At 43.6% G+C, this 41,607-nt stretch carries 29 protein-coding genes and 1 pseudogene; 20 read left to right on the top strand and 10 right to left on the bottom strand.

What is annotated here, in order from left to right; genetic code table 11:
• Positions 1 to 203: hypothetical protein (locus BLS65_RS10475; RefSeq protein WP_394331446.1), on the bottom strand; the 203-nt coding region annotated here is incomplete at its 3' end.
• A gap of 137 nt (positions 204 to 340) precedes the next feature.
• Here BLS65_RS10475 and mscL point away from each other — a divergent pair.
• Positions 341 to 737: pseudogene (gene mscL / locus BLS65_RS10470) on the top strand (large-conductance mechanosensitive channel protein MscL).
• Positions 738 to 1,210: 473 nt separating this feature from the next.
• The gene (locus tag BLS65_RS10465; protein ID WP_170830077.1) at positions 1,211 to 3,661 is read left to right on the top strand and encodes a tetratricopeptide repeat protein; all 2,451 of its coding nucleotides are present in this window, start codon (positions 1,211 to 1,213) and stop codon (positions 3,659 to 3,661) included.
• A gap of 124 nt (positions 3,662 to 3,785) precedes the next feature.
• Here the strand turns inward: BLS65_RS10465 and BLS65_RS18260 are convergent, their stop codons facing one another.
• Positions 3,786 to 3,938 (bottom strand): hypothetical protein, encoded by a 153-nt coding sequence (locus BLS65_RS18260; protein WP_170830076.1) that lies wholly within the window; start codon positions 3,936 to 3,938, stop codon positions 3,786 to 3,788.
• 236 nt (positions 3,939 to 4,174) lie between these two features.
• Here BLS65_RS18260 and BLS65_RS10460 point away from each other — a divergent pair, with 236 nt between their 5' ends.
• The 3 genes from BLS65_RS10460 (at position 4,175) to BLS65_RS10445 (ending at position 10,911) form a co-directional block, all read left to right on the top strand.
• A complete protein-coding gene (locus tag BLS65_RS10460) occupies positions 4,175 to 6,628 on the top strand; it encodes a tetratricopeptide repeat protein (protein ID WP_092438718.1) in 2,454 nt (817 codons plus the stop codon).
• Between the two features lie 261 nt (positions 6,629 to 6,889).
• Positions 6,890 to 9,334, top strand: a complete 2,445-nt coding sequence (locus BLS65_RS10455) for a tetratricopeptide repeat protein (RefSeq protein ID WP_092438716.1) — start codon at positions 6,890 to 6,892, stop codon at positions 9,332 to 9,334.
• A gap of 350 nt (positions 9,335 to 9,684) precedes the next feature.
• Positions 9,685 to 10,911, top strand: a complete 1,227-nt coding sequence (locus tag BLS65_RS10445) for a T9SS type A sorting domain-containing protein (RefSeq protein ID WP_092438712.1) — start codon at positions 9,685 to 9,687, stop codon at positions 10,909 to 10,911.
• Between the two features lie 247 nt (positions 10,912 to 11,158).
• On the opposite strand, the gene BLS65_RS10440 is transcribed toward BLS65_RS10445, so the two are convergent.
• From BLS65_RS10440 to BLS65_RS18255, 5 genes are all read right to left on the bottom strand, one after another.
• Positions 11,159 to 12,481 (bottom strand): TolC family protein, encoded by a 1,323-nt coding sequence (locus BLS65_RS10440; RefSeq protein ID WP_092438710.1) that lies wholly within the window; start codon positions 12,479 to 12,481, stop codon positions 11,159 to 11,161.
• A gap of 4 nt (positions 12,482 to 12,485) precedes the next feature.
• Entirely contained in the window at positions 12,486 to 14,096 is a 1,611-nt protein-coding gene (locus BLS65_RS10435) for a DHA2 family efflux MFS transporter permease subunit (RefSeq protein WP_092438708.1), read from the bottom strand.
• A 2-nt stretch (positions 14,097 to 14,098) separates the two neighbouring features.
• Positions 14,099 to 15,109 (bottom strand): HlyD family secretion protein, encoded by a 1,011-nt coding sequence (locus BLS65_RS10430; protein WP_092438706.1) that lies wholly within the window; start codon positions 15,107 to 15,109, stop codon positions 14,099 to 14,101.
• A 103-nt stretch (positions 15,110 to 15,212) separates the two neighbouring features.
• Positions 15,213 to 15,659, bottom strand: coding sequence for a MarR family winged helix-turn-helix transcriptional regulator (locus BLS65_RS10425; protein WP_092438704.1), 447 nt, complete (start codon positions 15,657 to 15,659; stop codon positions 15,213 to 15,215).
• Positions 15,660 to 15,918: 259 nt separating this feature from the next.
• A complete protein-coding gene (locus BLS65_RS18255; protein WP_170830075.1) occupies positions 15,919 to 16,086 on the bottom strand; it encodes a hypothetical protein in 168 nt (55 codons plus the stop codon).
• A gap of 34 nt (positions 16,087 to 16,120) precedes the next feature.
• Here BLS65_RS18255 and BLS65_RS10420 point away from each other — a divergent pair, with 34 nt between their 5' ends.
• The 8 genes from BLS65_RS10420 to BLS65_RS10385 all read left to right on the top strand — a co-directional run bounded on the left by BLS65_RS10420 (position 16,121) and on the right by BLS65_RS10385 (position 24,767).
• Positions 16,121 to 17,197, top strand: coding sequence for an efflux RND transporter periplasmic adaptor subunit (locus BLS65_RS10420; protein WP_092438702.1), 1,077 nt, complete (start codon positions 16,121 to 16,123; stop codon positions 17,195 to 17,197).
• Positions 17,198 to 17,199: 2 nt separating this feature from the next.
• Positions 17,200 to 20,259: an efflux RND transporter permease subunit gene (locus BLS65_RS10415; protein ID WP_092438700.1), complete on the top strand. Its 3,060-nt coding sequence runs from the start codon at positions 17,200 to 17,202 to the stop codon at positions 20,257 to 20,259.
• Positions 20,249 to 21,571 (top strand): TolC family protein, encoded by a 1,323-nt coding sequence (locus BLS65_RS10410; protein ID WP_170830074.1) that lies wholly within the window; start codon positions 20,249 to 20,251, stop codon positions 21,569 to 21,571. Before BLS65_RS10415 ends, BLS65_RS10410 begins: the two co-directional genes overlap by 11 nt.
• Positions 21,572 to 21,864: 293 nt before the next feature.
• Positions 21,865 to 22,428 (top strand): HDIG domain-containing metalloprotein, encoded by a 564-nt coding sequence (locus tag BLS65_RS10405; protein ID WP_092438696.1) that lies wholly within the window; start codon positions 21,865 to 21,867, stop codon positions 22,426 to 22,428.
• A gap of 242 nt (positions 22,429 to 22,670) precedes the next feature.
• Entirely contained in the window at positions 22,671 to 22,913 is a 243-nt protein-coding gene (locus BLS65_RS10400) for a hypothetical protein (protein WP_092438694.1), read from the top strand.
• Positions 22,904 to 23,224, top strand: a complete 321-nt coding sequence (locus BLS65_RS10395; RefSeq protein ID WP_092438682.1) for a type II toxin-antitoxin system RelE/ParE family toxin — start codon at positions 22,904 to 22,906, stop codon at positions 23,222 to 23,224. The genes BLS65_RS10400 and BLS65_RS10395 overlap by 10 nt, the downstream gene beginning before the upstream one ends.
• Before the next feature lie 56 nt (positions 23,225 to 23,280).
• Complete coding sequence (locus tag BLS65_RS10390; RefSeq protein WP_092438680.1) at positions 23,281 to 23,469, top strand: hypothetical protein; 189 nt, start codon at positions 23,281 to 23,283, stop codon at positions 23,467 to 23,469.
• 191 nt (positions 23,470 to 23,660) lie between these two features.
• Positions 23,661 to 24,767 carry a hypothetical protein gene (locus tag BLS65_RS10385; RefSeq protein WP_092438678.1) on the top strand — a complete coding sequence of 369 codons (1,107 nt, stop codon included), beginning with the start codon at positions 23,661 to 23,663 and terminating at the stop codon, positions 24,765 to 24,767.
• A 295-nt stretch (positions 24,768 to 25,062) separates the two neighbouring features.
• Here the strand turns inward: BLS65_RS10385 and BLS65_RS10380 are convergent, their stop codons facing one another.
• Entirely contained in the window at positions 25,063 to 26,214 is a 1,152-nt protein-coding gene (locus BLS65_RS10380) for a Yip1 family protein (protein WP_092438676.1), read from the bottom strand.
• 281 nt (positions 26,215 to 26,495) lie between these two features.
• On the opposite strand from BLS65_RS10380, the gene BLS65_RS10375 reads away from it, so the two are divergent.
• The 6 genes from BLS65_RS10375 (at position 26,496) to BLS65_RS10350 (ending at position 35,710) form a co-directional block, all read left to right on the top strand.
• Positions 26,496 to 27,389, top strand: coding sequence for a LysR family transcriptional regulator (locus tag BLS65_RS10375; RefSeq protein WP_092438674.1), 894 nt, complete (start codon positions 26,496 to 26,498; stop codon positions 27,387 to 27,389).
• Positions 27,390 to 27,465: 76 nt separating this feature from the next.
• Positions 27,466 to 28,389: a YeiH family protein gene (locus BLS65_RS10370; protein WP_092438672.1), complete on the top strand. Its 924-nt coding sequence runs from the start codon at positions 27,466 to 27,468 to the stop codon at positions 28,387 to 28,389.
• Positions 28,386 to 29,591, top strand: coding sequence for a chromate efflux transporter (gene chrA / locus BLS65_RS10365; RefSeq protein ID WP_092438670.1), 1,206 nt, complete (start codon positions 28,386 to 28,388; stop codon positions 29,589 to 29,591). Before BLS65_RS10370 ends, chrA begins: the two co-directional genes overlap by 4 nt.
• A gap of 637 nt (positions 29,592 to 30,228) precedes the next feature.
• Entirely contained in the window at positions 30,229 to 31,335 is a 1,107-nt protein-coding gene (locus tag BLS65_RS10360; protein ID WP_092438668.1) for an efflux RND transporter periplasmic adaptor subunit, read from the top strand.
• 6 nt (positions 31,336 to 31,341) lie between these two features.
• A complete protein-coding gene (locus tag BLS65_RS10355) occupies positions 31,342 to 34,431 on the top strand; it encodes an efflux RND transporter permease subunit (RefSeq protein WP_092438666.1) in 3,090 nt (1,029 codons plus the stop codon).
• Positions 34,424 to 35,710 (top strand): TolC family protein, encoded by a 1,287-nt coding sequence (locus BLS65_RS10350; RefSeq protein WP_092438664.1) that lies wholly within the window; start codon positions 34,424 to 34,426, stop codon positions 35,708 to 35,710. The genes BLS65_RS10355 and BLS65_RS10350 overlap by 8 nt, the downstream gene beginning before the upstream one ends.
• A 270-nt stretch (positions 35,711 to 35,980) precedes the next feature.
• Here BLS65_RS10350 and BLS65_RS10345 read toward each other — a convergent pair whose 3' ends face one another.
• Complete coding sequence (locus BLS65_RS10345; protein WP_092438662.1) at positions 35,981 to 37,771, bottom strand: transporter substrate-binding domain-containing protein; 1,791 nt, start codon at positions 37,769 to 37,771, stop codon at positions 35,981 to 35,983.
• A 688-nt stretch (positions 37,772 to 38,459) separates the two neighbouring features.
• On the opposite strand from BLS65_RS10345, the gene BLS65_RS10340 reads away from it, so the two are divergent.
• The gene (locus tag BLS65_RS10340) at positions 38,460 to 41,219 is read left to right on the top strand and encodes a hypothetical protein (RefSeq protein WP_092438660.1); all 2,760 of its coding nucleotides are present in this window, start codon (positions 38,460 to 38,462) and stop codon (positions 41,217 to 41,219) included.
• Between the two features lie 75 nt (positions 41,220 to 41,294).
• Here the strand turns inward: BLS65_RS10340 and BLS65_RS18250 are convergent.
• Positions 41,295 to 41,607, bottom strand: a 313-nt coding sequence (locus tag BLS65_RS18250) for a hypothetical protein (protein ID WP_212590534.1), incomplete at its 5' end; no start/stop codon positions are given.

The raw sequence follows: 41,607 nt of genomic DNA, 5'->3' as shown, positions 1-41,607 counted from the left end.
ATATCCTCGGCGCATTCGCCGCCGCATAAAACCAGCATGAGGTAGGATCGAAACAAATCACTGTAGGAATACTGTGCCTTAACTCCCCGAATGCCAAGCGTTTGGTCTATGGTGTCGTAAATAGAGGCCTCCCGGATAATTTTGTCTGCAAAATTTATTCCGCCAAAAGAGTTGATGGTGTCGCTAGAATATGTAATTTTCATCCGCTACGATGTTTTCACCTAAGTAGGTGAAAATATTTTAATCGGGAAAGCCTTGTGATGATTATTATTACAGGGGTTCCCGATTATTTTATGCTTTTATGTTGCGGATATAAGGTATTAACTTAAAATAAAAAGCTATGCAAATTATTAATGAATTTAAAGCGTTTGCCATGAAAGGTAATGTCGTAGACATGGCCGTGGGTTTAATTATAGGTGCTGCTTTTTGAAAAAATAGTTAGCTCTATTGTAAATGATATCATAATGCCTCCCTTGGGCCTATTAATTGGTGGAGTGAATTTTACCGATTTAAAATTTGTAATGAAAGAGGCCGTAGGAGTTAATCCTGCTGTGACGCTTAATTATGGGAATTTCTTGCAAGTTATCTTCGATTTCTTAATAGTGGCGTTCTCTGTTTTCTTAGTTATTAAGGCAATTATTGTTGCTAAGAAAAAACAAGAAGAGGTGCCTGCTGCTCCATCTATTTCGAAGGAAGAAATATTGCTCACCGAGATTCGCGATTTGTTGAAAAAGTAAGAATCGCAGGTTATCACTTGCTACTGTAATACACGCTTTTGTTGAGCAAGCCCGCTATAGCATGCATTGCAGAGGTATAACTGCTTACGGCCACATTCAACCCCATTCGGGGGTTGAATGTATTCTGCAGCGTTTCCTTTGCGATAAAACAAACAGGGCGTGCTGCATAGCAACATGCTGTTTGATGCCAGAGGCATCGCATGGTTATAGAAAAAGAATGTGTGCCGCTGCTATCGACCCCAGCTGGGGTTGAATGTTCTCAGTTGGTTCCGTTTCTATAAACATAATTTGATCGAGATAGTCAAAAATAGAAGCAGTTTCGTCCAAAATCCAAGCTCCATCACGCTAGTTATCCTTAATGTTGATTACTTTCGAATCATTATTATCCTCAATGATATCGATAGCTAACAGTTATTGCCTATATATCTGATGTTTGGATGTATAATTGGATATGTAGTGTTAATAACAAGTATATGAATAAAAGAATACCGATACTCCTACTCCTATCTGCTTTAATGGTTGCTAATGCCTTTTCCCAAAAGGCAAATGTCGATAGCCTCGAGAATGTTCTAAAACTGCATAGCGCGGAGGATACGGTTAAGGCAAATATGCTTATTGCAATTGGACAAGCCGTTTCAACTTTCGATAATAACAAAATGTTGAGTACTGCCAGTCAGGCGCTCGAATTATCGGAAAGGTTAATGTTTCTGAAAGGACAATCGGAAAGTTTGTTTTTATTGGGTTTGTATTACAAAAATAACGATAAATCTCAGGCGCTCTACTATGCAAAACGCGCTTTGAGTATAGCTGAAAAAATAAAGTACTGGACGGGAGTTGTAAGGGTATTGAATCTTATTGGTGGGATTTATGGTTCGTTGAGCAAAATGGATTTAGCACTTGAATACTACCAGCGGGCATTGGTACTGTCGGAAGAGCTAAATGATAAACTAGGAATGGCAAAGTGCTATTCTTATATTGCGATGGAACACATAAGAGATGCTAATTATCCGAAGGCAATTCAATATTTACAGAAATCTACAAAGATCTACGAGGCATTCGACAATAGAATTGGCATTTCATCCAATCTTAGTAGTTTAGGTGTAATTTATGTAAGGCAAGGAAATTATCCACTATCGCTCGATTGCTATCAAAAATCATTAAGCATTAGTGAGGAACTAAACAACAAGGACGGGATTTCCGCTTGTTTAAATAATATTGGAAATATTTATGTCTCGCAAAACAAGAGTCAGTTAGCACTCCAAATGTATACTAAAGCATTGAATATTAACAATGAAATTGGTGATAAGGGCAAGCTTTCAGCTAGCTATTTGAACATCGGGATTATTTATCAGAAGTTAAATAATCCCAAAGCCTTGGAGTACTTCGAGACTGCATTAAGGTATTCCGAGGAAGTTTCGAGCAAATTAACAATTCCCAATATTTTATCGTCGATGGGTGATTACCATCTCGAACATAAAGATTATCCAAAAGCGCTTGATAGCTATCGACAAGCACTCAGTATAGCCAACGAAATTTCCCATAAACGTTACTCATGCAAGATAAAGTATGCAATTGGGCGCGTGTATTTAAAACAAAAAAATTACACAAACGCACTTAGTAATTCGTTGCAATCGCTAGCTATTGCAAACGAGTTAAAGCTGTTAGTTGTTCAAAAAGACCTACACGGTCAATTGTCCGAAATATATGCTGCTACTCACGATTACAAAAACGCTTATATCAATCATACACGTTACAAAGCATTAAACGACAGCCTATTCAACGAAACGAATACACAGAAGATTGCGGAACTTGAGTATAACTCAAAATACGAAAAGGAAAAACAGTCGTTAGAGTTGGCGCAGCAGAAGAAGGATGTGATCCAGGCTGCAGCAAAAAGGCAGTTGCGAATAATTATGCTTTCGCTTATTGTTGCTTTTATACTGGTTTCGCTGCTCGCCATTTATGTATACCGTTCCTACCGCATCAAACGCAAATCGAACATCCTGCTTACCCAACAAAAGCAGGAAATAGAGACGAAGAACGACGATTTGGTGCAGCTAAACGAGGAGATATCGGTTCAGCGCGAAGAGATAACGGCACAGCGCGACGAAATTGAGGCGCAGCGCGACTTGGTGGTTCAGCAAAAGGATCATATTGAAGCCCAGAAGGAGAAAATTACCGATAGTATCGACTATGCCCGGCATATCCAGCAGGCGCTTCTGCCCTCACGCGCGTATGCTACCGCCAATCTGGGCGAACACTTTATCCTCTTTAAACCCAAGGATGTTGTATCGGGCGATTTTTACTGGTGTACCCGCGTTAATGAGTATCTGATTGTAACCGTGGCCGATTGCACCGGACACGGCGTCCCCGGTGCTTTTATGAGCATGCTTGGAATCTCTTTCCTCAACGAAATAGTAGGTAAGAAGGGGGTTGTCCGGGCAAGTGACATTCTGGATCAGCTGCGCAAGTCGGTAGTGGATGCCCTACAGCAAAAATGGCAAACTGGCGAACAGAAGGAAGGCATGGATATGGCGCTGGTTGTAATTAATACCCAAACGGCGCAACTTCAGTATGCCGGTGCTCAAAACCCGCTCTATATTGTAACCGCAGGCAACGAGTTAAAGGCGATAAAAGGCGATAACCAAACCGTAGCCATTAATATTGAAATGAAACCGTTTACCAACCACGAGATAGCATTAAGTAAGGGCGACTGCATTTACTTGGCAACCGACGGCTATCACGATCAGTTCGGAGGTTTTGCCAATAAAAAATTCAAGAGAAAGCAGCTGAAAGACCTGTTTGTATCCATTTCGGCAAAACCGATGACTGAGCAGCTCATAATATTGGACAATACATTTGAGCGTTGGAGAGGCAGCGGCGAACAAATTGATGATGTCACCATACTGGGGATGAGAGTTTAGGTACATTCTTTTCCCCTTTATCAACCTAACCAACTTAAGCAGACTCAAGTTTCTAAGCATAAGAAAGGTGGAACTTATCTCCACCATTTCACATCCTTTTCAACCCCTTGTATAATTTTTTATACTAATGCACGGGTGGTGGTGGTGGATTATAGGGAATACCCTCTGATTCTTGGCTAGATTCTTCTCCAGTCGTTTGGGCTGGTTTCGCTGGCGACGATTGCTCTGGTTTCTTGTCCAGCTCGGCATTAGGCTTCGTCTCTTTTGTTTCCTTCATGGTATCTATTTTTAGTTAAATTAGGTATAGCAATATAGGAATATTTTCTATTACTGCTATCCAATAATCCCTTGTTGTTCGCCTTATATGGAAAAACCTATAGATTACTGCGTTTGATCTATTATGGGAGTGTTTTTTTTTCTTTCTTTACAAAACAAAGATAACCTGTAGTATATCTGATACTTTTGTATGGGTAAGAGCGTAGGTAGTTGCATCCTCTCAAGAAAAAACGGTATATGAACCAACGTTTACCGCTATTTCTCCTGCTCTTATTAACTTTAATGGGTGGCAAAACCCATGCTCAGCCGGCTAAGGTCGATAGCCTCGAACAGGTGCTGAAATTGCACAGGACAAATGATACCGTTAAGGTAAACCTGCTCAACCAAATTGCCTATAGCGTATATACCACCAATGCCGACAAAACGCGGAGCTATGCTACCCAAGCCGATAAGCTGTCGGATAAGCTACATTTCCGAAAAGGAAAAGCCGAAAGTCTGCGGTTAATAGGTATTAGCTACGCGAATTCCGATGAAGCAAAGGCTTTAGCTTATTTTCAAAGTGCCCTAAAGTTTTCCGAAGAAGCGGATTATCAAATAGGGATTATTAAGTGCCTAAATTCTATTGGGATTACCTTTGGGAATAGAGGTATGGATGCAAGGGCCATTGGCTGTTATAAAAAGGCCATCCGTATAGCTGAGGCTATAAATAATCCGTTGGAGAAAGCTAAATGTCTGATAAATATATCCCAAGCCTATACCCGACAGGGAAATACTGATTTGGCCATTCAAGGGTATGAAAAGTCCCTTATGATGCTTGAAGAGTTGGATGAAATGCGGCTAATGGCAAATTGTTGTAATAGTTTAGGATACCTTTATTCCAGTCAAGGTAATTACCCGTTAGCCATAGAGTGCTATCAAAAGTGCCTGAAAATATGCGAAGCGGCGAATGACAAATACGGTAGTTCAGCCTGTTTAATCAGTATTGGGTTTATTTACTCTTCTCAGAAGAACAATAAAAAGGCACTTGAGTTTTACCAAAGGGCTTTGAAAATAGGCGAAGCGATCAGCGATAAAGCAACTATTGCGGGTTGTTTAGTCAATATAGGATCAATATATCTCGATACAAATAATAAACAAGCGCTGGGATACTTGCAAAAGGCATTGGCTTATAGTGAAGATTTACAGATTATTCCATTACAGATCAATTTATTGTTAAATATTGGCATCTTCCATAAGAAACAAAATGAGTTTGGAAAGGCGTTGGGGTTTTACCATAGTGCGCTGAAGCTATCGGAAGCAAAGGGCATTAAACTCACCGCATGCCAATCCATGAATCAAATTGGTCTCATCTATTTTAATCAAAAGAGATATACCGATGCCCTATCGTATGCCCGCAAGAGTTTGGCAATGGCCAATGAGCTTAAGCTACTCAAGGAGCAAACGAACCTACACGATCTGTTTTCGGGAATTTATGCCGCAACGGGCAATTATAAGGAGGCGCTTGAGCATCAAGTGCTATTCAAAGCATTAAACGATAGCGTTTTTAACGAAGGCAACGTAAAGCGGATTACGGAGCTGGAATACAGCTACAAATACGAAAAGGAAAAACAGGCGTTAGTGCTGGAGCAGCAAAAGAAGGATATGATACAAACCGCTGCAAAACGGCAGCAGCGTATTGTCATGCTTTCGTTTATTGGTGCTTTTCTACTGGTATCGCTACTTGCCATCTTTGTATATCGTTCCTACCGCATCAAGCGCCAATCGAACATCTTGCTTACCCAACAAAAGCAGGAGATAGAGACGAAGAACGACGATTTGGTGCAGCTAAACGAGGAGATATCGGCTCAGCGCGAAGAGATAACGGCACAGCGCGACGAAATTGAGGCGCAGCGCGACATGGTTGTTCTGCAACGGGATCATATGGAGGTTCAAAAGGAGAAAATTACCGATAGTATCGACTATGCCCAGCACATTCAGCAGGCACTTTTACCCTCAACCGCGTACGCTACCGCCAATCTGGGCGAACACTTTATCCTCTTTAAACCCAAGGATGTTGTATCGGGCGATTTTTATTGGTGTACCCGCGTTAATGAGTATCTGATTGTAACCGTTGCCGATTGCACCGGACATGGAGTGCCCGGCGCCTTTATGAGTATGCTGGGAATCTCTTTCCTCAACGAAATAGTAGGGAAGAAGGGAGTTGTCCGGGCAAGTGAGATTCTGGATCAGCTGCGCAAGTCGGTAATTGATGCCCTACAGCAAAAATGGCAAACGGGCGAGCAGAAGGATGGCATGGATATGGCGCTGATAGTAATTAACACCCAAACGGCACAGCTTCAGTATGCCGGTGCGCAAAACCCGCTCTATATGGTAACCGCAGGCAATGAGTTGAGGGCGATAAAAGGCGATAACCAAACCGTAGCCATTAATAATGAAATGAAACCGTTTACCAACCACGAAATAGCGTTAAGTAAGGGCGACTGCATTTACCTGGCAACCGATGGCTATCACGACCAGTTCGGAGGTCCTGCCAATAAAAAATTCAAGAGAAAGCAGCTGAAAGACCTGTTTGTATCCATTTCGGCAAAACCAATGGCCGACCAGCGAGAAATACTACACAATGCATTGGAGAGATGGAGAGGCAACGGCGAACAAATTGATGACGTCACCATATTGGGGATGAGGATATAGGTTGCAATTCTTTGTAGTTATCAATTTCGTGCATGATATGCGGAAACCAATTGCTAACTAATGCGGAGCTTTTCTGCTAACCAATATGTTTTATACTATTTCGAAGGCCTCCATTTCCATTGGACGTGCTTTAACAAACATTCACCAATTTCTTGCATCAAGCTGATTATTTTTTGTTTACTTTATATACAATTTTCTTCAAGTATAGCTTATATCCTTCCTTTCACGGGTATTGCTTTCATCACGTTTAGTAAATAGAACATGAACAAAAGAATAACACTTCTGCTCTTATCAATTATAGTGGTTGGTAATATTTATGCACAATCTGCTAAGGTGGATAGCCTTGAAAATATCCTGAAGTTTCATAAAACGGAAGATACTGTTAGGGTAAATCTGCTGAATAAAATTGCTTACTATGTTTATAAGGACGATTCGGTTAGAACAGGAAGCTATGCGATACAGGCGGGCGAATTGGCCGATAAGCTAGGGTTTTTGGAGGGGAAAGTTGAAAGCATACGATTAGTCGGATTGACCTACTATAAATCAGATAAGTTGAAGGCCATCGAATACTTTCAGAAGGCATTGAGAAATGCTGAAGAGATAAAATATACTCAGGGAATTACCCGGTGTTTAAATAATCTTGGAATTTGTTATAAGCAACTAGGCGATAATTCAAAGGCAATAGAGTGCTATCAAAAGGGAATAAAAATATTTGAAGCGCTGGGCAACAAGATAGAAACTGCAAACTGGTTGCAGAGTTTAGCAATGATTGATCGTGCCATTGGTAACTACGACGAGGCCATTGCTGGGCTAAATAAAGTGCTGAAAATTAGTGAAGAACTAGGTGAAAAGTCGGATGTTGCCAATACGTTGAATACTTTGGGCGTTATTTATGCTTATCGGGCAAACTATCCGCTGGCACTTGACCACTTTCAACGAGCCATGAAAATAAAAGAAGAGCTGAATGATGGTTCCTTTGTGTTTACTGGTTTAATAAATGTTGGGAATATTTACCTGTCGTTATCGGATTATCCCAACGCGCTTGAACATTTCAAAAAGGCACAAAAAATGGCCGAAGCGCAGAAGAATAGTAAATGGCTTGCAAATGCATTGGCAAACGTGGGCTACACATACCTCCAAACTAACGATTCACAGGCGCTGGAATACTTTCAAAAATCTTTAATTGCTAACGATGGAAAAGACAAGTTGGTAGTAATAAACTTACAGATATACAGCGGAGACTACTACCTGCAACGGAGCGATTATAAAGAAGCAATGGCTTATTATACAAAGGCTATAAAGTTGGCCGAAGAGCTCGGAAAACAGCGATCGGTTTGTGAAGTGTTAAGCAAAATTGGCACGGTATATATGAAACAAAAAGAGTATCCCACTGCGCTGGACTACACTCAAAAGAGCCTTGCAATTGCAGTTGATTTGAAGCTGTTGGATGCTCAAAAGGATATCAGAAACCAGCTATCAGAAATATATGCTGCTACCAACGATTATAAAAATGCCTTTGCAAACTATAAACGATACAAGGAACTTAAGGATAGCATTTTCAACGAATCGAATATAAAGAAGATTACTGGTCTGGAATACACCTATAAATTCGAAAAGGAAAAACAGGCTATTGAACTTGAGCAGCAGAAGAAGGACGTAATCCAAGTTGCAGAAAAAAAACAACAGGGAATCATTATGTTTTCATTTATTGGTGCTTTTCTGCTGGTATCGCTGCTCGCCATCTTTGTATATCGTTCCTACCGCATCAAACGCCAATCGAACATCCTGCTTACCCAACAAAAGCAGGAGATAGAGGCAAAGAATGAAGATTTGGTGCAGCTAAACGAGGAGATATCGGCTCAGCGCGAAGAGATTTCATCTCAGCGCGACGAAATAGAGGCACAGCGCGATTTGGTTGTCCTGCAAAAGGATCATATTCAAGCACAGAAGGAGAAAATTACCGATAGTATCGACTATGCCCAGCACATTCAGCAGGCACTTTTACCCTCAACCGCGTACGCTACCGCCAATCTGGGCGAACACTTTATCCTCTTTAAACCCAAGGATGTTGTATCGGGCGATTTCTACTGGTGTACCCGCATAAACGAGTATCTGATTGTAACCGTTGCCGATTGCACCGGACATGGAGTGCCCGGTGCCTTTATGAGTATGCTGGGAATCTCTTTCCTCAACGAAATAGTAGGGAAGAGGGGAGTTGTTCGGGCAAGTGAGATTCTGGATGAGCTGCGCAAGTCGGTAATTGATGCCCTACAGCAAAAATGGCAAACGGGCGAGCAGAAGGATGGCATGGATATGGCGCTGATAGTAATTAACACCCAAACGGCACAGCTTCAGTATGCCGGTGCGCAAAACCCGCTCTATATGGTAACCGCAGGCAATGAGTTGAGGGCGATAAAAGGCGACAACCAAACCGTAGCCATTAATAATGAAATGAAGCCGTTTACCAACCACGAAATAGCGTTAAGTAAGGGCGACTGCATTTACCTGGCAACCGATGGCTATCACGACCAGTTCGGTGGTCCTGCCAATAAAAAATTTAAGGGAAAGCAGATGAAAGACCTGTTTGTATCCATTTCGGAAAAACCGATGGCCGAGCAGCGAGAAATACTGCACAATGCATTTGAGAGCTGGAGAGGCAGCGGCGAACAAATTGATGACGTCACCATATTGGGGATGAGAGTCTAGTGGTAACATCAATTGGCGCAACAGCTAACGTTCCCAACTTTAAGCAAGGCGTTATGCTCAGTAAGAACTTCACCACCATTATGAGTAATAACGACGAGCAAATAAGAAGCGTTCCCGCGACGTTTGTTTTGTGGCTTAATAGTAGTTTCGCTACGCGGAAATTTCGCCGTAGGCGATTTAGTATTGTAGGAAAAGTAACCTTCAACCATTGCATGCCTCTTAGCGGTTTAACAAAATATTGCAGTAGTTTTGCGTTTCTTTAGACGGGAAGCAGTCTTAATCGCTAGAGAACCCAAGTGCATAAAAACCTCCGTCTTGTCATTTATAACGGAACGATAAAAAGAGATTGTATGATACCTAAAATAGCTAAACCATTCCTTTTTCTTATCCTGTTTGTATCGGCAGTAGCAGCATTGCAAGCACAGAGCCCCGATAAGATCATGGTAGTAATAATTGATGGCGCTCGCTATTCGGAGACACTTGGCGATCCTACCCATAGGTTTACTCCTCAAATGTGGAGCTTGGCGCAGCAAGGCACCACAATCAGTAATTTTGCTAATAACAACTATACCTATACTTCGCGAGCCATTCCTGCCCTTTGGTGTGGTGCTTGGACCGACGTTCAAAACATAAACTACCAAGGTTCAGATACTCAGCAGTCCGTTCTTCCTACTATCTTCGAGTATTACCGGAAAGATAAAAAGTTGCCATCTACCGAGTGCTACTCCATATCAAAATACCTCCCAAGTTTATGGCGTCCCAGCTACGATCCCGATTATGGGGAAAGTTATTGGCCAGCATTTCAATCCGTGGGTAGTAACGACAGCGATGCTGCAACACAGACGCAAGTGGTAATGGATCGCTATCATCCGCATTTCTTATGGGTTTACCTCGATAATGTCGATCATGAGGGCCACTCCGGAGATTGGTCCAAATACACCAGAGCGATTTTTATTGCCGATAGTATTGTGGGTGTCCTTTGGGCAAAGCTGCAAGCCGATCCTTTTTACCGGAATTCTACAACCCTTATCGTTACCAACGATCATGGACGTCACGATGATCAGCACGGAGGCTTTCAGGGACACGGTTGCAGCTGCGATGGCTGCCGGCACATTCAGTTTCTTGCAGTAGGGCCATCCATAAAGCAAAACTATGTATCGACACAGTATCGCACAATTCCCGATATGGTTGTTACTGCTTCATTCCTTTTGGGCGTTAACCCAGCAAAAGCAACGGGTAGTGTGATGCATGAGATTTTTACCTCCACTGGTATTGCCGAGGAGTCCAATCAAGATTTCCAACTTAAGGAATGTTCGCCAAATCCATTTATTAACAGCACATCCATTCGCTATTTTCTAAGCAAGCCCAGTGATGTTCAGTTGAGCATCCACTCCGTTTCGGGAGAACGAATTACACTGTTGAAACGCGAGAACCAAAATGTTGGTCTCAATTCCATCGAATGGGATGGCACAAATAATCAAGGGTTGAGGGTCAACTCCGGTATCTATTTTTACAGGCTGCAGGTTGGAAACCAAAGTAAAGCTGGGCAGCTGATCTTTTCCAGAACTGCTCATTAGCATCCATCATCATCTGTCCCTTTACTCTTTTTCACCATTCATGCTTAAACCTTTAACTTTCCCCCACCTGCACCGCATTTAATCTTGCTACCAAACTCTCCTTTAACCTTTAACCTTTCACGCACTAAGCCCTCTTTACACCATTCACTATTCACCATTCACTTCTCACGCACCAAACCCTCCTTTAACTTTTAACCCTTCACGCACTAAGCCCTCTTTTCACCTTTCACCTTTAACTTTTAACTTCTTAATACAGCCTCTCCCCAATTGCCGCCTTCAGTTTATAGAGGCTAAGGGTATAGTCTATCTTCGATTTGAGCAGCATCAGATGGCTCTCCGAAACAACGGTTGAGCCTTCGAGCAGTTCAATGTTGGTAATTACACCCGAGTCGAATCGAACCTTTGCTAGCGCATAGGCTTGGGTTGCATGCTCCAGCTGTAGCTCCGATTGAACTACCTTCTTTTGCGAAGCCATAACGTTGGCCTGCGTCTCCACTACCTCGCTCACAAGATTCCTGCGCGCAATCTCCACTTCCTGGTCGGTAACCTGAATTGCCGATTTGGCTTGAGTGCGACTGTATCGGTTGCGCTTACCATCGAACAACGGAACCTTTAAGCCAATACCCGCAACAAAGTTCATCTTAGCGGCATACTGATCGGGGATATACCCATTCTTAATGCCACCCGAAACAAAGGCGTTGAGCACGGGATTGTTTTGCGAACCAATGAGGCTATAGCGCAGCTCCATCAGCTTAACCTTCTCTCTTACCAGCTTCATCTCGTCGCGGTTTTGCATGGCAGTGGATGTAAGCGTATCGCTCTGTAGGTTGGGCATAGCAATGCTCATCTCATTCTTTACTAGTTCCACGGTTGCTTCGGGTTTTCCCAGCAGCAAGTTGAGCTGGCACACCTGCACCCGATGGGCGGTTTCGAGATCGGTTTTCTGGTTCTCGATAGCAGATATCCTTACCTGAGTGGTGAGAACCTCATACTGCGTGGCCGATCCTGTGGCCTGTTTCTTTTGGATATAGCTAAGGTGCTCATTCAGGGTGTTGAGTTGTTCCTGCTTTATCTTAATGGCCTCTTGCAGGTATACTAGGGTGAAATAGTTACCAATAACCGCCTGCGAAAGTTTCTGTTTTACCTGTTCCATTGAGCGAAGCATGATTTTCTTTCCCTGCTGCTCTAGCGAAATATTTTTCTTCGTCTTGCCAAAATCGTAAATGGTCTGATTCACGTTGATGGTGGCCGAATAGTTATCCTTGGGCATCAAGCTGAAGGTTCCCAAACCGGGTAGGGTCATTTCCGATACCGGTCCAACGCGCGAGTAGGCTGTCGTAAAGTCGACGTTGGGCAGGTAATTTGCCTCGGCAAAACCAATTTTAGCATCGGAGGCGTTAACCTCTTCTATGGTTTGCTTCACCAGCGGATGATTTTGTATCACTTCGCTAATAATACTGCTGAGCGAGAGCGAATCGGCAGATTGGGTCTCTCCTTTTGCACTTCCTGTGCAGAGTGTTCCTGCCAGCGGAAGCATGAAGAGTATGTATCGATATGTTTTACAAATCATAGGATTATGCTTTAACGGATGTCTTTTTATTTTTGGTGCGCATAATAATCACCGGCACGGCACCCAGAATGGTAATAATGGCGGCAATCAAGAAGTCGTCGTTAATTCCCTCAATGTATGCTTGTTTGGTGAGATGCGAAATTATCATATACTTGCCCTGTTGAGCAGCGGTGGCCATGCTTCCGCCCACATGTTGTTGGGCAAAGTAGGCTAGGTTGGTTGCCACGTTTTTAAACTCTTCCGATCCCGCTTGAATAGCGTTGCTAAACACCTGCATGTGAAAGTTTACACGTGTGGTAAGAAGGGTGGTAAATATTGCTACCCCGAGGCTGCCTGCCAACTGACGAATGGTATTGGTGATACCCGATGCCTGCGCCATTTTCTCTTTCGGCATGGTTAGCAACGACAGCGTGCTCAATGGTGTAAAGAGAACCCCCATGCCAAATCCTCTCAGGTAGAGCGAAGTCATAATAAAGCTATGCTCGGTGAGATACGAAAGCTGCGAGTTGAGAAAGAAGCTAAAGGCCATTATCACTACACCTATTATAATAGGCGCCTTGGGACTGAACTTATCGGAAATCTTTCCTGCAATAGGCGACATAATCCCTTGGATGATCCCCACTGGCAGAAATACTGCACCTGCCTGAACGGCCGTATAACCCATGGAGTTCTGGAGATAGAGGGGGAGCAGGAAGGTGCTTCCAAACATCCCCATGCTGAATATCATCATCACCAAGTTACCCATACCGAAGTTGTAATCCTTCAGCAGCCGTAGCTCGATGAGTGGATTCGGGATGGTGAGTTCTCGGGTGAGAAATACTGCCAAGGAAATTGCCGAGATCGCAAAGCAAATCAGGATGTAGGGTGCTCCCCATCCGGCCGAGTTGGTTGCTGCACTTCCCTCCGATAGGGCATAAAGCAATACCGGAAGAAATGTTATCACCGAAACAAAGCCGATTAAATCGAACTTTCCTATTCGTGGATTTATAAACTCCTTCTGAATAAGTATGGTGAATACCATTGCGGCTATACCAAACGGAATGTTCACATCGAAGATCAGCTGCCAGCTGAAGTGATCGATGAGGTATCCACCAATGAGCGGACCAAACGATACCGATGCCGCCGCCGAAATGGCCCAGAAACCCAGTGCCACCCCTCGCTGGTGCGGTGGGAATTCGCGCGTGATAATAGCCATGCCCAGCGGCTGTATGGTTCCTGCTCCCAACCCTTGAATGATACGGGAAAAGATAAGTGTATTCTCATCGTGCGAGATGCCGCAGAGCATGGAGCCCAACGTAAACATCATCACCCCGATAAAGTAGAGTCGCTTATAGCCAAACTTGTCGGCCAGCCAGCCAGAGGTGGGAAGCATCACTGCCATAGCGAGCATATAGGCAGTAACAACCCATTGAATCTTGTCGATTCCAACGCCAAACGATGCCATAATCTTGGGCAACCCCACGTTTACGATGGTACTGTCCAGCACCGCCATAAAAGTGCCGAGCATGATGTTGGCCAGCACAAACCATTTGTAGTTGGGGTGGCGGGGATGAAAGCTGGAATTGCGGTTGCGTAGTTTACGGCGCAACCGGTGCGAAGCAGAAACTCCTCGCATTCCTAGCGAACAATTTTAACGATTGCCGACATGCCCGATAGGATGCGGTAGTCCGATAGCTTTCCTCCATCGGCTACTCCGTCAATGGATATCTTGATTTGTACACGCTGCGTTACCTTGGTAAAGTTGCCAGAGGCATTACTGGCGGGAATCAATGCGAATTGTGCTGCCGTATTGGAACCAATGGTTGTTATCTTGCCGGTAAACGTTACACCTGGAAAGGCGTCGAGGGTAAATATGGCGGGCTGCCCAAGCTTAAGGCTTCCCATCTTCGTCTCTTCTAGGAAGATGTTGATCCATAGCTTGCGGTCATTTACAATAGTAAAGATCGATTGTCCTGCTTGCGCAATATCACCGGGCATTAACCACCGTCGCCCAATAACCCCTTCGGATGGAGCGTATAGCGTTGTATTTCCGAGCTGCGTTTTTATAACGTTAATCTGTGCACATGCACTCGCCACGGCAGCGTGGGTGCTTCTTATTTGGGCACTCGATACGGCCGCTTGCGAATGTGCTGCCTCAAGTTGAGCCTGTGCCATCTCTAAAGCCTTCTTGGCATGATCAAACTGCTCTTGCGTAATTACATCTCCTTTATGCTGAGTCTTTGCGCGGTCGAAGTCGTCTTGCGCTTTATTCAAGGAGATCTCCAGTATCTTGCTGTTCTTAATGTCGAACTGATACTTTGCTTCCGCTTGACCGATGGCCGCCTCTGCCTGCAGCTTGCCTGCAATAGCCTGATTCTTTTGAGCAATAAGATCGGTGCTGTCGAGCACCGCAATCAGCTGACCCTGCTTAACGGAATCGCCTTCCTCTACCAACTCCCGATTGATGCGTCCAAGCATCTTAGAGCTTATGGCAACATTGTCGCTATTCACGTTAGCATCATCGGTGGTAATATATTTCGTGTAGTCGATATACCAAACGATACCGCCACCAAGCACCAGTAGTATTACTAGTATAAGGGGGATATATACTTTTAAGTTCTTCGGTTTTTTTACGCGATTATTTTCCATAAATATGTTTTTTCAGTCTTGTTTTTAATGGGAATGGGAGTTCTCTTGGTAGAGTTTGTGGTAAAATGATGGTGTTGGTTTATCAGATAAACCTGTTTCGTAATTATTGTTTGGATAGGATCGAAATCAGAATATCCTTAACCTGTTGCGAGGCAACCGAAAGCTGCTCAAGTTCCTCCTCGCTCAGCAATAGAAGTTTGTCTTTTAACGATTCGGTAGATGCCATTTTAATCTTCTCGAAGTTTGTTAGCCCTTTCTTTGTGAGTGATATGTTGATAATGCGGCGATCGTTGGGATCGTTAGTTCGTGCCACATATCCTTTTTCGATTAGCTTGTCTACAATTCCGGTTATGTGCGGTTTTGGCATTGCAAGGCATTTACCAATGTCCGTCATGGAAAGAATACCGTGACGTTTCAAACTACCCATTACAAACATCCCCCCGGGCGTAATCGAACTTATGTTCCGCATAGGCTTCGAGATGCTTTTGTAGAGTAGGGGGTGAATCGTAATCAAGTTCTCGGCAATAACTTCAATCTTCGTTTTGATCACTGGAAAGGTTTGTTTTTTATAATGGTTACAAAAGTATAACTATAGTTTCGTTTTTTATCCAAAACGAAACAAAAAGTTTCTCAATTATTTTTGTTGGAGACTATATGGTTGCTGTATCGAGCATTGAGTTATTCTGATAACCTGTGTTTTATCTTCCACCAAACTCTCTTTTCACTTCTCACGCACCAAACCCTCCTTTCACTTTTCACCTCTCACCTTTCACCCCCGATAAATCGGGATCGTCGTTGCTCTCCGATTTTCACTTTCCCCCACCTGCACCGCATTCAATCTTGCTACCAAACCCTCCTTTAACTTTTAACTTTTCACCTCTCACCCCCGCAAGTAATCCCCCGCTCTGTTGTCTAAAGTAAATGTTTAGGAATCTCTTTTCTAAGGAGGCTAATCCTTTTTGAATTACTTTTGTCATAATCACTGCAACGAATAAATTAACGATACGATATATGAGATTAAAGCAGCTGTTTGTTGGAAGCGCCATCCTTATGGCAATAGGGCTCTCTTCATGTGGAGAGTCGAAGAAGCAATCTGGTGGTCCGGGTAAGGGTGGCAAAGGCCCTGTGATGGTAGATGTAATACTAGTGGAGTCGAAGACAATGGAGCGCAACCTCGTGGTGGCTGCAACCATACTCCCCAACGAGACGGTTGAGCTGCAAACCGAAACTTCCGGTAAGCTCATATCGCTAAACCTCAACGAAGGTGCGCTGGTAACTCAAGGCACGCTGCTAGCACAAATCAACGATAGCGAGATTAAGGCCAAGCTGCAAAAGTTAAAACTCGATGAGAAGCTGGCTGCCGATGACGAAGGTCGCAAGAAAAAACTGCTGGATATGAAAGCACTCAGCCAGCAAGATTACGATGCCGCGTTGAATAACCTAGAAGGAATTCGTGCCGACATCGCACTCGCCAAAGCACAGCAGGAGAAGACACAAGTTCGGGCTCCGTTTAGTGGGCGCATTGGACTTCGTAAGGTGAGCCCCGGTGCTTACGTCTCCACCAATACAACTATTGCCACGCTGGTTCAGGATAATCCACTAAAGGTGGAATTTTCGGTTCCCGAGCGTATTGCTCCTTACATAAAAAATGGTCTTCAAATAGAACTTGCAGTAGGTGAAGGGAAAGCAACACAGAAAGCCGTTGTGTATGCAACGGAATCGTCTATCGACCAGTCTACACGCTCTCTTACGGTTCGCGCCCGATGCTCAAACAACTCAGGAAGAATTCTTCCCGGATCGTTTGCAAAAGTGTCATTGAGTTTTCAGAATCTGCCCAATATGATGGCTGTTCCTCCACAGGCACTCTACCCAACGTTGAATACTCAAAATGTGTTTATCCTTAAGAATGGAGTGGCCAAGTTAACTCCTGTGGTGCTAGGTGATAGAACATCCACCGAGGTAGAGATTTCATCGGGTATTAGCGTTGGTGATTCTCTGATTATCTCCGGTCTCAATACCATAAAAGATAGCATGGCAGTTAAGGCAATAGGGGCAAAAGGTAGTAAACCATCGAAAAAGAGTAAGTAACAATGAATATATCTTCACTAAGTATTAACAGGCCTGTATTGGCCTCGGTAATATCAATTGTTATATTGCTCTTTGGAGCAATCGGGTTTTCCTACCTTGGCGTTCGGGAATATCCTAGCGTTGATCCTCCAATTGTTTCGGTTTCTACCTCTTACACTGGAGCCAACTCCGATGTAATGGAGGCGCAAATTACCGAACCGCTCGAAGCATCTATCAACGGTATTGCCGGTATTAAATCGATTACCTCCAGTAGTTCCGACGGCCGTAGCAACATCACCATCGAGTTTGATCTTGGAATGGATATGTCCGATGCGGCAAACGACGTTCGTGACCGTGTGTCCCGGGCCATTCGTAACCTTCCTCCCGATGCCGATCCGCCCATTGTAACTAAGGCCGATGCAAACTCTGATCCTATCATGTCGCTCACCATACAGAGTAGCAAGCGCGATCTGCTGGATCTTACGGATATTGCAAATAACGTAATCAAGGAACGGCTCCAAACTGTTCCCGGTGTAAGCGGAATTAATATTTGGGGCGAGAAGAGATATGCCATGAGGTTATACTTGGATCCTAAAAAGTTGGCTGCATATGGCATTACTCCGTCTGATATTAAAACCGCCCTGTCGCGTGAGAATATTGAGTTGCCCACGGGTCGTGTTGAGGGCTATTTTACCGATTTGTCTATCCGCACGCTCGGCCGGCTTGAGACACCAACCGAATTCAATAATCTAATTATTAAGGAGAAAGACGGTGTTGCAGTAAAGATGCGCGACATTGGTAGAGCCGATTATGCTCCTGAAAATGAGCGTTCCACTTTAAGAGGGAATGAATTAATCCCTATGGTTGGGGTTGCTATCAGCCCGCAGCCAGGTTCCAACTATATCGCTATCGCCGATGAGGTTTATAAGCGAATGGATCAGATCAAGAAAGAGCTCCCGACCGATATTGTGGTAACCAACGCCTTTGATTCTACTATATCAATTCGCAAAGGGATCACCGAAGTAGAAGAGACTATTTTGTTGGCTTTTGGTCTTGTAATTTTAGTAATTTTTATCTTCCTCCGGAGTTGGCGAACCACCCTTATTCCAATGGTGGCGATTCCAATATCGCTTATTGGATCATTCTTTGTTATGTATATTGCCGGCTTCTCCATCAATCTGCTATCACTCTTAGGAATTGTGCTGGCAACCGGATTGGTGGTGGATGATGCTATTGTGGTGCTCGAGAATATCTACTCGAAAATTGAGCAGGGGATGGATCCCTATAAGGCAGGTCACAAAGGGAGCCATGAGATTTACTTCGCTATTATCTCTACCACTATTACGCTGGTTGCCGTATTTATGCCCATTCTATTTCTTCAAGGAATTACTGGAAGGTTGTTCCGCGAGTTCGGTATGGTTGTAGCCGGGTCAGTTCTAATTTCGGCGGTGGTATCGCTTACGCTTACCCCCATGATGTGCTCTCGAATGCTAAAGGGAACGCATAAGCGCGAGGGGCGTATACTGGGCCCTATTGGACGTGGAATAGATAGATTGTCAGAGAGCTATGGTCGCTCACTCGATAAGTTTATAGGGAAGCGATATCTTGCCTATGTTGTAATGGCCATTTCCCTTCTTATTTTTGTTTTTGTGGGCAGGCTTATTCCTTCCGAATTGGCTCCAATGGAGGATAAGAGCCGTTTTAGCATCTCTGCTACTGCTCCTGAAGGAACTTCATTTGAGGCAATGGATGGCTACATGAAAGAGTTAGCCGCCTACGTTGATACGATTTCAGAGAAGAATGCAATAATAGCACTGACCGCTCCTGGTTCAGGCAGCAGCAACAGCGGCTTCGTTAGGGTAATGCTGAAGCAACCCAACGAGCGCATGCGCACCCAAGCGGACATTGCCGATCAGGTGTCGGCTTACCTAAAGGGCAAGCCATTTGCACGGGCATTTGTTACCCAGGATCAAACCATCAGCACCGGCAGGGGCGGTGGTTTGCCTGTTCAGTTTGTGGTGCAGGCTGTAAACTTCGAGAAACTGAAAGAGGCTGTTCCTCTGTTTCTGTCCAAGGCACAAGCCGATGGTCGTTTTCAGGTAGTGGACGTTAACCTTAAGTTTAATAAACCGGAGCTGGTAGTTAGCATCGATCGCGATAAAGCCCGTGCTTCAGGAATTACTGTTGTCGATATTGCGGAGGCGTTGCAGCTCTACTTCAGCGGTCAGCGGTATGGCTACTTTATTAGGAATGGGAAACAATACTATGTGATAGGACAAGCCGATAGGCAATTCCGCGACGATCCTTCCGACTTGTTAGGGATATACCTTAGATCCAGTAGTGGTAAACTGGTGGATTTGGGTAGCTTGGTAACTACCTCGGAACAGAGTATTCCTCCGCAACGATACCGTTACAACCGATACGTTGCAGCTACCTTTAGCGCATCGCTGGTTCCCGGCTATACTCTTGGACAAGGAATTGACGCAATGCGCGAAATATCTAAATCAACGCTCGACGATACCTTCTCCACAACGCTTACCGGAACATCTCAACAGTTTGAGGAGAGTTCCAACAGTATTTTCTTTGCCTTTTTTCTTGCACTGGTGTTGGTGTATCTTGTTTTGGCTGCTCAGTTCGAAAGTTTCCGCGACCCGCTTATTATCATGTTTACGGTGCCGTTGGCCCTGGCTGGTGCTATTCTTTCGCTATGGATATTTGGCCAGACGTTAAACATCTTTAGCCAAATTGGAATTATTGTGCTGGTGGGTATTGTTACCAAGAATGGAATTCTAATTGTAGAGTTTGCTAACCAGAAAAAGGAGCAAGGAATGAACCGTATTGAAGCTGTTCAGTTTGCTGCTCGTCAGCGGTTACGCCCCATCCTAATGACCAGCTTGGCAACTATGTTTGGAGCACTGCCAATTGCGCTGGCACTTGGTGCTGCTTCCACTAGCCGTGCGTCCATGGGTATTACCATTATTGGTGGATTGCTCTTTGCGCTTATTCTCACACTCTATGTGATTCCTGCGCTCTACACCTATATTTCAACTGTAAAGCCAAATGTTATTAGCCATGAAGAGTAATATGTCTTCTCTAAAATATATAATACTGATGATGTTGCTACCGATGATAGCAACCGCACAGGATACGCTCACCTTGAACGATGCCCTGCGCATGGGGCTTGAGAGCAACTTCTCCATTCGTATTGCTCGCAACGATGCTTCCATTGCCAAGAATAACAGCTCGCTTGGAAATGCTGGGTTTCTTCCAAAGGTTGATGCTACAGGAAGTGCAACGCAATCGAGTATGGATATAAAGCAAGACTTAGCCAACGGTACATCTGTTGAGAGCAATGGCTACAAAACGCAAGGATTGAATGCCGGCGTGCAGCTTGGCTGGACGCTATTTGATGGCTTTGCCATGTTTGCTAACCGTGAGCGGCTTTCGCTGCTCCGCGACTTAGGCGACCTTAGCGCACAAATAGCGGTTGAAGATGTTTCGGCTTCCATAATTATTTCGTATTGCACCATTGTGCAGGAGCAAAAGTTGCTTGAGAACTATAAGGAGATACTTAGCCTTTCGCTGGAGCGGTTAAGCGTGGCTCGCCAAAAGGCCTACATTGGTTCTGGTTACCAGCTGGCCACTATGCAGGCCGAGGTCGATTATCGTGCCGACTCGTCGCAGCTGCTTTCGCAGCAGAGTAAGATTGCCAACCTGAAGGTAGAACTGAATAAAACGCTAGGAAGAGCTCCCGAAACTCAATTTGAGGTGGAGCGTGCTGTTCCAACAGCGCAGGCAATTGTGCTCGACGATATTTACACAAAACTCGATGCGCAGAACAAGGATTTGATGGTGGCCAAACTCAACCTTCGGATAAAGGAGGTTGCCGTAAAGGAGGCTAATGCAGCTCGCTACCCAAGGGTAACGCTGTCGTCGGCCTATACTTTTTCGCGAAGCGAAACACCATCCGGAACCACCGAAGTGTATCGGAGCCTTGGTCCATCGTTCGGACTGGGTGCGTCGGTTACCCTTTTCAACGGAATGAATGCTAATCGAAATGTAAAAAACGCACGGTTGCTTAGGGAGTCGCAGGAGATTCGTTCTACTCAAACAATTATTGATGTTAGGGGTGAAGCGTTGAAATACTACAACGACCTTACTCTTGCTATTGCGTTGGTTGAAGTGGAACAAAAATCGACCGATTTGTCGAGAACCAACGTTACTGTGGCCCTCGAAAAGTATAAGATTGGAATGATTAGCGACCTTGAGTTGCGCGACGCTCAAACTCGTTTGCTTAACTCTGAATACCGCTACCTAAATGCTCAGCTAAAGGCTAAAACAGCCGAGGTAAACTTGCAGGTGCTTATGGGGGCAATTGTTGTGAAAAGTGAATAGTGAAAGGAAGGCCTTGTGCTTGAGAATTCAATTTGGATATGAAAGAAAAGCGTGGGCGATTTGTCCGCGCTTTTTTGTTGTGCGCCACACTCAGCAGCATTGCTGCGAACTATTTGTAGAATAGTAAAGGTTATTAACCAATGGCGGCGCGCACTGCTGCGGTAAAATGCAATTGTCATTGTTGCGCCGCCTTCTTCACACCCAATAATAGAGCACACCTAAAGTTTATAGCCTCTCTTTGCTCTTTTTCATATTTTTTTGCACCTTAGCCTACCATTAAATCAACCTATACTATGAACACCTACACTCGAACCCAAGCCCTCGAACTGCTCCATAAGCACGTATCCAACCCACGTATGATTGCTCATAGCCTCGCTTCGGAAGCGGTGATGCGCGCCTTAGCCATTAAACTGGGCCGCGATGAGGAGAAGTGGGGCATGGCCGGACTGCTTCACGACATTGATATCGATATTTGCGACAACGACATGTGCCGCCATGCCAACATGGGTGCCGATATGCTGCTGGAACTGGGCTTCGATCCCGAGATTGCCGAAGCCATTCGGATGCACAACGAGAGTGCGGTGAACCGAACCCGAACCACCGAGTTTGAACACGCCCTTGCCGCCGGCGAAACCATTACAGGCCTCATCTTTGCCACTGCCTACGTTTACCCCGAAAAGAAAATCTCGGTGGTTAAGGCCAAATCGATTGTAAAGCGCATGAAGGAGAAAGCCTTTGCCGCCTCGGTAAGGCGCGAAAGCATTCTGGAGTGCGAGCTCATTGGAGTCCCCATGGCCGACTTTGCACAGCTCTCCATTGATGCGCTGGTGCCAATTGAGGAGGAGTTGGGGTTTTAAACAGAAGAAGTTAAAAGAATGGGATGAAGTTTAAGAAGGTGGACGAAGGGTGCATCATTTCTTTGCAGATTACCAAATCATCTCTGTGTAAAAACTCCGTGTTCTCTGTGGTTAAATTTTTATTCTACCTAATAATGAGAAATGCGCCATATACTATTCCTTATACTTACATCATTCTGTTCAATATTAACTTAGCCCCTTTACTGGAGTAGTGAAATTTCCTATATTTGAAGAAAAAAATCATGAACATAGAAGCAAGAAAACTGAGTCTTGTTCAAGAGTTCCTGCGGGTTTCGGACGAAGAGGTTATTGCTAAACTCGAGCAAGTGCTTCGTGATGAGCGAAAGAAGAAGTTGGAGAAGGAGTTGAGCCCCATGACCATGGAGGAATTCTATGGAATGATTGATAAATCAGAGGACGATATTAAAGCAGGCCGAGTTAGCGAAGCCAGAGAACTACTTAAAAAGGTCGACAAATGGAAGTAAAGGTCCTTTGGTCCGATACTGCACTAGGTCAACTTGAAGATATTTACTCCTATTACAAAGAAAAAGCAAGCCCTACGGTAGCTCGGAAGATAGTCAAGAAATTAATTGAAGTGTCATTAATTCTTGAGTCAAATCCGATGGTTGGTGTTTTGGAACCCCTGCTTAAGGGTAGAGTTTATGGAAAGGAGTATCGATTTTTAGTTGAAAAAAATTACAAGATCATCTACTGCTTTAATGCGAATATTGTTGAGGTTATGGCTGTTTTCGATGCCAGACAAAATCCTGAAAAGCTTAAAGCGTTGACGGATTAGGATTACTTTTAATTGCTTATTTGCTGTATGAGTGATAACCGTAATACTTTTATGATATGGCTCCATACTATACCGACGATGGCGTGGAATTAAATCCAGACCTATTTCCCAAACCACAGTTGTGCTTCTCCTGTGCAAAGGACGATGATCCCAACGAGGAGATCTTATGCAATCTTACTCGACTCGACGAAAATGAGGCGCCGGAATTTATCTGTTTTGCCTATGAAAACAAATACAAGAAATAGGTTGGTATAGCTAAGAGACAAGAAGGTTTAATCACATAGCGCACAAAAAATAGCACACTGAGATTCACAGAGTCGTTCTAATAATGTTTTGTTTATACCTATTAATTTGACGCAAAATCAACTCTGTGTTCCTCTGTGTAGAAACTCCGTGGTCTCTGTGGTTAAATTTTTATTGTAACTAACAATAAGAAATGCGCTATATACTATCCATTGTCTTTATACTTGCCTCATTCTTTTCCTCCTTTACCCAGAATAATGTCCATTATGGCGAACGAAATCTAGAAGGCAACAAACTCGCCATTTACTACGACAGGGAAGGCACCATTTATCCAGATTATTTCATCGCCAATGCATCGTTGGAGCGGAGTGGCTCGTCGCTGAAGATGTGGTATGCCGGTAACTCGGAGCAGTTTTTGGAAGTGGCAAGGCACTATGGATGCCGCTTTGCAGAATACAGTGCGGGAAACATAAAGATATTGAACGACTCTATCGTTACGGTTAACTGTCGCAAGATTAACTTACAAAAAGGAAACTTCAACTCCGCCACCTTCCTGGTTCACGGATTTCGGAAGCCATTTGTAGCCATTAATGGCGATTACACTTCCGGTCGCGATTTCGCCATCATGGAGAAAAACATCAGCGACTTAGGTAAACGCAACGAGTGTTTTGTAGAGGTTTACTGGGATGCCTTTTACGGTTGTTGCTTCACCGCTAATGTTATGGAGAATGAAAAGTTGTTCCATCTCTTCGATCAAGCGCAAGCCGCAGCAAAACTGGTTGGCGCTAGTTTTCGTGAAGTTTTAAGCAGGACCACGTTCGATACCATTAACCTCTACTCCCACAGCTTGGGAGCCCAAGTGGTCGCACAGTCTCTTTTCAATGTTGTGGGGTGTGCCGCTCCAACGCCTTCGAATGCTCGGGTGAATATCTGCATGATTGCTCCTGCCATTTCGGGTGTCGAAACGTTTAGGTATTACTACAGGCGGAACACCGACTTTGATTATCGCAGCAACGATAACTACCGGTTAGCCATTGTCTACAATAATAACGATTTTGTCTTGCTGAAAAGAGACAATAAGTTTGGTTGGTTTGGCCCGGGTCCCTACGGGCACGGCAACACTTCGTTGGGCTGTAACTATCACCACACGGCAACCAAGTTGGAGGCTTACTTCCTTACGGAGTATCGGCAATCCAGCATCAGGACATTCGACCTGTCCTTGGTGGGGAAATGCCACCATGTGCGTTGCTATTGCGCTGGTGCAAATCTGCTGGAGGCCATTCGACACATAATGATGTAGCAGATTTTGACTTGTTTTTGCTTTCTAATTTTAGCCTTTGTTTCTGAGTTCATACAGCAATACACGAAAAGGTTGAGGGAGGTTTATTCCGAATTGGTTATAAGTTTGTGGAGAGCCCCGGACTTTACCTTAAGTGTATGCGATATGCTCACTTGTTAAAGGAAACTTACTTCTGTTCTGAGTTATTTGCCTCTATTGCCGAAGTGGTTCCAAGGATGCTGTCTTCACTGCGACTCCGGCATTGGATGATGGTCTTTAAGAAAAGAGAGGCTGCCGTGGAGGCAGCCCCTCTTGATTATTTAATGGAGAGATTTTTTAGTTCAATCGCTCGATCCCAGTTGTCGTATATGTTCCGTAGGTCCTCTTCGGTGAGTTTACTAGCAGTAATAGATTGTGTGGCAAGACTCAACGTTGCTTGGTCGAATGTGAAGGCTGTGGCTTGTTCTTGGTCCGAAGTGTCAATGATTTTCTGCATAGCGTCTAATCCCTGGAGTGCAGTCATGCCTGATAGTACGGCAACATAGGCCGACTTGTAACTCTTCTCCGTTATAAACCCATTTTGTTCAAGCGCCTCAGGTATCTCAGCTTGTTCTAGATCTCTTATGGCCTCAGTTGCGGCAATAAGTTGTTCAATGGTTTCGCTCATTATTTTGGGCTGGCCAGTGGCAAACGATTTCTCCACTTGTTTAATGGCTTCGGTGGGATAGTTTTCCGGTTTATCAAAGTTACTAGTCCTGCTTAGTTCATTGGCAGCTTTCTCGAAATCGGCAGCTGCTTCTTGGGCTAATCCTTGATAGTTCTTAATCATCTCATCGGCTTTATTTTCGGTGAATCCAGAAAACGACCTCACGGCCAAGGCGGTAATAAGGCCTACTATGATGAGAAGCAATAAAATTCCTCCGAGTACAAAGGCTATGATTTTTGTGGTTTTCTCATTGCCTTTTAGCGCAATGGTTACTCCAAGGTAGAGCAGGTAGAGTCCATAAATATTTATGCACAGGTTAATAATAGTGCTGAGTTCTGCATTAATACCCACGAGAAATGAGAGCGCTGCATTAATGGGGAAAAGAGCCATGAGAGAAGCTGATACGCGTAAGCATGCTTCAAACTCCTTGTTCCCCTCAGTAATGGCTGCGATAATTAGCACGATAACTCCACCAATGAATACGCCAATAACCGCACCAATCACTGCACCGAAGAGCCCTCCAACGCCTACCATTCCTCCAAAGTAGCCATACCTGCCGCCTCCAAAATGTAGTAATCCCCATATTAGATATAGGAGGCCGGCAACCGCCCCGTATATTAATGCCTTGATTACTGGTTCGGCGAGTCCTCCTTCGGTTTTCATCGTAGAGAAGTAGCCCTTGGGATTCACAAGTGTTTCTTTCCATTCGCTAATAAATAACGAAAAATCGAACCCTTTTTGTTCCATACTTTTTTCTTCCATGGTAGTAGATTTTAAGTGGGTTATGTTGTTTGATTACCATAAAGTAGGTGGAAAGTGTGCCGATTGTGAATTTCATTCTCCCGCGAGAGTTTGATCTTCCTGCTTTTGTCGTCGGGCAACTTCCTCTTTCAACCAAATGTCGGATAAAAATCAATACGAATCAAGTAGTTGAGTAGAAAATTTATAGCGATTCTTGTGATTGTAACCGAAAGAAAAGGGTTAACGTATGATTGCTTTACCGCGTAAATGCAGTAGTTTTAAGTCGTAATTGTGGTTAAGGTATGCTCGATTTTAGATTAAAGGTTTTTCAGTGCGTTGCCCATAACTTGAGTTTTACAAAGGCATCCAACGAGATGTTTGTAACTCAGCCTGCCATCTCGAAGCATATTAAGGAGTTGGAGTCGGAGTTTGAAGTAAAACTCTTCAATCGAAGTGGAAATAAAATATCGCTCACTTCGGCGGGTGATATCCTGCTTTCCTACACTGAGCATATCCTTTCCCTCCATAATGAAATGAAGTTTGAGATTAGCCAACTTACCACAAACCTAGCGGGTAGTATTAGGATAGGAGCCAGCACGACTATCGCACAGTATGTGATTCCAGCAGCTTTGGCACAATTCCACGAACGCTATCCCGACATTAAGCTCAGCCTTATCACCGGAAATACTGAGTATATTGAGAAACGTCTTCTTAAAAACGAGATAGATGTTGGTATTGTTGAGGGCAAACCTACCAACTCGGATATTCGCTACTCCTCTTTTCTGAATGATGAACTGCTCGTGTTTGCTTCGGCTCTAAATGCCAATGTGCCCAATTCAATATCAAATGATGAGTTTGTGAATCTCCCACTGGTGCTACGCGAGAGAGGATCGGGAACATTGGAAATTATCGAAAGTACACTGCAACAGCATAAGGTTAGCCCAAAACAGCTTCGCGTGTTGATGTATTTAGGCAGCACTGAGGCCATCAAATCGTTTGTTAAAACGGGTAAAGGTGTTGGTATTGTTTCTCGGTTTGCTATTGAGCAGGAGTTGGCGAGCAATGTTTTTATGCGTATAGCTACACCGAATATTAAGTTTTATCGCCAATTTTATTTTATTTCCCCTAAAGGACCTGAATCCATTGGTCTTTCAAAGTTGTTCTTGAATTTTATTCAGAAACACTATAACCTATAGCTATCGGATATGAGTTTTTATGATTTGACTGCTGATCGTAACTGTGTTACGTTTGTGGCGATCAAATGCTATCGAAATGAATGCTCCCAGGATTATCTACATTGCGGCAATAGCCGTTTGCGCGCTACCTTTTATTGATACTCCAATTGCCCTGCTCTTAGGGATTTTTTTGGCACAAACGGTTCACCATCCTTTCCCTACGTTCAGTAAAAAACTAACTCGAATACTGCTACAGGCCTCCGTGGTGGGGTTGGGTTTTGGGATGAATGCGATAGAGGCGTTTGAGGTGGGAAAGCAAGGCCTTCTATTTACGGTGTTTTCAATTGTCACAACCATTACGTTGGGGTTGTTCCTTGGGCGTAAGTTAATGGTTGAGCGCAATACATCTTACCTAATTTCTACCGGGACGGCGATTTGTGGGGGTAGTGCCATCGCTGCCATCGCATCGGTTATAAAACCAAACGAAAAGCAAATTTCCACGGCCTTGGGAACCATTTTCATTTTAAACTCCCTGGCCCTTTTCCTTTTTCCATGGATTGGACATTTGCTTCATCTCACACAGCATCAGTTCGGGGTGTGGGCGGCCATTGCCATTCACGATACCAGCTCGGTTGTGGGGGCAGCCCAAAAGTATGGGGCAGAAGCATTGCAAATAGCCACTACCATAAAACTCGAGCGCGCCTTATGGATAATTCCAATATCGATTATTACCGCTTTTGCATTTAAACGAGAATCGAAAAAAGTCCAGATACCTTACTTTATCTTTCTTTTCGTTTTGGCAATGATAATCAATACTTTTATCCCTTCAATACATGAGGTGTCTTCAGTTATCGTGATGCTATCGAAGGTGGGGCTAAAAATTACCCTGTTCCTTATCGGATCGGGACTGACCAAAGACCTTGTGGTATCGGTAGGCGTGAAACCATTCGTGCAAGGAGTAGTTCTTTGGTGCTTCATTTCGGTAATTTCTTTGGTAGTTATTTTCAATACATTACTATGAGTCAGTGGAAGGTAAATGTTGAAGCCAAACTAAAGCGCTTGCTTTCGATGCCGATGGTAGATCCTTCGCTTACGGACTTGTTTCGCACATTCTTTTGGATTGGGCTTACAGCCTTTGGTGGGCTCGCCATCACGGCCCATGTCCGTAAGCATATTGTGGAAAAGAGAAGATGGCTTAGCGCTTCTACTTTCGATTCAGGACTGGCTCTCTGCCAGCTGATTCCGGGAGCCATCGTCATGCAGCTGGCTGCCTACATTGGGTTGAAGATAAGGGGGCTTCGCGGTGCAGTTGTCTGCTTTGTTGGGTTTGGGCTTCCTGCATTTCTCATCATGATTATCCTTTCGGTCATCTATAAACATTCTAAAAACATTGAGGGTGTCGAGGTCATTTTAGGTGGGTTGAGGGTGGTGATTGTTGCTATTGTTGCCAATGCAGCGTATATATTTGGTAAAAAGAACTTTCACCAGATCAATGATTGGGCAATTGCTGGGGTAGCAGCTACCCTGTTCCTTACCAAGTTGCATCCTGCACTTGTGTTGATAGTGGCAGCACTGTTAGGCTTACTCCTTACCAAAAAGGAGTTAGAGATACCCATGAAGATTGTCGGGATAAAAACGGGTAGGTTTTTTCTTTGGCTTCTGCTAGCCGTGGTGACTAGTGCAACGATTCTCTTCTTTGTCAACAAAGAATACTTTACGCTGGCAACCATTATGCTGCGCATCGACCTCTTCTCTTTCGGCGGAGGATTGGCCGCAATGCCCATTATGTATAACGAACTGGTGGATTTATTTGGATGGTTTAGCGAGCAGGTCTTCATGGACGGTGTTATTCTTGGTCAGGTGACTCCCGGCTCCATCATTATTTCGGCAACCTTTTTTGGGTATATGCACTTCGGATTTTGGGGTGGGATTCTTGCTACGGTATGCGTGTTTACTCCTTCATTTCTTATTCTTATGGGTATTATCCCATTTTTCGATAAGTTAAGATCCTATCCACAATTCAATAAGGTGATAAACGGAATCCTTTGTTCGTTTGTTGGTTTGCTCGCAATAGTAACTTACCGTTTTGCCCTAGGTATACATTGGAATATCGGTAACATCCTTTTCACTCTGGTGGCATTTGTATTACTGATGCGAAAAGTGGATGTAATTTGGATTGTTCTTGGCGGTGTGGTCATGGCGCTGGTGATGAGTTGGATTTGAAAGGATGAACGCGTCAGTAAATAATTCTGAACTCTGTTCTTACTGGGTTAAATCTCTGCACGCATTGGGCGTATTATATAGCTACACCCAGTATTCATACAACTAAAGTTCTCCAACACCCAGAATATAATTTGTAACGGATACTATTTAATTACCTTTGCAAAAAGAATGTGCTGTCGAATTGAAACATTGGATTAATATAATTGCGCGATACTCACTATTGTTACTCTTTCTGGGGTATTACGGGAGTATAACGTTATTTATTCATACCCATCACATTGAAAATGGAGTAACGATTGTTCACTCCCATCCATTTCACTCTGGATCTGATAAAGAACCAGTCAATCATCATCATACTTCAAACGAGTATGTCCTGATTCAGCTCTTAACAACTTTTTTAGCTGTAGTTTCATTCTTTGCATTTTCAATTGAAGTTGTAAAGGTTACATTTCGAAGAGTTGTTTCTCAAAAGAATGATGACAATTTTTCCTGTTTCACCTATTTGTGCTCGAATGGATTGCGAGCACCTCCCTTTAAATACACCTGCTGATTGATGAAAGTTAATTTCATCTGATTATTCAAATTGTTGTTTGCAATTTAATTGTGAGCAAGGAATCGTGTATTTAAAATTTTAAGCATGAATAAGATATTTACGGTTTGCATCGCTGCGTTAGTATTCGCAGCATGTAACCCAACTAATGAGTCAATTGAGAAAGTCGATTATAATGTTGGTGCCGATACTGTAACTATAGCCGATGGCTCACCAATTCTACGGAAGCTAATTACTCAAAAAGTAAAAACTCGATCATATTCGTTTGATCTAACTACGTCTGGCACTGTAAATGCAATCCCCAATAACTATGCATTAATTGCAGCTCCATTTGCAGGGCGAGTAACTAAGTGTTTTGTGCGCCTTGGTCAAGAGGTAAATGCGGGCACTCCTGTTTTCGAAATCAGCTCTCCTGCTTATTTTGAAACAGGAAAGGCTTACTATCAAACCAAGGAAGAGATGGATTTGGCCTCGAAATTCTTAAAACGGCAAAAGGATTTACTTAATAAAGGAGTTGGCGTTCAGAAGGATCTCGAGGAGGCTCAGGTATGTTATGCCATCAAGACGCAAAATTTCGAAAATGCGGTAGCCAGCCTTAAGGTATTTCAAGTGGATACATCCAGTTTAGTATTAGGCCAGCCGTTGATAGTCCGTTCGCCCATAAAAGGAACGATCGTTGAAAACACTATTGTAATAGGTCAATATATTAAGGACGATTCCGATCCGGTCGCTACAGTTGCTGAACTTAGTAAGGTTTGGGTTGCTGGTCAGGTAAAAGAAAAGGACATTCGCTATATCAGCGATACTGCAGAAGTGGGGATAACCTTAATCTCATTCCCTGAAAAAAACATTAAGGGTAAGATTTACCATATTAATTCTATTATCGACGAGGATACTCGATCGGTGCAAGTTCTTATTGCCTGCGATAATAAGGAAAAGATAATGAAGCCTGGGATGTATGTTACTGCAAAATTTGCGCATATCATCGAAAAGGCGATTGTTGTTCCGCTTAAAGCAATTTTTCAACGGGATGATGTGAGTTATGTTTTTGTGCATCTAGCTGGAAATAAATATCTCAAACAGAGAATAGAGACGATAACTGAGGATAAGGATAGTGCAATTGTTAAATCGGGGCTGAATACCGGCGATGAAATAATTGTCGATGGTGGTTTCTACTTACTGGAAGAAAAATAAACGGGCATGAGAAAAATTATTAGCATATCGGTGCAGCACCGATGGATAATGGCTTCCCTGTTTGTTTTGTTGGGTTGCTTTGGATACTACTCGTGGCAGCAACTTGCCATTGATGCTTATCCCGATATTGCCGATGTTACCGTACAGGTAATTACACAAGTACCGGGTTTGGCGGCTGAGGAGGTGGAACAACAAATTGCGATTCCTATCGAGCGCGCTCTAAATGGATTGCCTGGGTTGGTTACCATGCGTAGCCGAAATACGTTTGGAATTTCATCCATATTGCTAGTTTTTAAAGATGGGGTCGACGATTACTGGGCGCGACAGAGAGTTCAGGAACGATTAGCCGATGTAGAGTTGCCATTTGGAGCAAGCCCTGGTTTGAATCCATTAACGTCCCCTACTGGTGAAATTTACCGTTATATTATTGAAGGCAAAAATCACGACTTACGCGAACTTACCGATTTAAATAAATGGGTAATCATACCAAGTCTGAAGCAGGTTACTGGAGTTGCCGATGTCAGTAACTTTGGTGGAATAACCACGCAATTTCAGATCGAACTTAACCCTACAAAGTTAGAGCAATATAAATTGTCGCTTTCGGAGGTTACCGATAATATCATGAAAAACAACGCAAATGCCGGTGGCAGTATGCTTAACCGTGGCGATTTGAGCTATGTGATTCGAGGTATCGGTTTAGTGAAAGATCTGGCTGATTTAGGCAAGATCGTAGTAAAAACGGAGAAGGGCGTACCTGTATATCTGAATGATATAGGAACGTTAAAGTATGGAACGCTCGAACGCAAGGGTGTTATTGGTTATACCGATAAGAAGCGCGATTATCCTGAAAGTGTCGAGGGAATTGTACAGCTTTTAAGGGGTCAAAATCCTTCGACTGTTTTGGATGGAATTCATAAAAAAGTGGAAGAGTTAAATACTTCTATACTGCCTAAGGGAGTTACAATTCATCCTTTTATGGATAGAACCACGTTGGTGGATACTACCCTGAATACCGTTTCGCATACGCTGCTTTTTGGAATGTTATTAGTCCTTTTCATTCTTATCCTATTTCTGGGCAGTTGGCGTGGTGCCCTAATCGTGGCTATTACTATTCCTTTGGCGCTACTGATTTCCTTTATCCTGATGCAACTCACTAATATTCCCGCGAATCTGCTCTCGCTTGGGGCAATCGACTTCGGGATTATTATTGAAGGAGCCATCATTACCATGGAAACAATTCTCAAAAAGAGGGAAGATCATCCGGAATTGGAGTTGGATTCACAATCCATAGTCGAACGGGTTTTTGAAGTGGCCAAACCGGTATTCTTTTCTACGATAATTATTATTACCGCTTACCTTCCGTTGTTTGCCTTCGAAAGGATTGAGAAAAAACTTTTCACCCCAATGGCATTTACGCTGGGTTTTGCATTGATCGGTGCATTGCTGGTTGCACTGCTTTTAATTCCGGGGTTAACCTATGCCGTTTACCGGAAACCTCAAAAGACCTATAAAAATCGATGGCTGGAAAAGCTTACGTTGAAATTTTCCGGGCATACAAAAGTAATATTGAGCAAGCCTAAAAAGATATTTATTCCATTGGTGTTCATTGTTGTTACTTCGGTTGTCCTTTCTTTCACCGTAGGTAAGGATTTTCTTCCCAATCTCGATGAAGGTTCGCTCTGGCTTCAAGTGCAACTCCCGCCAGGAATTACGCTCGAGAAGGCGAAAGAATTGAACGATAGCTTAAGAAATCATATAATAAGATACGATGAGGTAACCTATGTGATGACCCAGACCGGTAGGGATGATGCAGGTACTGAGCCATTCTCCAAGTCGCATGTTGAAAGTTCAATAGGGTTAAAGCCTTATAGCGAGTGGAAAAACGGCAAAACAAAATCGGATCTGATTGATGAGTTAAAGCACGATATTGAGAAAATGCCAGGCTATACCGTAGGGTTTTCGCAACCCATTATCGATATGGTTATGGATCAAATGGCCGGTTCACACAGCGATTTGGCGGTGAAAATATTTGGTAGTGATATTAAGGAAACCCGGCGGATTACCGAGGATGTTTTACGAACCATTAAAAAAATTCCCGGTGCCGAAGATTTAATTATTGATCAAGAACCGCCTGCGCCACAATTGGTTATTAATGCCAATCGCGATAAAATAGCAATGTATGGTCTAAATGTATCGGATGTTGCTGAGCTTATCGAGGTTGCCATTGGAGGCAAAGCAATATCACAAATTTTCATCGACAACAAGGTTTATGATATTACATGCCGGTACGATGAGGAGAGTCGCAATACACCCGAAAAAATTGGCAACTTAATGCTGACTTCATCTACGGGTGCTAAGATACCTTTATCGCAGGTGGCCGATGTTGTTCTTACCACAGGCGCAAGCACCATTGCACGAGAGATGAATAAGCGATATATCGCTGTAAGCGTTAATCTGAGGGGTACGGATCTCACCTCGTTTCTTAAGCAGGCCAAGGAAAAGATTGAAAAGGAAGTTGCGTATGACCATGAGAAGTATAGCGTGGAATGGGGTGGTCAATTTGAGAACCAAAATCGCGCCTATGCCCGGTTAGCTCTGATTGTTCCTCTTGCATTGGCCGTTATGTTCCTACTGCTTTTTGGAGCTTTTGGTAAGATACGGCAAGCTGCGGTGCTTATGGGCGTAATTCCATTGGCATTGTTTGGTGGTATGATTGCCTTGAATGTACGGGGGATGACCTTGAATGTATCGTCGGCAGTCGGTTTTATAGCGTTGTTTGGCGTTTCCATACAAAATGGGGTGATTATTTTTTCGCGTATAAATAGTTTACGCAAGCATGGCATGCAATTAAAGGAGGCCGTTGCAACTGGGGCGCGTCATTGTTTTAGGCCGGTGGTTATGACTGCTACGGTGGCAATCGTTGGTCTGTTTCCCGCTTCTATTTCAACAAATATTGGTTCCGATGTTCAACGTCCGCTTGCAACGGTGATTGTTTACGGATTGCTTTTCGCCACTATTATCTCACTTTACGTATTGCCGGCTCTTTATTATATGATTGAGAAACGCTGGGAAAAGAAGGAGGAAAACCATGATTAAACAGAAATATTTCAATAGAATGGCGCGCATTGGGCTATGCTTTTCTGCTCTTTTAGCCTTGTCAAGTTTGGCCTTCTCACAGGTGGATACGTCGTTCAATAGGATCAACCTGAGCTATACCGATTATTTGTCCATGGTGGTCCGCGGCAATCTCGAATATGCCGTTGAAAAGTATAGTATCAACATTGCCGATGCAAAAATTGAAGCAGCAAAGGTTTTTCAGAATCCATCCCTCGCTTTTGATTGGTCGCGAGACGAGGAGAATTATTCATTATCAGCGGAGATTTCCAAAACCTTTGAGCTTGGACAGAAGCGCAAGGCACGTATCAATCTTGCAAAGAGTGAGCGTTCCGTCGCTAATGCGATGCTTCTCGATTACCTACGAAATCTACAGGCCGATGCAACCCTTGATTATTTAGCTGCATTAAAGCAAAATTACTTGTTTCGAGTAATGCTAAATTCTTATCAGACAATGAAAGAATTATCCGATGGTGATAGTGTGCGGTTTAGCCTTGGGAGTATCAATGCTATTGATGCAACGCAAAGTAAGATTGAAGCAGGTGTTTTACGGAATGATCTCTTCCAGATTGAAGTAGAACGAAATAATTCATTTATTAATCTTTCCACTAAAACGGGTACATATATTTCGGATACGCTCTTCTTTCCAGTTGGAAAATTTGAAATGACTCGGCGGCATTTTGCTATAGATGAACTTCTAACAAATGCTTTGAATAGTAGGGCCGATTTGTTGGCGGCAAAAAGCAATCTGACGTATAATCAAAATTCCTTGATCTTAACTAGGCGAGAAAGAATGATGGATATCGATTTGAAAACGGGGACGAAAAATTCTTATTTGAATACGGGATCATCTTCTCCTAATGCAACTGAAATATTTGCTGGGATAGCCATTCCGTTAAAGTTTTCTAATTTTAATAAGGGCGAAATTAAAATTGCTAAATTTCAAATAGAACAAGGTGAATTGCTCTATAAAAAGGTAGAAATGAAAATTCAAACTGAAGTTCTACAGGCATATAATCAATACACTTCTTTATGCAAACAGGTAGGGAGTTATAACCAGGGACTCTTGGATCAGGCAAAAATGGTATTGAATGGAAAGATGTATAGCTACTCAAGAGGAGAGACGTCCTTGCTCGAAGTTCTGAATGCTCAGCGAACCTATAATGATCTGCAAACCGCTTACTACGAAACATTGTATAAATGCAATGAAGCATTGGTTGAACTCGAAAGGGCTGCCGGTATTTGGGATATCGAGTTGTAGAGCTATTTCCTTTGCTTAGGAGCGTCTATTCGAAATGGTATTATGAGCCATCAGAAGGAATTGAACCGATCTTGATTTTATCCAACTTTTGCTGCAAATTTAATCCTAAGTTGCAGTAGAAGTTGGTTTTTTCAAGCACATTTAATATCAGAGAGGTGTGATTATTGTTCCTTAGTTTGCCAAATATCGAGTATGTTATGCTCTGTCAGTAAAATGTTTATTTTTAAGACCCTGTTTATTGGGTTTATTTTGACGCATTACTTATTTAATTCATTTGTCTTGTTTTGGTTGCAACGGTAGTGTAAAGAAGAATGTTGATCCTCTGCCTACTTCCGATTCAACCCATATTTTTCCACCGAGTAGTGTAACAAGACTTTTGACAATGGCTAAACCTAGCCCTGTTCCTCCTTGGTTAGGATGTGTAGGATTACCTTGGCTAAAGCGTCCGAAAATTTTATCTAAATATTCTGGCTCGATACCCACTCCCATATCCTTTACAAAGCAACAAACTTGCGATCCATCAACCTTATATCCAAATGATATTTCTCCTGAGTAGGTGAATTTCATTGCATTGCTGAGTAGATTAATCAGTATTTGAAAGAGACGTTGTCTGTCGGTGTAAACCATAATTGACGATTGGTCGTCCATGCCGGTATAGGTTAATTCTATTTTCTTCAGTTCGGTTTGTGGATAGAAGAGCGTAAAGACTTCCGAAAAAACTTCATCCAGCATGACCGGGCTAAACGTCAATGTAATTTGGCCTGTTTCTATTTTTGAAATGTCGAGAATATCAGTTAAAAGTGTAAGTAACCTATCAGAACAGTTGGTTACAACAGCGACATACTGATCTCGTTTAATTTGAGATAAATTCCCATTGGATAAAAGTGCGGAGAATCCCACAATCCCATTTAATGGTGTTCGTATTTCATGGCTCATGTTGGCCAGAAACGCCGATTTCAGTTGATCGTTCTCTTCTGCCTTTTCTTTGGCTTGCACCAACTGCGAGTTTATGGTTTCAATAATGGCATTTTGCTTTTTTACTGATTGGTAAAGCGTTTCATACTCTTCGTTTTGTAGTTTTAATTGGTGCTTGCTTTCCACCAACTTCTGTTCGTTCAATTGACGCTCCTTTACCTCCAACTGTAATTCCAGTGTTTTTCGTCGTACTTGTTTCCGAAGCATCCAGAGCCATGCAACGCCGAGCAATGCTACTCCAACCAAAGGAAGTAAGAACCATGCAAGAAAGGATAGTGCTTCCCATGTCGACATTGTTTTTCTTTCATAGAGTCCGAACCAATTCTCGTAGATCTCATCAAATTCTCCTGTTGTTTTTAGGATACTCAGCCCTTCGTTGAATTTTGCTAGTAAGTTCGAGTTTCCCTCTTTCACTGCCATGCAATACTTCCGTTGCAGGAAAGGAGGCCCTACCGAGTGAATGTTTTTTAGGTTGAGTTGTTTTATTAAAATCACCCCTTGAATCCGCGAGACTATCGCACAATCGCCCTCTCCATTCGAGAGCGATTTGAGGGTCTCCACCCAGTTGCTCTTGGTGATAATGTTTTTTGCTACCTGTGTCTCTACTAGGTAATCGTGGCCTAAATCGCCTAGTTGTGCAATGGCTGTGCTGCTTTTTAGATCACTCAATCCTTTTATCTCAGAACCATCCCTCACAAAAAGAGAGTAGGAGGCGATGAAGTGTGGAATGGAGAAATCAACCTTCTTGTCACGTTCGGAGGAATAGAACATCCCCATTAGTGCGTCCGTTTTGCCAGCCTCAATGTTTTTTCGAACCTCCGACCAAGGTCCCAGCGTTATGTTGATATTGAGCCCCATCTCTTTTGCAACGGCCCTGGCTATGTCAATGTTGAACCCTTCCGGCTTTCCTTCCGCATTTAAGTATTCAAAGGGTGGGTATTCGAAATCCCCACCGAACATTATGATGGAATCCGATTGATTGGCTGGGGATACAGGTTGGGGTCTAGCCTGGATAGGCAAGGCAAGTATAAAAAGCAGTAATACTGATACGAATTGGGGTTTTCGTAAATATGTAATTCTATCCATGTACAATTGTTATTGTAGGAATAACTACCTAAACGATGGGTTACTCATTTGCAAGTGCCTTAAAGATAGGAAGAATTGGAGAACTAGCAACGGTTGTTGGTTTATTTCGCTGTAAGACGCTATACCTTATTTGCCAACAATAGATGGGGCATTTCTCAGTGTTTCGCCTTTATCCTAATTTCTTTTTCTGGCTAATTTCTGATCATTATAGTATTTTAGGCTTTACTTCGGTTTATTCCTAATTGTTGGTGAGTAGGCCAGTACTTCGCGCCTTAATTCCAAACTAGTTCCCCTTTTTATACAAACTTAGCGCAGCAAGTTTCGCCGTTTTAGCTCGCAAGGCCGAAAAGGGTCGGCGAGCAGGCAAGGCTTGATCTTTTGTATCTTATCCATCAAGGGAAAAGTCGGAGTGACACGGAGATTCCGATTTTATCGGAGAAATAGGAAAAATGCCGCATAGCGGCGATCAACCTTTTATGTCATCGAATCATATTAATCTTGCCAGTTATATTCAAACTTAGCAGTATTTGTTAGCATCCAACACTAAGTAGGACGAATCCTATTCAAACGTGGAATCGTTAAATGGTTCTATTCTTGAGTCACGCAATCCTTTTCATCGCCTTTCTTTCATTTTCTTTTGAAGTGGTGGGGTTAAACCTTAACTTTGTAAGGTATATAGAGAAACAGTATGTCGCGTAGGTCTATTATTTATATTGCCATAGCATTCGTAGTGCTGCTATTAGGTATCGGATTCCTTTTTACCATCTTTTATAACAGCGAAAATTCGGGCGAGCCCATTGCGGCTATCCCCACCGATGCTGTTGTGGTGATGCGCTTCCCCAGTGCCGATAAGCTCATCAACTTCCAACAGGAAATTGAGGGGGTTGGTTCCATCTTCGATGAGGTCGATTGGTTTGCTGAATTTGTTCGTAACCACAAAACGGCCAAAAGTCTCGCTCTCGGCAACGATGCATTAAACACACTGTTTACTTCCTCCAATCTTTTCGTGTCGATACATGCTTTGGGCAAAGGGGGCAACCGCATGGGCTATTACATCCAGCTCCCTCCCGATTTGCGCGATCATACCATTGCTTCGCTCGATGCCTACCTCATAGGCAAGGGCGCAAAAATGGCAAAAGGCGAATATCAAGGCAGCACCATCGTGCATGTTGTGCCAGGTACTGGTTTTCCTTTCGATTTTTACTACACCATATGCAACCGCCTTGCCATTATCTCTTCCAGCCGTCTTATTGTGGAAACATCCATTCGGCAGCTGGCCTCCGGCGAATCCTTAATCCGTAGCCCCGCATTCAAATCGCTTTGGAATACCCTTGGCGATAAATCGGCGATTAATATAATGGTAAATGGTGCGAAGTTCTCCAGCCTCATACAGCCACTGCTCCTTAACTCCCAAATGCGTCAGATAAAGGTGTTGAATACCCTCACCGATTGGATTGCCCTCGATGGGTTTACCCGTCCCGACGCTCTTATTGGAAATGGGTTTAGCATGGCAAGCGACTCTACCAACAAACTTTTCCGCATTTTTTTAAATCAGGATCCCCAGCCGGTTACCATTGCCGATGCCCTTCCAGCCTCGGTTGGTTGCTTTGTAAGCTACGGGATTGCCGACTTCAACGATTTATCGTCCAATATCAAGAGCAATCTCGATAAGGATAATAAGCTATACAATCACAATTTGCGCCTTAAGGTGCTTTCCAACGACCATCGATTCGATATCGAACGGTTCTTTCGTGTAGCAAAACCCGCAGTGGTAACTAGTCTTTTCTACCGTAACGAGAGCCTCGAGAACGGTGGATGCTGGGTAAATCTCTATACACTTGGCGATGCCGAAACCGCTCGTGTGCTAGCAAAGGAGAATTTCTCCAACTACACACGCGAAGTTAATGTTTCGTCGTCGGCGGGTGATGTAACGGTGGGAGGCGAGAAGCTACCCATATACAAGCTTTCGTTTACCGATTTCTCCAAGGCAATCTTTGGAAACCTGCTCTTTTCATTCGATGAGGTTGCTGCGGGATTCTACGAAAACTACTTTTTTACAATTTCCGATCCGGCTGGAGCAAAGTTCTTCCTCGAAGCCATGGCTTCGCCCGATAAGCTAAAGAATAGTCCATCCTATAGCTCAATTAGTCAGTATGCGGCCTCCATGGGGAATGTCTTCTTCTTCTTCAATCCCGCCGAAGGCAAATCGCTGCTACAGCTGCTTGCCGACAGTCCACTCGAAAAGGAGCTGAGCAAACATACCTGCATATTCGATAACATTGGTGGTCTTGGCATTCAGCTACGATCGCTCAAGGGGAAGCTCTTTACCAATGTATTCCTCTCTACGAGGGCAGGCAAGAAGGACAACACCACTGCTGCGGAGTGGACCTTCCGCGCCGATACCTTGCTTGCTTCGCGTCCTTTTGTCTTCAAAAATCACAAAACAAAGGCTGCCGAACTGGCGTTTCAAGACATTTCCAATAAGGTTTACCTCTTGGGAATCGATGGATCGTTGCTGTGGAAGGTGCAGGTCGCCGATCGATTGGTGGGGGATATGCTTTGTGTCGACTTTTTCAAGAATTATAAGCTGCAACTTTTCTTTACCACCAAAAACAGTATATACCTAATCGACCGAAATGGCGATATCGTAGATGGATTCCCTATTGCACTTCCGTCGCCAGCCACAGGTCCTGCCTCACTCTTCGATTACGATAACAATGGCGAGTTCCGCATCTTTGTTCCCGTGGCCGATGGTCGCGTCTTGCTTTTCGACAAGAATGGGAAGGAAGTGCAGGGGTGGAGGTTCAAGAATACCGGTGGGCTGGTTACTACGCCCGTAAACTTTATCGGGCAGGGTGCCAAGGACTATATTTGCATCAACGATGGGATCCGCTACTACTTCCTCGACCGTAGGGGCAAGGAGCGCTTAAAGCTTCAGAAAGCCATTACTCCAGGCTTAAACACACAATGCTATGCCTCCGACGATGGCAATGGTTTAGTAATTGCCGACAAAGAGGGCAATGTGTTTAAGATTACCCCCGACGGCAAAGTATTCGATCTATTATCTGCCTCTTTTAATAAAAATTATCAATTCTGCTATAGCGATATTACAGGAGATAAGAAAAGTGAGTTTATCTTTGCCAACGAAAATGAGTTGACAGCGTTCGGCCCGGGTGGCGACAAGTTGTTTACTTCGAAATTGGAAGGGAGTATTACTGAAAATCCGGTTTTGTTTAATCCGGGATCTAAGGGTAAACCCCTGCTTTCAGTAATTACCGACGAGGGAAAGGCTTATGTAATAAAGGGTGATGGCTCCGTTTTTCCAGGTTTTCCCATGGAAAGCATGTTCTCGCCCACTGTTGTAAAAGCCTCGGAGAAAAACAACATTGTTGGTGCACTCCGCGTTACCTCAGTTGGAGAATTAAAGTATTATAGAATCGATCAATAGTTTTGCTTATGTTTTTTCTTTTTAAACTTATTGGCTGTAATCTAAAAAAATGTTGTTGATAATATTTTGTTAGCATTAAAATGCTGCACTAACCTGAATTACTCCACTATTCCAATTTTGCGACTTCCACGACCGTTTCACTGGACATCGGTAGGTGCGCTCTGAGTAGGCTTGTATGAAACTCTTGTAATGCGCTTCAATGTTTGTAAATAGATCCCATGCTTGGTAGCGTTTCAACAGCTGCCGGCCTACCTTTTCCGGTGAGGATTTCTCCTTCTTTGCCCTTTCTACCGCGACAAACCAATTCGAATAGTTCTGTAGATACTTCGTTGACACGCCTCTCATTATCCTGTTGACAGCGGTATCGAAACGGCACGCCACGTTGTTT

Source organism: Williamwhitmania taraxaci (assembly GCF_900096565.1).
Taxonomy (GTDB): Bacteria; Bacteroidota; Bacteroidia; order Bacteroidales; family Williamwhitmaniaceae; genus Williamwhitmania; species Williamwhitmania taraxaci.
This window is presented reverse-complemented; position numbering and strand designations above follow the sequence as displayed.

Coding starts and splice junctions, on each gene's coding strand:
- BLS65_RS10465 (WP_170830077.1), top strand. CDS start 1,211: ATGAATAAAAGAATACCGATACTCCTACTCCTATCTGCTTTAATGGTT.
- BLS65_RS18260 (WP_170830076.1), bottom strand. CDS start 3,938: ATGAAGGAAACAAAAGAGACGAAGCCTAATGCCGAGCTGGACAAGAAA.
- BLS65_RS10460 (WP_092438718.1), top strand. CDS start 4,175: ATGAACCAACGTTTACCGCTATTTCTCCTGCTCTTATTAACTTTAATG.
- BLS65_RS10455 (WP_092438716.1), top strand. CDS start 6,890: ATGAACAAAAGAATAACACTTCTGCTCTTATCAATTATAGTGGTTGGT.
- BLS65_RS10445 (WP_092438712.1), top strand. CDS start 9,685: ATGATACCTAAAATAGCTAAACCATTCCTTTTTCTTATCCTGTTTGTA.
- BLS65_RS10440 (WP_092438710.1), bottom strand. CDS start 12,481: ATGATTTGTAAAACATATCGATACATACTCTTCATGCTTCCGCTGGCA.
- BLS65_RS10435 (WP_092438708.1), bottom strand. CDS start 14,096: ATGCGAGGAGTTTCTGCTTCGCACCGGTTGCGCCGTAAACTACGCAAC.
- BLS65_RS10430 (WP_092438706.1), bottom strand. CDS start 15,109: ATGGAAAATAATCGCGTAAAAAAACCGAAGAACTTAAAAGTATATATC.
- BLS65_RS18255 (WP_170830075.1), bottom strand. CDS start 16,086: ATGACAAAAGTAATTCAAAAAGGATTAGCCTCCTTAGAAAAGAGATTC.
- BLS65_RS10420 (WP_092438702.1), top strand. CDS start 16,121: ATGAGATTAAAGCAGCTGTTTGTTGGAAGCGCCATCCTTATGGCAATA.
- BLS65_RS10415 (WP_092438700.1), top strand. CDS start 17,200: ATGAATATATCTTCACTAAGTATTAACAGGCCTGTATTGGCCTCGGTA.
- BLS65_RS10410 (WP_170830074.1), top strand. CDS start 20,249: ATGAAGAGTAATATGTCTTCTCTAAAATATATAATACTGATGATGTTG.
- BLS65_RS10405 (WP_092438696.1), top strand. CDS start 21,865: ATGAACACCTACACTCGAACCCAAGCCCTCGAACTGCTCCATAAGCAC.
- BLS65_RS10400 (WP_092438694.1), top strand. CDS start 22,671: ATGAACATAGAAGCAAGAAAACTGAGTCTTGTTCAAGAGTTCCTGCGG.
- BLS65_RS10395 (WP_092438682.1), top strand. CDS start 22,904: ATGGAAGTAAAGGTCCTTTGGTCCGATACTGCACTAGGTCAACTTGAA.
- BLS65_RS10390 (WP_092438680.1), top strand. CDS start 23,281: ATGGCTCCATACTATACCGACGATGGCGTGGAATTAAATCCAGACCTA.
- BLS65_RS10385 (WP_092438678.1), top strand. CDS start 23,661: ATGCGCTATATACTATCCATTGTCTTTATACTTGCCTCATTCTTTTCC.
- BLS65_RS10380 (WP_092438676.1), bottom strand. CDS start 26,214: ATGGAAGAAAAAAGTATGGAACAAAAAGGGTTCGATTTTTCGTTATTT.
- BLS65_RS10375 (WP_092438674.1), top strand. CDS start 26,496: ATGCTCGATTTTAGATTAAAGGTTTTTCAGTGCGTTGCCCATAACTTG.
- BLS65_RS10370 (WP_092438672.1), top strand. CDS start 27,466: ATGAATGCTCCCAGGATTATCTACATTGCGGCAATAGCCGTTTGCGCG.
- chrA (WP_092438670.1), top strand. CDS start 28,386: ATGAGTCAGTGGAAGGTAAATGTTGAAGCCAAACTAAAGCGCTTGCTT.
- BLS65_RS10360 (WP_092438668.1), top strand. CDS start 30,229: ATGAATAAGATATTTACGGTTTGCATCGCTGCGTTAGTATTCGCAGCA.
- BLS65_RS10355 (WP_092438666.1), top strand. CDS start 31,342: ATGAGAAAAATTATTAGCATATCGGTGCAGCACCGATGGATAATGGCT.
- BLS65_RS10350 (WP_092438664.1), top strand. CDS start 34,424: ATGATTAAACAGAAATATTTCAATAGAATGGCGCGCATTGGGCTATGC.
- BLS65_RS10345 (WP_092438662.1), bottom strand. CDS start 37,771: ATGGATAGAATTACATATTTACGAAAACCCCAATTCGTATCAGTATTA.
- BLS65_RS10340 (WP_092438660.1), top strand. CDS start 38,460: ATGTCGCGTAGGTCTATTATTTATATTGCCATAGCATTCGTAGTGCTG.